The sequence below is a fragment of the Vibrio sp. 3-2(1) genome (genome assembly GCF_963887575.1).
In the GTDB taxonomy this organism is placed as follows: domain Bacteria; phylum Pseudomonadota; class Gammaproteobacteria; order Enterobacterales; family Vibrionaceae; genus Vibrio; species Vibrio anguillarum.
Genome location: NZ_CAWPGB010000005.1, coordinates 1 through 54,752, shown reverse-complemented (window position 1 = coordinate 54,752; position 54,752 = coordinate 1). Strand labels below are relative to the sequence as shown.

The 54,752-nt window shown below is 44.5% G+C and carries 45 protein-coding genes and 5 tRNA genes; 15 read left to right on the top strand and 35 right to left on the bottom strand.

Annotated elements, in window-relative coordinates; all coding sequences use genetic code 11:
• Window positions 1-249: 249 nt before the first annotated feature.
• Window positions 250-1,146, bottom strand: a complete 897-nt coding sequence (locus AACQ79_RS01745; protein WP_170899635.1) for a response regulator — start codon at window positions 1,144-1,146, stop codon at window positions 250-252.
• A 97-nt stretch (window positions 1,147-1,243) separates the two neighbouring features.
• On the opposite strand from AACQ79_RS01745, the gene AACQ79_RS01740 reads away from it, so the two are divergent.
• Window positions 1,244-1,993 (top strand): chromosome partitioning protein ParA, encoded by a 750-nt coding sequence (locus tag AACQ79_RS01740; protein WP_088729276.1) that lies wholly within the window; start codon window positions 1,244-1,246, stop codon window positions 1,991-1,993.
• Between the two features lie 34 nt (window positions 1,994-2,027).
• On the opposite strand, the gene AACQ79_RS01735 is transcribed toward AACQ79_RS01740, so the two are convergent.
• The 10 genes from AACQ79_RS01735 to AACQ79_RS01690 form a co-directional block, all read right to left on the bottom strand.
• Window positions 2,028-2,954 (bottom strand): SPOR domain-containing protein, encoded by a 927-nt coding sequence (locus AACQ79_RS01735; protein ID WP_170899634.1) that lies wholly within the window; start codon window positions 2,952-2,954, stop codon window positions 2,028-2,030.
• Between the two features lie 166 nt (window positions 2,955-3,120).
• Window positions 3,121-4,059, bottom strand: a complete 939-nt coding sequence (locus tag AACQ79_RS01730; protein WP_010319654.1) for an ABC transporter permease — start codon at window positions 4,057-4,059, stop codon at window positions 3,121-3,123.
• Window positions 4,060-4,061: 2 nt separating this feature from the next.
• Window positions 4,062-5,039 carry an ABC transporter permease gene (locus AACQ79_RS01725; protein WP_013855660.1) on the bottom strand — a complete coding sequence of 326 codons (978 nt, stop codon included), beginning with the start codon at window positions 5,037-5,039 and terminating at the stop codon, window positions 4,062-4,064.
• Between the two features lie 199 nt (window positions 5,040-5,238).
• Entirely contained in the window at window positions 5,239-6,795 is a 1,557-nt protein-coding gene (locus tag AACQ79_RS01720; protein ID WP_170899633.1) for an ABC transporter substrate-binding protein, read from the bottom strand.
• A 108-nt stretch (window positions 6,796-6,903) separates the two neighbouring features.
• Entirely contained in the window at window positions 6,904-8,619 is a 1,716-nt protein-coding gene (locus tag AACQ79_RS01715) for a dipeptide ABC transporter ATP-binding protein (RefSeq protein ID WP_019281822.1), read from the bottom strand.
• A gap of 950 nt (window positions 8,620-9,569) precedes the next feature.
• A tRNA-Pro gene (locus AACQ79_RS01710) sits at window positions 9,570-9,646 on the bottom strand.
• Window positions 9,647-9,702: 56 nt separating this feature from the next.
• Window positions 9,703-9,778 (bottom strand) — tRNA-His (locus tag AACQ79_RS01705).
• A 75-nt stretch (window positions 9,779-9,853) separates the two neighbouring features.
• Window positions 9,854-9,930 (bottom strand) — tRNA-Pro (locus tag AACQ79_RS01700).
• Window positions 9,931-10,078: 148 nt separating this feature from the next.
• Window positions 10,079-10,154, bottom strand: a tRNA-His gene (locus tag AACQ79_RS01695).
• A gap of 43 nt (window positions 10,155-10,197) precedes the next feature.
• Window positions 10,198-10,274, bottom strand: a tRNA-Arg gene (locus tag AACQ79_RS01690).
• Between the two features lie 298 nt (window positions 10,275-10,572).
• Between AACQ79_RS01690 and AACQ79_RS01685 the strand changes: the two genes are divergently transcribed.
• A complete protein-coding gene (locus tag AACQ79_RS01685; RefSeq protein ID WP_088718017.1) occupies window positions 10,573-10,980 on the top strand; it encodes a c-type cytochrome in 408 nt (135 codons plus the stop codon).
• Window positions 10,981-11,049: 69 nt separating this feature from the next.
• Here AACQ79_RS01685 and rep read toward each other — a convergent pair whose 3' ends face one another.
• Entirely contained in the window at window positions 11,050-13,068 is a 2,019-nt protein-coding gene (gene rep / locus AACQ79_RS01680; RefSeq protein WP_170899632.1) for a DNA helicase Rep, read from the bottom strand.
• A 139-nt stretch (window positions 13,069-13,207) separates the two neighbouring features.
• Here rep and AACQ79_RS01675 point away from each other — a divergent pair, with 139 nt between their 5' ends.
• The 4 genes from AACQ79_RS01675 (at window position 13,208) to ubiK (ending at window position 18,452) form a co-directional block, all read left to right on the top strand.
• Window positions 13,208-13,819, top strand: coding sequence for a TetR/AcrR family transcriptional regulator (locus AACQ79_RS01675; RefSeq protein WP_013855653.1), 612 nt, complete (start codon window positions 13,208-13,210; stop codon window positions 13,817-13,819).
• An 18-nt stretch (window positions 13,820-13,837) separates the two neighbouring features.
• Window positions 13,838-14,944, top strand: coding sequence for an efflux RND transporter periplasmic adaptor subunit (locus AACQ79_RS01670; protein ID WP_170899631.1), 1,107 nt, complete (start codon window positions 13,838-13,840; stop codon window positions 14,942-14,944).
• Window positions 14,945-14,955: 11 nt separating this feature from the next.
• Window positions 14,956-18,078, top strand: coding sequence for a multidrug efflux RND transporter permease subunit (locus tag AACQ79_RS01665; RefSeq protein ID WP_013855651.1), 3,123 nt, complete (start codon window positions 14,956-14,958; stop codon window positions 18,076-18,078).
• 122 nt (window positions 18,079-18,200) lie between these two features.
• Complete coding sequence (gene ubiK, locus AACQ79_RS01660) at window positions 18,201-18,452, top strand: ubiquinone biosynthesis accessory factor UbiK (RefSeq protein ID WP_010319855.1); 252 nt, start codon at window positions 18,201-18,203, stop codon at window positions 18,450-18,452.
• A gap of 192 nt (window positions 18,453-18,644) precedes the next feature.
• Here ubiK and ilvC read toward each other — a convergent pair whose 3' ends face one another.
• The gene (gene ilvC / locus AACQ79_RS01655) at window positions 18,645-20,129 is read right to left on the bottom strand and encodes a ketol-acid reductoisomerase (protein ID WP_013855650.1); all 1,485 of its coding nucleotides are present in this window, start codon (window positions 20,127-20,129) and stop codon (window positions 18,645-18,647) included.
• Window positions 20,130-20,272: 143 nt separating this feature from the next.
• On the opposite strand from ilvC, the gene ilvY reads away from it, so the two are divergent.
• Window positions 20,273-21,163 carry an HTH-type transcriptional activator IlvY gene (ilvY, locus tag AACQ79_RS01650; protein ID WP_013855649.1) on the top strand — a complete coding sequence of 297 codons (891 nt, stop codon included), beginning with the start codon at window positions 20,273-20,275 and terminating at the stop codon, window positions 21,161-21,163.
• Between the two features lie 65 nt (window positions 21,164-21,228).
• On the opposite strand, the gene hemN is transcribed toward ilvY, so the two are convergent.
• The 5 genes from hemN to AACQ79_RS01625 all read right to left on the bottom strand — a co-directional run bounded on the left by hemN (window position 21,229) and on the right by AACQ79_RS01625 (window position 25,279).
• Entirely contained in the window at window positions 21,229-22,617 is a 1,389-nt protein-coding gene (gene hemN / locus AACQ79_RS01645; RefSeq protein WP_047690293.1) for an oxygen-independent coproporphyrinogen III oxidase, read from the bottom strand.
• 138 nt (window positions 22,618-22,755) lie between these two features.
• Window positions 22,756-23,244, bottom strand: a complete 489-nt coding sequence (locus AACQ79_RS01640; RefSeq protein WP_013855647.1) for a DUF2489 domain-containing protein — start codon at window positions 23,242-23,244, stop codon at window positions 22,756-22,758.
• Between the two features lie 8 nt (window positions 23,245-23,252).
• Window positions 23,253-23,807, bottom strand: coding sequence for a Der GTPase-activating protein YihI (gene yihI, locus AACQ79_RS01635; RefSeq protein WP_013855646.1), 555 nt, complete (start codon window positions 23,805-23,807; stop codon window positions 23,253-23,255).
• The gene (locus AACQ79_RS01630) at window positions 23,807-24,445 is read right to left on the bottom strand and encodes a class I SAM-dependent methyltransferase (protein ID WP_013855645.1); all 639 of its coding nucleotides are present in this window, start codon (window positions 24,443-24,445) and stop codon (window positions 23,807-23,809) included. The genes yihI and AACQ79_RS01630 overlap by 1 nt, the downstream gene beginning before the upstream one ends.
• A gap of 216 nt (window positions 24,446-24,661) precedes the next feature.
• Window positions 24,662-25,279 carry a c-type cytochrome gene (locus tag AACQ79_RS01625; protein ID WP_013855644.1) on the bottom strand — a complete coding sequence of 206 codons (618 nt, stop codon included), beginning with the start codon at window positions 25,277-25,279 and terminating at the stop codon, window positions 24,662-24,664.
• Window positions 25,280-25,446: 167 nt separating this feature from the next.
• Between AACQ79_RS01625 and yihA the strand changes: the two genes are divergently transcribed.
• Window positions 25,447-26,154 (top strand): ribosome biogenesis GTP-binding protein YihA/YsxC, encoded by a 708-nt coding sequence (gene yihA / locus AACQ79_RS01620; RefSeq protein WP_017048504.1) that lies wholly within the window; start codon window positions 25,447-25,449, stop codon window positions 26,152-26,154.
• Between the two features lie 510 nt (window positions 26,155-26,664).
• Here the strand turns inward: yihA and AACQ79_RS18350 are convergent.
• The 4 genes from AACQ79_RS18350 to hemB form a co-directional block, all read right to left on the bottom strand.
• Window positions 26,665-26,712 (bottom strand): hypothetical protein, encoded by a 48-nt coding sequence (locus tag AACQ79_RS18350; protein WP_438356636.1) that lies wholly within the window; start codon window positions 26,710-26,712, stop codon window positions 26,665-26,667.
• 194 nt (window positions 26,713-26,906) lie between these two features.
• Window positions 26,907-29,699: a DNA polymerase I gene (gene polA / locus AACQ79_RS01615; RefSeq protein WP_029189929.1), complete on the bottom strand. Its 2,793-nt coding sequence runs from the start codon at window positions 29,697-29,699 to the stop codon at window positions 26,907-26,909.
• Window positions 29,683-29,850, bottom strand: a complete 168-nt coding sequence (locus AACQ79_RS01610) for a hypothetical protein (protein WP_156117117.1) — start codon at window positions 29,848-29,850, stop codon at window positions 29,683-29,685. Before AACQ79_RS01610 ends, polA begins: the two co-directional genes overlap by 17 nt.
• Before the next feature lie 583 nt (window positions 29,851-30,433).
• Window positions 30,434-31,480: a porphobilinogen synthase gene (gene hemB, locus AACQ79_RS01605; RefSeq protein WP_026027224.1), complete on the bottom strand. Its 1,047-nt coding sequence runs from the start codon at window positions 31,478-31,480 to the stop codon at window positions 30,434-30,436.
• A 188-nt stretch (window positions 31,481-31,668) separates the two neighbouring features.
• Between hemB and AACQ79_RS01600 the strand changes: the two genes are divergently transcribed.
• Complete coding sequence (locus tag AACQ79_RS01600; RefSeq protein ID WP_088721433.1) at window positions 31,669-32,430, top strand: TatD family hydrolase; 762 nt, start codon at window positions 31,669-31,671, stop codon at window positions 32,428-32,430.
• Between the two features lie 296 nt (window positions 32,431-32,726).
• Here AACQ79_RS01600 and tatC read toward each other — a convergent pair whose 3' ends face one another.
• Genes tatC through rmuC form a run of 7 tightly spaced genes read right to left on the bottom strand, consistent with a single transcriptional unit; the run spans window position 32,727 to window position 38,861 of the window.
• Window positions 32,727-33,479: a twin-arginine translocase subunit TatC gene (tatC, locus tag AACQ79_RS01595; protein ID WP_088721434.1), complete on the bottom strand. Its 753-nt coding sequence runs from the start codon at window positions 33,477-33,479 to the stop codon at window positions 32,727-32,729.
• Between the two features lie 60 nt (window positions 33,480-33,539).
• Complete coding sequence (gene tatB, locus AACQ79_RS01590) at window positions 33,540-33,947, bottom strand: Sec-independent protein translocase protein TatB (protein WP_013855639.1); 408 nt, start codon at window positions 33,945-33,947, stop codon at window positions 33,540-33,542.
• 3 nt (window positions 33,948-33,950) lie between these two features.
• Window positions 33,951-34,187 carry a Sec-independent protein translocase subunit TatA gene (gene tatA, locus AACQ79_RS01585; protein ID WP_010319841.1) on the bottom strand — a complete coding sequence of 79 codons (237 nt, stop codon included), beginning with the start codon at window positions 34,185-34,187 and terminating at the stop codon, window positions 33,951-33,953.
• 51 nt (window positions 34,188-34,238) lie between these two features.
• A complete protein-coding gene (gene ubiB, locus AACQ79_RS01580; protein WP_088721435.1) occupies window positions 34,239-35,873 on the bottom strand; it encodes a ubiquinone biosynthesis regulatory protein kinase UbiB in 1,635 nt (544 codons plus the stop codon).
• Complete coding sequence (locus AACQ79_RS01575) at window positions 35,870-36,475, bottom strand: ubiquinone biosynthesis accessory factor UbiJ (RefSeq protein ID WP_069212131.1); 606 nt, start codon at window positions 36,473-36,475, stop codon at window positions 35,870-35,872. The genes ubiB and AACQ79_RS01575 overlap by 4 nt, the downstream gene beginning before the upstream one ends.
• A gap of 9 nt (window positions 36,476-36,484) precedes the next feature.
• The gene (ubiE, locus tag AACQ79_RS01570) at window positions 36,485-37,267 is read right to left on the bottom strand and encodes a bifunctional demethylmenaquinone methyltransferase/2-methoxy-6-polyprenyl-1,4-benzoquinol methylase UbiE (protein WP_010319838.1); all 783 of its coding nucleotides are present in this window, start codon (window positions 37,265-37,267) and stop codon (window positions 36,485-36,487) included.
• A gap of 49 nt (window positions 37,268-37,316) precedes the next feature.
• Window positions 37,317-38,861, bottom strand: a complete 1,545-nt coding sequence (gene rmuC / locus AACQ79_RS01565; protein WP_170899630.1) for a DNA recombination protein RmuC — start codon at window positions 38,859-38,861, stop codon at window positions 37,317-37,319.
• Between the two features lie 140 nt (window positions 38,862-39,001).
• Here rmuC and AACQ79_RS01560 point away from each other — a divergent pair, with 140 nt between their 5' ends.
• Window positions 39,002-39,895 carry a DMT family transporter gene (locus AACQ79_RS01560; protein WP_017044512.1) on the top strand — a complete coding sequence of 298 codons (894 nt, stop codon included), beginning with the start codon at window positions 39,002-39,004 and terminating at the stop codon, window positions 39,893-39,895.
• A 47-nt stretch (window positions 39,896-39,942) separates the two neighbouring features.
• Here AACQ79_RS01560 and araC read toward each other — a convergent pair whose 3' ends face one another.
• Genes araC through AACQ79_RS01535 form a run of 5 tightly spaced genes read right to left on the bottom strand, consistent with a single transcriptional unit; the run spans window position 39,943 to window position 45,393 of the window.
• On the bottom strand, window positions 39,943-40,782 hold the full coding sequence (gene araC / locus AACQ79_RS01555) for an arabinose operon transcriptional regulator AraC (RefSeq protein WP_029189931.1): 840 nt from the start codon (window positions 40,780-40,782) through the stop codon (window positions 39,943-39,945).
• A gap of 47 nt (window positions 40,783-40,829) precedes the next feature.
• Complete coding sequence (locus tag AACQ79_RS01550) at window positions 40,830-41,369, bottom strand: hypothetical protein (RefSeq protein ID WP_017044513.1); 540 nt, start codon at window positions 41,367-41,369, stop codon at window positions 40,830-40,832.
• A 54-nt stretch (window positions 41,370-41,423) separates the two neighbouring features.
• Window positions 41,424-42,926 (bottom strand): L-arabinose isomerase, encoded by a 1,503-nt coding sequence (gene araA, locus AACQ79_RS01545; protein ID WP_170899629.1) that lies wholly within the window; start codon window positions 42,924-42,926, stop codon window positions 41,424-41,426.
• A 9-nt stretch (window positions 42,927-42,935) separates the two neighbouring features.
• Window positions 42,936-43,697, bottom strand: a complete 762-nt coding sequence (locus AACQ79_RS01540; RefSeq protein ID WP_088733013.1) for an L-ribulose-5-phosphate 4-epimerase — start codon at window positions 43,695-43,697, stop codon at window positions 42,936-42,938.
• A 10-nt stretch (window positions 43,698-43,707) separates the two neighbouring features.
• Entirely contained in the window at window positions 43,708-45,393 is a 1,686-nt protein-coding gene (locus AACQ79_RS01535) for a ribulokinase (protein ID WP_170899628.1), read from the bottom strand.
• 363 nt (window positions 45,394-45,756) lie between these two features.
• Here AACQ79_RS01535 and AACQ79_RS01530 point away from each other — a divergent pair, with 363 nt between their 5' ends.
• From AACQ79_RS01530 to araH, 3 genes are all read left to right on the top strand, one after another.
• On the top strand, window positions 45,757-46,758 hold the full coding sequence (locus tag AACQ79_RS01530) for an arabinose ABC transporter substrate-binding protein (protein WP_170899627.1): 1,002 nt from the start codon (window positions 45,757-45,759) through the stop codon (window positions 46,756-46,758).
• Window positions 46,759-46,833: 75 nt separating this feature from the next.
• Window positions 46,834-48,345 carry an L-arabinose ABC transporter ATP-binding protein AraG gene (araG, locus tag AACQ79_RS01525; RefSeq protein WP_013855628.1) on the top strand — a complete coding sequence of 504 codons (1,512 nt, stop codon included), beginning with the start codon at window positions 46,834-46,836 and terminating at the stop codon, window positions 48,343-48,345.
• Window positions 48,346-48,359: 14 nt separating this feature from the next.
• Complete coding sequence (gene araH, locus AACQ79_RS01520; protein WP_212756421.1) at window positions 48,360-49,349, top strand: L-arabinose ABC transporter permease AraH; 990 nt, start codon at window positions 48,360-48,362, stop codon at window positions 49,347-49,349.
• A 228-nt stretch (window positions 49,350-49,577) separates the two neighbouring features.
• Here the strand turns inward: araH and AACQ79_RS01515 are convergent, their stop codons facing one another.
• On the bottom strand, window positions 49,578-50,540 hold the full coding sequence (locus AACQ79_RS01515) for a zeta toxin family protein (protein ID WP_170899626.1): 963 nt from the start codon (window positions 50,538-50,540) through the stop codon (window positions 49,578-49,580).
• Between the two features lie 1,384 nt (window positions 50,541-51,924).
• Between AACQ79_RS01515 and AACQ79_RS01510 the strand changes: the two genes are divergently transcribed.
• Entirely contained in the window at window positions 51,925-53,523 is a 1,599-nt protein-coding gene (locus AACQ79_RS01510) for a metallophosphoesterase family protein (RefSeq protein ID WP_170899625.1), read from the top strand.
• Window positions 53,516-54,361 carry an HAD family hydrolase gene (locus AACQ79_RS01505; RefSeq protein ID WP_170899624.1) on the top strand — a complete coding sequence of 282 codons (846 nt, stop codon included), beginning with the start codon at window positions 53,516-53,518 and terminating at the stop codon, window positions 54,359-54,361. Before AACQ79_RS01510 ends, AACQ79_RS01505 begins: the two co-directional genes overlap by 8 nt.
• Window positions 54,362-54,752: the final 391 nt, after the last annotated feature.

Below are 54,752 nucleotides of genomic sequence, written 5' to 3'. Positions count from 1 at the left end.
AAACTGATACTATCTAAACTCAATTTTTAGGAAAAATAGCGAAAGATAGCTGTTTTTCTGGAAAAGGCTATCACGCCTTATCATTTAAACCTTTCCAGATTTATTTCAGAAACCACCTGTGTTGGTACATCATTACTATGCGTTGATCGGGAAATCGGTCAGGCTTAACCTTTCTACCAATACTGCCAATACTGCCAAGCGTTAAGTTAGCAGGATAACATCAAGGCCTTGAGTTCGCTCAAGGCTTTTTTAGAACCCGACTAAAGTAATTTTCCCTTGGGCTAACACCCCCATTTGGCAGGAAAAATCGACCCGTTTATCCGCTTCTTTGGCAAATAGGGTTTCTAGCTTTTCAAACGATTGAGGGATAAAACTGATATTTTTTAACTTCAAGCTTTTGCGGGTTTGATTATCAAGAAACGCTAATGCGGAGGCACTTAACACTTTCTGGCAAGTATCGAGAATATCTTTACTGACCATTTTGCTGTGTACCGCTTGTTGTAGTTGCTCTTTGGTAATGCTGGGGTTGCCTTTAGCAAAGACACAAACGGCGTAGATATCAAGCAGTGCCACCGCGCGCGGCTTTTGCGTTTCGCCATCTTCATAGACTGCCATCAAGCAAGGGATTTTACTCTCATCAAACGATTGGCGACGAATATTATTCAGCACGATATCAGCACCCACCGTTCTTTTTAGCAGCTTTTCTAGTTGCGAAAGCTTTGGTAATGCTAATTCACCTTGCAGTTCAACCATTTCATCTAATTCAATGCAGCTCTCTTCCGCTCCTTGCACTAAGGGAAGTAGTTTTTGGTGTAGCTCACCGTCGACAAACGGTTTAGACAACACAAACGACGCTCCAGCTTTAAGCGCCTGTTTGATTTGTTGCTCATCGGCTACAGTGGTGAGCATCGCCACCTTTATCCCGAGCTTACGTTTGGTTATCGCTTGTGTCAGCTCCAGCCCCGTCATGCCGGGCATGTGCCAATCTGTTAAGACAATATCCGGCTGCCAACTGCCAATCAGCTTGAGTGCGGCCTTACCATTGTCTGCCTTTTGAATGGACAAACGTCGGTAGCCAAACGCCTCTAAGGCTCGTCTGACTATTTCAAGTGTCGCTTTACTGTCATCAACAATGAGAATCTTCACAGCACATTTTTCTATGACCTAACTTGTTCAAAGTATAGGCACATTTTTTTACAACAACTAAACTTACCTGAAAATACAGCAACAAAAGTGGGTTTATGTGATGCCAATACAAGAGTTCCTCACCGAAAAGGTTTTATCGCTCTTAGCGATCGATCTCGGGCTTATTATCTTGTTGGCTTGGTTTTTTATCCTGCTGCTGATCCTGCGTGAATTTAGGAAATTTGCGCATGGTTTTACTCGTAATAAAAGTGATAGCGATGAAGACACGCTTCATCTATGCCAACAATCGGTTGAAAATGCGTTGAACTACACCGCAGAGCATAGCTCGACTCTGAATGATTTAATCATCATTCAAAAAGCGCTCGAGCAACAGGTTTCTCTCATCAAAAATTCCTCTTCTCAGGGCATTAGTGCCGAAGATCAGGCTTCAATTGATGAGCTCAATGAGAAATTGAGTAAATCGCATAAGTTGATCCGCAAACTGAAAGGCGATCTCGATAAAAGTGTGAAAGGGCTACGAGTGACTCGTAAAAAACTCTTTGCTCAAACTGATACCGTTGACAGTTTGAAAGAAGAAAAAGCCACCATCGAAAAAGAGTTTGAACAGTTAGAAGCGGAATACATCAAGATCAGTAAAGCAGGTGATTTCTACGAAATGGCAAAAAATTATCAAGCCGAGAAAAAAGAACTACTAGAGACCATTGAGAAATACAAAGAGCAAGCCAAACAAGGTGGCACTTCTGTCGATGTCGAAGCGATGAAAAAACAGTTGTATCACATCAGTAAAGAGAAAGATTTTATCGAACAACGCTATCTACAATTACTCGAAGAGGGAAAGAAAGAGTAGCGCTGCCGCCATTTCTGACGGCAAACTGAGACACTTATTTAACGCAAATCACATTGAGTAATGAGGAACCTTTCAGTTGGCTGACTTTACCGTTGGTAAAAAGCCCTTTTTGCGACCATCCCCAATAAGGTAAGTGCATTGGCCATTGGTTACTGTCCATCTGTTTTGAATCCAAAAGGCGTTGCCACTCTTCTTCCGTTACCAAGCGCATCGCCATTTTTTGGCAGGTTTTTTCTGCCACCTCATAGTTTAGACGGCTCCATGCTAAGCCATGTTCCATATAGAACTGTTCATCACTCGAACGTAAATGAGGCACCACAAACTGCAAACCGTTTGCGGTGGTGCTCAAACGAATTTCAACCGCTGGCGGAACATTAAGAGCTGGCGCTTTGGTTGATGGTTTCGTTGATAATGGCGAACTCGCCATTTCCACTTGTGGTTTCGGTAAAGACTTTTTGGTGATTTGTTTTGCGGCAGACGTTGCTTGAGCGGAAGTTGTCTTTTTTATCGGCGAGCTAGACTGTGGGCGCCCTTTGACAACCTCACGAATGAAAGCTTCTTTGTAACCGGGGATTTGCTGGATAAGAGGCAGTTCTTTTTTTACTTGCTCATAATCAGTATAAGGACCGATTAAGCAACGATACGTTTTCGCTTCTGGTTTTAGCCATACATCGGTAGAAATATGGGCATAAAATGCTTTGGCTTTCAGCAAAGATAATGGCTTATTTAACACACCACACTGAATCCAAAAAGTGGATGATTGCCCTTTAGGCTTTTTCTTTCCCCATAAACCTTGCCCTATTGGGCATGCTTTATCAAGAATGGGCAACTGATCGACAGAAGCTTGAGTCGCATCACAAAGAAAATCTTCCGCCCAAGCGGGTTGAAATAAAGCCAGCGACGCCAACACCGTTAGGCTTGATGTCAAACACAGGGTCGTTTTCCGCATCAGGGTCATCATATTGAGTCCATATACTTGCTTAATAGTAGTGACAACATTACCGATTCAATGTTCCCTAGTTCAATGGATTTGGGTTGGGTATAACAAAAATACTAGCAAAAAAAGAGCCGCATTTGACGGCGGCTTTTAGTTTAGGGATTTTCTTTAGCAAAAATCAATTGCCACATCACCCTTTGTAAATTTTTGGGTTAAAAACATCGCGTAGCCAGTCACCCAACAGATTGATCACCAACACTAATGTGACTAGTACAAAACCTGGGAAAGCCGTAATCCACCAAGCGCCAGAGAAGATGTAGTTAAAGCCCATGCTAATCAAAGCACCCAATGATGGCTGATCGACTGGCAAACCTAAACCTAGGAAAGAGAGTGCCGCTTCAGACATGATCGCATTGGCAATTTGTACAGTTGAGATAACCAAAATAGGCGATAAACAGTTAGGTAAAATATGGCGAAACATGATGCGTGGCGATTTAAAACCCATCACACGAGCCGCTTCCACATACTCTTTTTTCTTCTCGGCGAGCACGGACGCACGAATTGTCCGCGCGTATTGTGGCCACTCAGCCACGCCAATAATAACCACCAGCATCACAACCGCATACTGACTATAAAATTCACTCCCAAAACTGGCTTTGAAAATTGCCGAAACAATGATCGCCACCATCATGGTTGAAAACGATAGCTGTACATCAGCAAAACGCATCAAAAAGCTATCAATACGTCCACCAAAGTAGCCAGCAGAAAGGCCAATCACGATACCAAGTAGCAACTGTAAACCGACCGCCAAAAAGCCAATCGTCAGTGATAGACGCGAACCATACAGTATGGTCGACAAAATATCGCGCCCTTGCTCATCTGTGCCGAGAACAAAGCGCTCATCGGCTCCGTCCATCCAAGAGGGAGGTAATTCTGCATCCATCAGATCAATCGATGATAGGTCGTACGGGTTACTGGGGGCAATGAGTGGCGCAGCGACAGACAAAGTTAAGAATACCAAAAAGATGACGAAGCTGGTCATCGCCACTTTATCACGCAAGAAATAGTACAAAAAATCAGACTGTTTAAAACGCTCCCAACGAGATGGAGCAGCAGCAAATTGGCTCATGATTAAGCTCCTTTTCCAGTAAGGTTCACAGTCGGGTTAATCAGACCGTATAACAGATCGACAATGGTGTTGGTCACAACGAAAATCAGGCCAACAAAGATGACGTAAGCAGTGATCAGCGGAGTATCAACTCGGTTGATCGCTTCAAGGAAAAGAAAGCCCGTACCCGGCCACTGAAAAACGGTTTCGGTCAAGATGGTGTAGGCCACCATAGTCCCAATTTGTACACCGCCGACGGTTAGCACCGGTAACATGGTATTTTTAAGTGCATGTTGGTAGTAAATTTTGTTCAATGCCAAGCCTTTAGCTTTAGCAAATTTGATGTATTCCGAGCTCAGCACTTCCAACATTTCAGAACGCACTAAACGAATAAACAGCGGCAGCATGATCGATGCCAGTGAAACACAAGGCAGCACCAAGTGTGCTAATCCATCAGCCGTGAAAAAGCCAGATTCCCAACCCAACCAATTGGCGGTTTCCCCTCGTCCATACGATGGTAACCAACCTAACGTGATCGAGAAAACGTACATCAACATAATCGCAGTTAAGAACACTGGGATAGAAATACCAATACTGCTGCCCGCCATCACCACTTTGGTAAAGAAGCTTTTGGGATGAATAGCGGTGTAAACCCCTAATGGAATGGAACAGACAATGATGATTACGGTCGCACCGAGCACAAGCTCTAACGTTGCGATTAATTTATCGAGAATAACGTCTACCGCAGGACGTTTGAAAAAGTAGGACGTGCCTAAATCACCCTGCACCGCGGCCGTAATAAAACGAGTATATTTGGCAATGAAAGGATCATTCAGTCCAAGTTCATCGCGCAGCGCTTGGCGCTCGCTTTCTGAAACAGACTGCCCAACAAGCTCACGCAATGGGTCGCCTAAGTTATCCTGAATGGCAAACGCCACCAGACTGATCACAAACATCACTATCAGTGCCTGAAACAGGCGCTTGACCAGAAACGAAAACATTCCTTGCCCCTTAAACTATCCATGATGGTTCTTTTTAAAATTGAATTAACTTTAATAGGAACGAAAAAATTCAGCCTAAAAAATGACACTCGACCCGACTGAAATAAAGCAAAGTGCAGAGATCTTAATAAGGCATCCAAGCGGATGCCTTGAGTGACTTAAGCGCCGCCCACATTACATGAGCGGCCAACTTAAGAAATTACTCGCTAACGACTAGGTCGCCGAAATAAGGGAATTCCATCGCGTTAACAATCGGTTTGATATCTAAAGTAGATTTCGCACCCCACGCTAGGTTTTGCCAATGCAGTGGAACAAATGCTGCGTCGTTGTACAAAGTCACTTCGACTTTTTGCAGCATCTGTGCACGTTTCGTAGGATCGGTTTCTACGTTTGCCGCTTCAACCAACTTATCCACTTCTGGATTTGAGTAGTGACCACAGTTGTACTGGCCTTTACCACTCTCTTCGTTACGTGTCATGGTTAAGAACTCGGTGAAGTTTGCTGAGTCTTCAGTATCTGAGTGCCAGCCAATCATTAGCAGATCCGCGGCGCACTTATCAAACTCAGGCCAATATTGCGCTTTTGGCATGGTTTTAAGATCAACCTTAATACCAATTTTCGACAACATCGCCGCTGCAGCTTGTGCAACTTTCGCATCGTTCACATAACGGTTGTTTGGCGCGATCATGGTGAGCGTCAGCCCTTTCTCATAACCAGCCTCTTTCATCAGCTCTTTCGCTTTTTTCAAATCAAAACGAGGCACAAGGTTCGCGTCATAACCAGAATAACCCGCTGGGCCTTGTTGGCCAGCTGCTGTCGCAAAACCTTTCATGATTTTGTCAACGATACCTTGGTTGTTGATGGCGTGAACAATGGCTTGACGCACACGAACATCTTTCAGTGCTTCATTGCTGTTTTGGTTCATTTGGAAGGTGATGATGCGCGTACCCGGTAAGGTCACAAGATCAATACCTTTGGCTTCTTCCACACGTTTATGATCGTTTGGCGCAACAGGTGCAATCATATCCACATCACCCGAAAGGAGCGCCGCAACACGAGTGGCATCTTCTTTAATCGGTACTAAGGTCAGTTTGTCTACGTTGCCTTTTGATGCGCTATCCCAATAATCTTTAAAGCGTTCAAATTCCACTTTTACGCCTTGTTCGCGGAAAGTCACTCTAAATGGGCCAGTACCAGAAACGTTGGTCGAAGCAAACGAGTTGCCGTGCTTCACAATTTCAGATTTCTCTTTACCATCAGCCGCTTTGCCCGAATAGAACTTGCTGTCCATAGGGAAGATGTAGGTTGCGGTTTGCAGAACCAGCGGATAAGCGCCTTTGGATACGATCTCGACGGTGTAATCATCCACTTTGACCATCTTTTCATACGGTTCAAAAATAGCTTTGAAATCAGGAGAATCTTGTAAACGATCGAACGTCCAGACCACATCGTCTGCCGTCATTTCGTTACCTGAATGGAATTTCACCCCTTTACGCAGCGTAAAACGGAACGTTGTATCATTGACACGTTCCCATTTCTCAGCAAGGCGAGGTTCAAAATCAAATGTCTGGGTGTAACGAACGAGAGGATCAAACACCATGTGAGACATTTGTAGCGTACCACCAGATAGCTGCTCATGCGGGTCAAGTGACACTGGGTCAGCATCATAAGCGACGGTAATATTGGCCGCGCTAGCTGCAAAGCTTAAGCCTGCCGCCATCAAAGCTACTGTTAGTTTGCTTTTCATGGTTTTCATTGCATAACTCCTTATGCGGGAATCCAAATCCCTAGTTGTTGTAATTGCTTCTGTTTATTCATTCCAAGCACGCTTGGTCATGATATCTCTATCTGTAACTTTTTTGGCTTACGCCGTTACTACATCTTCTCTTAAGCCCGTAAACTCAGGCATTAAAGAAATCAAATGCTGGCTGTATTGGTGTTGAGGTGACTTAAACAACTGCTCTGTAGGGGCGACCTCCAGTAAGGTCCCCATTTGCATGACCCCGACACGATCGCACATTTGGCGGATCACAGGTAAATCATGGCTGATGAACAGCATGGTCAAATTGAGCTCATCTTGCAGATCTTTCAATAGGTTTAAGATCTGCGCTTGCACAGACACGTCGAGCGCGGACGTGGGTTCATCACAAATCAATAAGCGAGGACGCGTGGCGAGTGCACGAGCAATCGAAATACGTTGACGTTGACCGCCGGAAAACTCGTGCGGATATTTCACTCCCGCCATCTTACCTAGCCCTACGTGCTCTAAAAGATCATGCACAATTTGCCGTGTTTCCGCTTCGCTACGGGTTAATTTATGAAAACGAATCGGCTCGGCAATGATATCGAAAATCTTCATTCTCGGATTCATTGAGGTATAAGGGTTTTGAAACACCATCTGCATCTGGCGGCGCATCGGACGGCGCTCGTTTTCCGATTTCAACGCAGTAAGATCAATCCCTTCAAAACAGACTTTGCCTGAATTTGGTGCGTACAAACCAGCAATCACGCGTGCGATGGTTGATTTACCGGAACCTGATTCCCCAACCAAACCAAAAGTTTCCCCTTCAAACACCTCAAAACTGACGTCATTTGAAGCTTGGACATATTCACGGCGACTTTCAAACAATGAGTCTTTAGTCGTAAAGCGTAAATTCACGTTTTCTACTGTCAGCAGTGGGCCTGTGTATTGGCGATTATCTTGGCTCTGACCCAACCAATGGTTTTTAACATCCAGTGGTTTTAACTCACTTGCCTCTTCGATATAGCTCACCAGCGGAAAGCGATCGAGTTTTTTATCTGAGCGAGGAACGGCGGAAATCAAACTGCGCGTATAGGAGTGATCCGGAGCGCCCAACACTTTAGCTGTCGGTCCAAATTCAACCAAGTCACCGCGATACATCACCGCGACGCGATCCGTCACGTTCGAGACCACACCCATATCATGGGTGACCAGCATACAACCAACATTGTTTTTAATGCATAGCTCGCGGATGAGGCTCAAGATTTGATCTTGAATAGAAACGTCTAATGCCGTGGTCGGTTCATCGGCAATAATAAGATCAGGTTCACCCGCCAGCGCAATGGCAATCACAACACGTTGACGCATGCCACCAGAGAATTGGTGTGGGTACTGCTTCAAACGGTTTTCAGGCTGAGGAATACCCACTTGCTTCATCAAAGAAAGTGCACGCTGATACGCTTCTTCCTCAGTCACTTTCATATTGGCGTGGATGGTTTCTGTCAGTTGATGTTCAACCGTAAATAGTGGATTAAGCGACGTCATTGGGTCTTGAAAAATAAAGCCAATTTTAGAGCCGCGAACTTGGCGCATCTGCTCAGGCGATAGGCCTGAAATCTTCTCACCATCTAAGAACACATCGCCACTGGCAATGAGACCGGGTGGGCTCAATAAATCGATAACCGCATTACCTACGGTCGATTTTCCGGCGCCTGATTCTCCCACAACCCCAACAATTTCACCCCGCTCGATATTAAACGAAAGCGATTTCACAGCAACGTGAACACCATGACGCGATGGGTATTCAATACGCAGGTTTTTTACTTCTAAAAGTGACATCCCAGACCTCTACGACTTGGGCAGTGTTGTGCCCTGTCTGTAACTACCTTTGAACAACAAAGCGTTCAAAGCCAGTAAAAATGAATCCATTCATACCAGTACAATATTCTGGTAATTAACAAGGCCATCAATTTGGCAAATATTTCACAGAAAAGCAACATCGATAGGATAAAAAGTCGATATCAAATCAAACCAAAGCAGTAACATCGTATTTTTATGCACCAAATATGCATTAATCATTGGTATGACCAATATTCTAGCACGCAGTAATACACCCCAAAACATAGACGTTAAGCCTAAGAAAACGCCAATTTACCATGCATTCTAAAAAAGAATGCAGAATAAAATTTCAAATTATATTTCGGCATATCACGTAACACATTAGAAACAAAAACCAGAATAACCAACAAAATGCCAGACTAAAAACTAATGATAAAGCAGAAAAGCAGTGAATTCATCTGAACAGAAAATTTAGGGTTTAGCCTTTAAACATGATAATTCACTGACTTAATGAGATAGGAGCCAATAAGGAATCGAACATTGAATAGAGAGAATGGTCTTTCGACTGAGGCTTATTAAGATGGCCGGTGAAGAGCCCGGTTTTGAAAATCAGACGAACCCCACTTTGGCTCTCATTACCTTGATTAAGGCTCCAAACACCAGATGTTAAAAAGCCCCAGTCTTTCGACTGAGGCTTATTAAGGTGGTCGGTGAAGAGCCCGGTTTTGAAAATCAGACGAACCCTACTTTGGCTCTCATTACCTTGATTAAGGCTCCAAACATCAGATATTAAAAAGCCCCAGTCTTTCGACTGAGGCTTATTAAGATGGCCGGTGAAGAGCCCGATTTTGAAGATCAGGCGAACCCTACTTTGGCTATCATTACCTTGATTAAGGCTCCAAACATCAGATGTTAAAAAGCCCCAGTCTTTCGACTGAGGCTTATTAAGGTGGTCGGTGAAGAGGGATTCGAACCCCCGACCCTCTGGTCCCAAACCAGATGCGCTACCAAGCTGCGCTATTCACCGATATATCTCTTTCTTCTCGATTTTCACCAAGAACGGAAACCGAAGTTACCGAATAATGGGGTGGCTAACGAGACTTGAACTCGCGACAACCGGAATCACAATCCGGGGCTCTACCAACTGAGCTATAGCCACCATCAAACTTTGCAATAACCGCTTGCTTGCCGTTATTTTTCTTTTCATTTTTAACCAATGAGAAGAAAAGAAAAGTGGTCGGTGAAGAGGGATTCGAACCCCCGACCCTCTGGTCCCAAACCAGATGCGCTACCAAGCTGCGCTATTCACCGATACAAATTCATTTTTTGGAATAAACGAGAGAAAACTCTCTGCTCCGCTATTCCTAACATCATGATGCACTATCAAACTAGTCTATTCATCGATGTAAATCTTTTTTCTCGACTTTCACCAAGAAAGGAAACCGAAGTTACCAAATAATGGGGTGGCTAACGAGACTTGAACTCGCGACAACCGGAATCACAATCCGGGGCTCTACCAACTGAGCTATAGCCACCACTGTTTTGCCAATTTGCTACTTATTTACATAAGCATCCGGATGGCGCGCCCGAAAGGATTCGAACCTTCGACCTTTGGCTCCGGAGGCCAACGCTCTATCCAGCTGAGCTACGGGCGCATGCCCTATCGGCGGAGTGGAATAATACGGAGTTCACACTAGGGCGTCTAGTACTTTTTCAACTTTTTTTATCGTTTGACGCCTTTTTCATCAGATAACCATTATTACCTCTATAATAAGGATGTGACTCACCCCTTGAAGATCGCAACTTGTTGTTTATTGCAACAACTTATCGGGATATAATCACCCAATATTTACATTGATTTAACAGCTTGAATGGCTTTTAAATCAGCCACACTCTAAATCTAAGTATAAATAGGTAAGCATGAACTTACCTTTGGAATATAAAGTGAGTTTAATGGATATGTCTCGACGAATCATAAGCGTGTTATTCGCTGCTTTAACCTTTTCTAGTGTTGCATTGGCAACCAGCCAAGCTGAATACGATGCCATTGCTGATCGCATTAAACCTGTAGGTGATGTTTACTTAGCGGGTAGTGAACCCGTTGCGGCAGAGCCGACAGGCCCTCGTGATGGCGCGCAAGTTTATGGTACATTTTGTATCGCTTGCCACTCTACAGGCATCAGTGGCGCACCTAAAATTGGCAATGCCGAAGAGTGGGCTCCACGTATCGCCCAAGGTAAAGATGTATTGAAAAATCATGCACTGCAAGGCTTTAATGCCATGCCAGCTAAAGGAACCTGTATGGATTGCTCTGACGACGAAATCGTTGCCGCCATTGAGCATATGATTGCAGGTCTTTAATACATTAATTCCTATAAAACAAAGGTTTGGCTTTAATTCCAAACCTTTGTTTTTATTATTTTTTAAGCACTATTTCTTAAACATGGCAGCGCGCAAATTAGCAATATGACTTTGTCCTTTCGCCATTCGCTCTTCTTGACTTACTGGCTTTTTGCTCTGTTCCCACTCAACATCGTCAAAGGGTAATTCATCCAAAAAGCGACTTTGTGTGGGTTTAAGCAGTTCCCCGTATTGACGACGTTCTTTACACATAGTGAAAGTCAGTTCTCGCTGCGCGCGAGTTATCCCGACATACATCAAACGACGTTCTTCTTCGACGTTGTCCTCATCGATACTGGTTTGATGAGGAAGAATACCCTCTTCAGTGCCAATCAAATAAACGTAAGGAAATTCAAGGCCTTTCGATGCATGCAATGTCATCAACTGAACGGCATCACTCTCATCCTCTTCTTCACTTCGCTCCATCATGTCGCGTAGGGTTAAGCGCTGTACAACTTCTTTGAGTGATTTTTCTTGTTGGTCATAGTTGTCACCTTCAAGGTCGGCCACAATCCAAGAATAGAGATCAGAGACGTTTTTCATACGCATTTCGGCCGCTTTGGGGCTGGAAGAGGTTTCATACAGCCAATCTTCATAATGAATATCTCGGACTAATGATCGCACCGCTTCAACGGTATTGCCTCGTTCAGCTTGATCTGAGATAGCCACTAACCATTGCGTAAACTGACGCAAGTTGTCGAGCCCTCTTCCAGACAAATGATGCTCTAAGCCAAGTTCAAAACTGGCCGAAAACAAGCTTTTGCCACGCATATTGGCGTAACTACCCAATTTCTCCAACGTGACTGGGCCAATTTCTCGTTTTGGCGTGTTCACAATGCGTAAAAAAGCATTGTCATCGTCAGGGTTCACCAACACTTTGAGGTAAGCCATGATGTCTTTAATTTCGGCTCTGGCAAAAAATGACGTTCCACCGGATAACTTATAAGGCACGCGGTTTTGCAGCAGCGATTTTTCAATTAAGCGTGACTGATGATTACCGCGGTACAATATCGCGTAATCACGATATTCGGTGCGATTGAGAAATTTATGCGCAATCAGTTCACCAGTGACCCGCTCCGCTTCATGATCTTCATTTTTCGCTAGCAGAACTTTGAGTTTTTCACCCTCAGGGATCTCAGAAAAAAGCGTTTTCTCATACACGTGTGGGTTGTTGGCAATCAGAATATTGGCCGCTCTCAAAATACGGCTGGTTGAACGGTAGTTCTGCTCAAGCTTAATCAGTTTAAGATTTGGGTAATCTTGCCCCAGCAACACGAGGTTTTGCGGTTTCGCCCCTCGCCAAGAATAGATGGATTGATCATCATCACCCACCACGGTTAAACGGCCACGTTCTCCAACCAACAATTTCACTAACTCGTATTGACTGGTATTGGTATCTTGATATTCATCCACCAGCAAGTAGCGAATGCGGTTTTGCCAACGCTGACGAACTTCGGCGTTGTTTTGCAATAACAGCACCGGCATTAAAATAAGATCATCAAAATCGAGCGCGTTATACGCTTTCATTTGCTTTTGATAAAGATCGAAGCAGTAAGCGAACTGCTGTTGTTGCTCACCTTGAGCAAAACCTTTCGCTTGCTCTGGCGTCAACATGTCGTTCTTCCAGTTGGAGATGGTGCTGAGCAATTGGCGCAGCAGATCTTTATCGCCCTCGAGCTGTTTCTCTGTCAACTCTTTGAGCAGCGCAAGCTGATCTTGGTCGTCAAACAGAGAGAACCCCGCTTTCAAGCCCAAAAATTTATATTCCCGACGAATAATATTGAGGCCTAAAGTATGAAATGTGGAAACGAGCAGCCCTTTTGATTCAGCTTTTCCAAGCGTTTGTGCTACCCGCGCCTTCATTTCTCGAGCGGCTTTGTTAGTAAATGTAACGGCAGCAATGTTGCGCGCTTTATAATCACACTGTTGAACCAAGTAAGCGATCTTGTTGGTAATTACGCGCGTTTTACCCGAGCCAGCCCCCGCCAATACTAGACATGGGCCCGATACATATTTGACGGCTTCGTCTTGTCTTGGATTCAGCTTCATGAGGTACTCGTATCACTTTTATTTGGGCCGTCTATGATAATGCCGCGCTTTACCGATTACTACGTCATTCACCATAAGATTTTTGTCATTTTACTACACTAGTGTATTGCATAAGGGGCTATAGTTTGGTCTATAATGAATGAACGTTCATTCACTGTGGGATGTCAGCATGTCTAACTGTATTCACGTGGATAAGTACCAGCAGATATTGGTGGCCGCTGAAAAGCTGATCGCTGAATCTGGATTTCAAGGCTTATCGATGCACAAATTAGCCAAAGAAGCCGGTGTCGCAACGGGAACAATTTACCGTTACTTTGATGACAAAGATCATCTTCTCGTGACAGTTCGCTTACACGTTTGTCAGCACATTGCTGACGCGGTGCAAGCCAATATTGATGATGAGATGCCTTTGAAAGAACGCTTTAAAATGATGTGGCTTAATATCTGGGAATTAGCACAATCAAGCAGTGCAACACTCAGCAACCGAGTTCAATATGAATCATTGCCAACAACAATCAGTTGCAATGTTAAGGAACTTGAGCGAAAAATGTTTGCCAAAGTGGATTTACTATTTGATCAAGGTAAAGAGCAGGGATTATTCAAGCCGTTGGATAACCAGATTTTGTCTGCTTTAAGCTTCGAAACAACGGTCGCCCTTGCCCGTAAAAAAGCGATGGAATGTTATCAACTGGATGACAGCGCACTCAGTGCTGTGATTGACGCCAGTTGGGATGCAATTACTCAACACTAACTTGGAGTTCTGACTAGAATGAAAAAGTGGACATTCTTTATGTTACTTATCGCCTTCCTACTGTTTGGTAGCGTGATAGGTTTTAATCTGTTTAAACAACAAAAAATTGCCGAGTTTATGGCCAACCGTCCTGAACCTGAATTTCCAGTGACAGTGACCGATGTAACTCCTGTTGATTGGATCCCAGTGATTGAAGCGATTGGTTTTATTGAACCTAATCAAGGCGTGACACTGACATCTGAAACCAGCGGCGTGATCGATAAGATTTCATTTGAATCAGGGACACAAGTTGAGGAAGACCAACCTTTAGTTTTGCTTGATTCTGCGGTTGAGAAAGCGAATTTAAAAAGCTCACAAGCTCGCCTACCTGCTGCAAAAGCGAAATACGAACGCTATAAAGGTCTATTTGCTAAAGGGTCGATTTCAAAAGAAGCTTATGATGAAGCCGAAGCAAACTACTACTCTTTGTCTGCAGATATTGAAAGTTTAAAAGCTTCTATTGATCGTCGTGAAATCAAAGCTCCCTTTGCTGGTGTGGTGGGTATCCGTAATGTGTATTTAGGCCAATACCTACAGCCAGGCACCGATATTGTTCGCTTGGAAGATACCAGTGTAATGCGTCTGCGCTTTACCGTTCCACAAACGGATATTTCACGTATTTCATTAGGCCAGCAAGTGGATATTTTTATCGATGCTTATCCTAATGCAGCGTTTACAGGATCCATCACTGCGATTGAGCCTGCCGTTAGCGTTCAAAGTGGTTTAATCCAAGTGCAAGCCGATATTCCAAATAGTGACGGTAAACTACGCAGCGGTATGTTTGCTCGTGCCAACATCATCCTGCCGAAATTAGAAAACCAAGTCACGCTTCCTCAAACCGCCATTACCTTCACCCTGTATGGTGATAATGTTTACGTGTTGAAAGAAGAAGATGGCGTTAAACGAGTAGAGCAGCGCGTTGTAAAAGTAGGTGAACGCAAAGGTGCTGTGGCGCATATTTTAGAGGGTGTACAAGATGGAGACATCGTGGTCACTTCAGGTCAAGTGCGCTTAAGTAACCATTCGAAAGTTCGGGTAGTCGAAAGTAATGCGACTACACCACCTGATGAAACACCGATGCTGTAATTGGAGGAATCATGCGTTTTACTGATGTTTTTATAAAACGTCCAGTGCTCGCGGTATCGATCAGCTTTTTGATAGCTCTGCTTGGTTTTCAAGCTATTTTCAAAATGCAGGTTCGTGAATACCCTGAAATGACGAATACCGTTGTTACAGTGAGTACAGGCTATTACGGTGCAAGTGCCGACTTAATCCAAGGTTTTATCACTCAACCTTTGGAACAAGCAGTCGCACAAGCCGACAACATTGATTATATGACTTCTTCTTCGGTATTGGGTAAATCAACGATTACCGTAACGATGAAGCTCAATACCGATCCCAACGCTGCACTTTCAGATGTGTTAGCAAAAACGAACTCGGTACGCTCACAGCTTCCTAAAGAGGCCGAAGATCCGACGGTAACTATGTCTACCGGCTCAACCACCGCGGTGCTGTATATTGGTTTCACTAGTGATGAACTTAGTTCAAGCCAAATTACTGACTATCTTGAGCGTGTATTTAACCCTCAAATATTCACCGTCAACGGCGTCTCTAAGATTGACTTGTATGGTGGCATGAAATACGCCCTTCGCATTTGGCTTGATCCAGCAAAAATGGCAGGACTACAGCTCACTGCGGGCGATGTGATGAACGTGCTGAATGCCAACAACTATCAATCAGCAACAGGACAAGCCACTGGCGAATTCGTGCTGTATAACGGTAGTGCCGATACGCAAGTGTCAAATGTCGATGAGCTGAAAAACCTGGTGGTTAAAACGGGCGACGGCAATGTTATTCGCCTAGGTGATATTGCAAACGTCACGCTAGAAAAAAGCCATGATGTTTACCGCGCAAGTGCAAACGGCCGAGAAGCGGTTGTAGCAGCCATCAACGCAGCACCTAGCGCAAACCCAATCAACATTGCTCAAGATGTGCTGGATCTGTTACCGCAGTTAAAGCGTAATCTACCAAGTAACATCGAAATGAACGTGATGTATGACTCCACGGTGGCGATCAATGAATCGATCCACGAGGTCATAAAAACCATCGCTGAAGCCGCCTTGATCGTACTTGTCGTCATTACCCTATTCCTAGGCTCTTTACGTGCCGTTATCATCCCGATTGTTACCATTCCACTCTCCTTAGTTGGTGTTGCTATGGTAATGCAGGGAATGGGCTTCTCATGGAACTTGATGACACTGCTAGCGATGGTATTGGCTATCGGCCTTGTGGTGGATGATGCAATCGTTGTACTAGAAAACGTTGACCGCCACATTAAGCTGGGTGAATCACCATTTCGTGCCGCGATTATTGGTACTCGTGAAATCGCCGTTCCGGTAATTGCGATGACGCTGACACTGGGCGCCGTATATGCACCGATAGCGATGATGGGTGGCATAACAGGCTCACTCTTTAAAGAGTTTGCACTCACGCTGGCTGGTGCTGTATTTGTTTCAGGTATTGTTGCACTGACACTTTCACCCATGATGTGTTCTAAAATGCTTAAAGCGCACGAAGAGCCCAACAAGTTTGAACAAAAAGTGCATGGATTACTTGATTCAATGAGTAACCGCTACGCGAAATTACTCGAGAAAGTAATGCAGCGCCGTCCTGTCGTGATTGCCTTTGCGGTAATCGTGTTTGCCAGCCTGCCTATGCTGTTCAAATTCATTCCAAGTGAGCTTGCCCCTTCTGAAGATAAAGGCGTGGTCATGTTAATTGGTACGGGTTCTTCGAATGCGAACTTGGACTATTTACAAAACACCATGAATGACGTGAATACGATTCTGTCTGAACAGCCAGAAGTTCAGTTTGCTCAAGTCTTTACCGGTGTTCCAAGCTCCAACCAAGCGTTTGGTATTGCCTCGATGGTACCTTGGAGTGAACGCCAGGCAAGCCAAGCTGAGGTTGCCACTCGAGTCGGCACCTTAGTGCAAGATATTCCAGGCATGGCCGTAACGGCCTTCCAAATGCCTGAACTTCCCGGCGCAGGCTCTGGATTGCCAATTCAATTTGTCATCACTACACCCAATAGCTTTGAAAGTTTGTTTGCTATTGCCACTGAAGTGCTAACAGAAGTGAAAGCAAGCCCGATGTTTGTGTACTCCGATTTAGACCTCAATTACGATTCTGCGACGATGAAAATTAATATCGACAAAGATAAAGCTGGGGTTTATGGCATCACGATGAAGGATATTGGCACGACATTAGGGACCATGATGGCGGATGGCTATGTCAACCGCATCGATCTCAATGGCCGCTCTTATGAAGTGATCCCGCAGGTTGAACGTAAATATCGCCTCAACCCTGAATCGATGAATCACTACTTTGTGCGTGCCGTTGACGGAAAAATGATCCCATTAGGGAGCCTAATTACCATTGATGTGATTGCAGAGCCGCGCTCACTGCCGCACTTTAACCAGCTAAACTCGGCAACCGTCGGAAGTGTACCGGGCCCAGGAGTTGCAATGGGTGATGCGATTACGTGGTTTGAGGATGTTGCCGCGACTAAACTGCCCGCAGGCTACAACCACGATTATATGGGTGAAGCACGTCAATACGTGACTGAGGGAAGCGCACTCTACGCGACCTTTGGTTTGGCACTCGCCATCATCTTCTTGGTACTGGCGATTCAATTTGAGTCGTTAAAAGATCCATTGGTTATCATGGTATCTGTTCCTCTCGCCATTTGCGGAGCATTAATTGCACTAGCTTGGGGCGCAGCAACCATGAACATCTACTCGCAAGTAGGGTTGATTACACTGGTTGGTCTTATCACCAAGCACGGTATTCTTATTTGTGAAGTGGCGAAAGAAGAGCAGCTACACCATAACAAATCTCGCATCGAAGCGGTGATGGAGGCAGCCAAAGTGCGTCTTCGCCCAATTCTAATGACGACAGCAGCGATGATTGCAGGTTTGATCCCGTTGATGTACGCAACGGGTGCAGGTGCAGCTCAGCGCTTTAGTATTGGTATTGTGATTGTGGCAGGTCTTGCGATTGGTACACTATTTACGCTATTCGTACTGCCTGTAATTTACAGCTATCTAGCCGAAAAACATAAGCCACTGCCTGTGTTTGTTGAGGATAAAGACCTCGAAAAGCTAGCCAGAGTTGACGAGGCCAAAGCAGCACAACGCCGACTCGCTGAAAATAAATAACACAATATAATTAAGACTGCTTCAAAAAAGGCCACCTCAGTGGCCTTTTTCTTACCTTGAATAACGACATTCTCAGCTCAATTGCTTAGAATGGAGACAAACTGACAGGAGTGTAAGCCGCTATGTTTGACCCTAAAAAACTTGAGCAAATTGCCAAACAAATTCACGATTCAATGCCTCAACCCGTAAAAGATTTGGGTGCCGACGTTGATCAAAAAATCCGCCAAGTGATCCAAGGCCAATTAAATAAATTGGACGTGGTGAGCCGTGAAGAATTTGATGTACAGACTCAAGTATTGATGCGTACTCGCCAAAAGCTCACTGAAATGGAGCAAAAATTGGCCGAGCTAGAAGCGAAAATCACCGCCAAATAATATTGCCCGGTTGAGATAAAAATTTCCCAATAAAAAAGGCTTGGTCAACGGCGACCAAGCCTTTTGTTTTATATTGTGTTTGCTTTTGTATTTATTCTCTCCAGTCAGTCTGGAGCTTTACGTCATCATTCTCGTCATTGAAAAGGGGCGAACTCTCGGCCCCTTCTTAACCACCGGAAGGTGAATTAGCCTTTAGCCACCGACAGCAATGCGTTTCATATCTGTCATGTAACCGCGCAACTCTTCACCGATGTACTCAACCGGATGGTTGCGAAGAATTTCGTTCACTTCAATCAAGGTCGCGTTATCAACGAAATTCGAGCTTTCACCAAGGCCTTTACCAATCACATCAGTAGATACTTTTGGCATGAACTTTTCGCGCAGTAACGGTGTTGCGACATTGGCAAACAGGTAATTACCATACTCTGCCGTATCAGAAATAACCACGTTCATTTCATACAAACGCTTACGTGCTACTGTGTTGGCAATCAGTGGCAGCTCATGCAGGGATTCATAGTAAGCTGACTCTTCAACAATACCGGAAGCCGTCATAGCTTCAAATGCCAGCTCAACCCCAGCACGAACCATGGCAATCATCAAAATACCTTTGTCGAAGTACTCTTGCTCAGTGATCTGTACATCAGACTGTGGGTAGTTTTCAAACGCAGTTTCACCGGTTTCAGCACGCCAGCCCAGCAAATCAGCATCATCGTTGGCCCAGTCAGCCATCATAGTGCTAGAGAAATGACCAGAAATAATGTCATCCATATGTTTGTTGTACAGTGGGCGCATCAAGTCTTTAAGCTCTTCAGACAGCTCAAACGCTTTGATTTTTGCTGGGTTTGATAGGCGATCCATCATGTGAGTGATGCCACCAAATTTCAGCGCTTCGGTTACCGTTTCCCAACCGTATTGCAGTAGTTTACCTGCGTAACCTGGGTCAATACCTTCTGCTACCATCTTCTCATAGCACACAATCGAACCCGCTTGTAGCATGCCACACAAGATGGTTTGCTCGCCCATAAGGTCCGATTTTACTTCGGCAACGAAAGAGGATTCCAAACAGCCAGCACGATGACCGCCCGTTCCGGCCGCCCAAGCTTTTGCGATATCCCAACCTTCACCTTGAGGGTCATTTTCTGGGTGAACAGCAAGCAAAGTCGGCACGCCGAAACCACGCTTATACTCTTCACGCACTTCGGTTCCCGGGCACTTAGGCGCCACCATCACAACCGTGATGTCTTTACGGATCTGCATCCCTTCTTCAACCACGTTGAAGCCGTGAGAATACCCTAATGCTGCACCTTTTTTCATCAGCGGCATGATGGTTTCGACAACATTGCTGTGCTGTTTATCTGGCGTTAGGTTAATGACCAAGTCTGCTTGAGGGATGAGCGTTTCATAGCTACCCACTTCAAAACCGTTCTCTTTAGCATTTTTATAGGACTGACGCTGTTCGTCGATCGCTGCTTGACGCAATGCATAAGAGACATCAAGGCCAGAGTCTCGTAAATTCAGGCCTTGGTTTAAACCTTGTGCACCACAACCGACAATCACCACTTTCTTACCTTTGAGGTACTCGGCTTCGCTTTCAAACTCAGAGCGATCCATAAAGCGGCAACGACCAAGTTGGTCAAGTTGTTGGCGTAGATTTAGGGTATTGAAATAGTTAGCCATGTTAGCGCTCTCCTTTAAAGATTCTTTCCATCAGGTCGGTTTCTAGAACCGAATAAACTGATACTAAAGCAGACATCAAGTTGCTTAAAGTGATATATTCACAATTAGTTATTGCAATTTATGCAATGTGACGTGGTTAACTTATGAACATTAAAAACCTGCAGATGTTTATCCATCTGTGTGAGAGTAAAAACTTCAGTAAGACCGCCGCCGCGATGCACATCAGCCCATCCGCGCTCAGCCGGCAGATCCAGAAGCTGGAAGAAGAAACTAGCCAAAGCTTATTTGTGCGTGATAATCGTAGCGTTGAGCTAACGCCAGCAGGCAGTAAACTGGTTCCTGTTGCACTCAAAATCATTACAGAGTGGCAGCAATATAACGTACAAATGAAAAACCAAAACAGCGTATTACAAGGGGAAATTCGCTTGTTTTGCTCAGTCACCGCCAGCTATAGCCACCTGCCTCAGTTACTGTCCGATTTTCGAGTTCGCCATCCGTATATTGAGTTCAAACTCTTGACTGGCGATCCTGCTCAAGCGATTGATAAGATTTTGAATGATGAAGCGGATATTGCCATTTCAGCCATGCCCGAACAGCTACCAGCTCGCGTTGAATTTGAAACGATTGGTGAAATACCCTTATCGGTGATCGCGCCGCTCGGGATCAGTAGCTTTATCGAACAACTGCAAAATGACACACCCGATTGGTCAGTTGTCCCTTTTATTGTTCCTGAAGCGGGAACGGCAAGAGATAGAGCCAATGCATGGTTTAAAAAAATGAAGATCAAACCCAATATTTACGCGCAGAGCTCAGGGCATGAAGCGATTGTCAGCATGGTCGCGCTCGGTTGTGGTATCGGCATTGCGCCAGATGTGGTGATCAACAATAGCCCGGTGAGAGATAAGATCCAGCGCCTTAAATTAGCACCCGTAAAACCATTTCAGCTCGGTGTGTGCTGCAAACGCTCACAGCTTGATAACCCATTAATCAAAGCATTGTGGGATGTTGCAGCGAATAAATACCTGACACCATAACTCATCCCTCTTTTCAAAGAAAAAGCCACTGACGAGCAGTGGCTTTTTGATTCATGGTAAGGACGTTAAATTACCCGCGAAAATTGTTGCTGACGAGCACGAACACGCAAGTATTTATCAAAGCACATGCAGATGTTGCGGATCAACAACCGCCCACGCAAAGTAACGCGGATCTCTTTTTCATCGACTTCCACTAACTCATCATCAATAAAAGTTTGTAGCAACTCAAGATCTTGCTTGAAGTAGTGATTAAACGTCACGTTAAACTGTGCTTCAATTTGGCTTTTATCCAGTTTGAAATTGCAGATAAGCTGCTTGATCACTTCGCGACGAAGTAAGTCATCACTATCCAGTGCCACTCCTTTCCAGAGTGCATGACGTAACTCATTAACTTGCTCATAGTATTTTTTCAGCTCTTTTTGGTTCTGCGCATACGCATCCCCAATCATTGAAATGGCTGAGACACCAAAGCCAACTAAGTCGCAGTTACCTTGCGTGGTATAACCTTGAAAATTGCGATGTAAAATGCCTTCACGCTGCGCGACGGCCAACTCATCATTGGGCAGAGCAAAATGGTCCATGCCAATGAACTGATAACCAGCACCCGTTAAGGTCGCGATCGTGTCTTGTAATATGGCCAGTTTTTCTTCCGCCGTAGGTAGATCTTCATCTTTAATCTTACGCTGCGCAGCGAACAGCTGCGGCATGTGCGCGTAGTTAAATACCGACAATCGACCCGGCTTCATCTCCAACACTTGCGCTAATGTTTTAGCAAAAGAGCCTTTAGTCTGCTTAGGCAAGCCGTATATGAGATCAAGGTTGGTTGAGCGAAAACCCAGCTGTTTAGCTCGTTCCGCCATAGCAAAAATAAAGGTTTCATCTTGCTCGCGGTTCACCAGCTTTTGCACTTCTTTGTTGAAATCTTGTACGCCGATGCTCAGGCGGTTAAATCCTTCGCTGCGCAGGTGATCAAGCATCTCTAACTCGATTTCACGCGGATCAACTTCAATACTGATTTCTGCGTCATTTTCAAAGCGGAACTCACCACGCAAAATGGCCATTAAACGGCTAATTTGCAATTGAGTTAAAAAGGTTGGTGTGCCGCCACCGAAATGCAGTTGTGTGACTCTACGGCCATGCAGCAAAGAGGCTCGTTGGCGAATCTCATGTTCGAGCACATCCAAATAGTCGTCAGCTTTATGCGAATGACGGGTAATCACCTTATTACAACCACAGTAGTAACAAAGTTTGTGACAAAACGGGATATGAATATAAAGCGAAAGTGGCCTGTCAGGGTATTGGGCACACGCCATATCATAATCGGCAATAGTAAATGCTTCATGGAATTCAAGTGCTGTAGGATAAGAGGTATAACGCGGGCCTGAATAGTTATACTTATCTAAAACAGCTTGATCCCATACGATCTGTTGGCTGGGTACGACTTGCGAAGACATGCTGTGCTTTCCGTTCGAAACTTTGACGGGCTATTTTGCCACATGACAATGATGGACGTCGGGTGACAAAACGAAATTTGTGTATAAATGTTCTAAACTGCTAACGCGATCACTCACTCGAAAGAGGCAGTCGAGCCATTACATCATTTGAATCGGAATTTGACTATTCAAAGGGGCAATGCGTTTTTGCAGAACTTTTAACTCTTCAACAATCGCATCCATTAAACGGGCCTCCGCCTTTTGGCGCACTAAGTTATGCTTCATTCGCTCTTGTTTAGCGAGTTGGCTGCGCTCTTCGCCACGCGGCATATCCTTCACTATATAATACAGTTCGGAAATAGCGGGATACGAACTATCAAAGTCGATTCTCTGTTCGCCTTGAACATAATCCATAATGCAGTAGACACGGATGCTGATCTCGGAGAGATCACATTGGCCTTGAATCCCAGCCATGCAAAGCGTATTTACGCTATCAAAAATATTTGCATTGCGTTTTTCAATGGCCAATGTTTGATGTTGAAGCTGCAAATCCTTTTGCTTTTTCAGTTGCAGCAGAAGGTAACCAGCGTAAGACGCTAAGCCGAGAATAATGATTCCACCAGCAATGGCTAACAAGGTTACATTCATGGCACTTTCTATCCTTTTAAATCATTTAGGTCGAAGCCTTCAAAATCTGATAATAAATCATCATCTGAACGTGATTTTTTGGCACTACCGCCAGTCACGATTGGCTCGAAAACATCTTCTTGCTCTTCAGCATACAGACCAAGTTGCTTCATCAGTGCTTCAATACGATCGAGTTTCTCATCAACGTATTTTTGCAAGCCGGCACCTAGGTTTTCTCCATTATCAATACGATCGAGCAACACGTTCAATTGCGCATCATTTTCCAGCATTTCGAGCTCTTGCTCAGCCGACAAACGACGCTCTTGCTTGGTCATTTTCTTCGCTGGCTCAACCACCAGAGGAATTTTTTTCTTGCTGCCTAAACGTGGATCGCGCGCTTTAGCGGCTTCTCGCTGCTGCTGATCTGAACCATCGGAATGGCGGCTACCCGCTTTCAGACCTTTCTGTTTTTTAACTCGCTTACGCAAACGGCCTTCAACATCTGCCTCACTGCGATTACGCGTGACAATCACGTCGCCTTCACCGGCTGAACCCGGTTTTCTCGATTTTTTACTACGGCTCATTACTGGGGTTTCCTCAGTAAAATTACATCATTACCAATAAATTCAAGTTCAAGCTCATCCCGCTTGGCCAAGTACTGGAAGGTTTCACGACTAAAAAAGATCACATGTGTGAGATCATTTTTGTAGTGCCACCCAGCAAACGCCTCCACGTCTTTGACTAGTTTGGTCATTAACCCAATCCAGCCTCCTGGCTTAACTAAATTTAACCATTGCTGCCAAACTTGGTGCGGCTTATGTAAATGCTCAATCACTTCAGTGGCAGTCATAAAATCATAGGTCGCCTGCAACACCTTTTCATCTGGATGAAAAAAGATATCGTATAACGACATTGTGTGCCCAGCCTCTTCCAACATAATGGATAAGGTTGGCCCCGGCCCACAACCAAAATCTAACCCGTTAGATGCCGGAGAAAGCCTCTCCAACATCGGCGCACAAACGCGTGACAAAAACTGGCGATAACCCCTATCCTGCGGGTTATTTTCATGCAAATCATAAAATGCTTTTTCCGCTTTTTCGTCAAGACGATGTTCAGGACTAACAAACACAAGTGCACAGTGTTGGCACTGCAGATAAGGGCGAACTTTATCGGCAAAATAAGGAACTATTTGTTCACTAAAACATAATGGGCAAATGTGCATGTAACATCCTCAAACAGGGATGCGCAACATACCAGAAAGTGGCATTAGAGTGGAGAGTCAGCGCGTATTTTTTCACCAGCTAGGCAAAAAAAGATAAAAAAAGCGATAGGTAAGCCGATCATTGAGCAAAAAATTACGTTTTCTTCAGCACAAAAGAAAACGCCCTAGCTCAGTGCTAAGGCGTTTTCAAACAACAGTGCTCGAACGGTGTAGGGTTTAGTGAAGGCCGCCAACGTATTTAGAAAGTATTTCGATGTCAGTGTCGCTGAGCTTTTTCGCGACATCACGCATCATGGCATTCATATCATTATTACGAGCGTCATCGCGGAATTTTTGCAGTTGAGCTTTGATGTAGTCAGCATGCTGACCAGAAATTTTAGGGAAACCTGAAAGCTCAGTACCATTACCACGTGGACCATGACACGCAATACAAGCGGTTAAACCACGCTCTGCATCACCTGCGCTATAAAGTGCTTTTCCTTTCACTGCAACGTCTTCAGGCGTTGAGTTCGCTGAAATAGTTTGTGATGCAAAATACGCTGCAAGATCAGCTATATCTTCGTCGCTAAGAGGCATCGCCATGGCACTCATTACGGGATCGTAACGACCTTGTTTGCCACCGCTTGTCATTCCCAGCTTGAGATCATGCAATTGCTTCTCTATGTATTTCTCATGCTGACCAGCAATTTTAGGATAAATTGTAAGTAGACTATTGCCATCAGCACTGTGACAGGCAACACACGTTTGGGATTTTGCTTTACCAGCTTCAATGCTGCCTTGGGCCCACACTGAGCAGCTGGCTAAAAGACTCAAGATTAGCGCTAATTTCTTCATGACATTCCATTTATAATTATCAAGCTTCCAGTACCACTTTGCAGTTGCTACTCACTCTCAGTGGCGACTCATGGTACAATAGGCGACCTTATGCCGAGCACGGTTATTTTACACAATTTCACAAAAAAGTAATCAATCGACTACACAAAGTCGAGATGGAGTTAACAGTGAGCGTAAAAATTCATTATCAAAACACGCATTTCATTACCAGTGCGCCTGACATTCGTCATCTACCTGATGATGAAGGGATCGAAATTGCGTTTGCAGGACGCTCCAATGCAGGTAAGTCGAGTTCGTTGAATCGCTTAACGAATCAGAAGAGCTTGGCTAAAACCAGTAAAACTCCGGGTCGAACCCAACTGATCAACCTATTTAAAGTCACTGAAGGTTGTCATATTGTGGATTTACCGGGCTATGGTTTTGCTCAAGTTCCTTTGGAACTGAAGAAAAAATGGCAAAAATCATTAGGTGAATACCTACAAAAGCGCAAAAGCTTAAAAGGGCTGGTTGTGCTAATGGACATTCGCCATCCGATGAAAGATCTCGACCAACAATTGATTTCTTGGGCTGTCGATTGCTACATCCCAGTACTAGTACTACTGACTAAAGCGGACAAGCTAAAAAGTGGCGCACGTAAAGCTCAAGTGCTAAAAATTCGTGAAGAGGCGCGCTCTTTTGGCGGCGATGTCACTGTCGATGCTTTTTCATCATTGAAAGGCTTAGGCGTCGATGTGCTGCGTAATAAATTGGATACGTGGTTTGCACCCGCACTCGCACATTTAGCTGAGCAAGAAACAGTGGAAGAGATGGATGAGTGTGATTCAACTCACTTAGAAGAGATAGAAGAGAATCCAGACCATTCTGCACAACACTAATTCTGTAGAACACTAAAAATCGTGACTCCAACAGAGCCCTACCTAATCGTGGGGCTTTTTTATAGGCTTTAAATCCAAATGCGAATGGTAAAAAGAAAAATCCCCACCATCCTGGTGGGGCAACGGGAGAGAAGTAGGAGGTAATTTATTATTGTTTTGCTAAGCATTCCTTAATCCCTCCAACTTTTCAATAGGTCAAAGAGTCATCAATTCACTCACCCACAGAACACTCCTCTGGCTCATCCCAATAAAATCAACATAACATAATGAATACTAATGATATTTAAACATATTCTTTGCGTTTGAGGCGAACTTGATTTCTCATTAGAAATAATCAAAGTGTGACTGTTAGCCAGTTACAGAATTGGGTGTTTATAAAAGAAATAAAGTAACTACTCAGCAATAGAATAGTGTGTTTTTATCACCTAAATTCTCGTAAAAAACAGTGATGAATATTTTCTTTGGCCCAATAAAAAACGCCCCAGTCAAATACTGACTGGGGCGGCTGAATCAGCCTAATCCAATAACGTGAAACAAAAGGTCTGAAAGATAGAACATCTTACCTCTGTACCCTACGAGAGTTAATGTATAACAAATGGTCAGAAATGAAAACTATTTTTGTAGTTTTTTTTCATGAAAATTTTATTAAACAACACAAAGTTTAAAATCAAGAACACTTGTTTCTAGGCCATAAAAAAGCCGACATTTGTGCGTCGGCTCATATAAATTAGCTAATTCTGCTCAAAAAACAACTAATGCGCCTGATCCCAGTTGTCTCCATGACCAGTATCCGCGACCAATGGCACCGCTAGCGTTGCCGCTGATTCCATCAATTGTTGTACTTTAATTTCAATTTCGGCTAAAGCCGTCTCTTGCACCTCAAACACCAGTTCATCGTGCACTTGCATCAAGAGTTTAACGCGTCCCTGTCCATGCTCCTCAATCCAAGCATCGACTAATAGCATCGCTTTTTTGATGATATCCGCCGCCGTACCTTGCATTGGAGCATTGATCGCGGCACGTTCAGCGGCTTTGCGGCGCATCCCATTACGCGATTTAATTTCAGGCAGATGCAAACGACGACCAAATAAAGTTTCAACATAGCCAAGTTCACTAGCCGTAGAGCGTGTATCTTCCATGTATTGCATCACGCCAGGATAACGCTCAAAGTATTTATCCATATATTCTTGGGCTTCATAACGAGGAATGCCGAGCTGCTTAGCTAAACCAAAGGCGCTCATCCCGTAAATCAAACCAAAGTTAACCGCTTTCGCACGTCGACGTTGCTCACTGCTGACTTGCTCAATACTCACTCCAAGAATTTCAGCCGCGGTCGCTGCATGGATATCTTTCCCTTGCTGGAATGCTTCAAGCAGCGCTTTATCGCCGGACAAATGCGCCATAATCCGCAGCTCAATTTGCGAGTAATCGATGGCCAGAATTTTCCAGCCATGAGGAGCGATAAAGGCTTGACGGATCCGGCGTCCTTCTTCGTTACGGATCGGAATGTTTTGCAAATTTGGATCGGTTGAAGACAAACGACCAGTGGCGGTTACAGCTTGGTGATACGAGGTATGCACTCGCCCTGTGGTTGGGTTGATCATTTTAGGCAGTTTATCGGTATAGGTTGATTTCAACTTAGCTAAACCACGATGTTCAATGATCACTTTAGGCAGAGGATAACCGTCGAGTGCCAACTCTTGCAGTACTTCTTCATTGGTGGAAGGTGTACCTGTTGGCGTTTTCTTAATCACCGGTAGCCCCATCTGTTCAAACAAAATGGTTTGCAGCTGTTTTGGTGAGCTTAGGTTGAAAGGTTGACCCGCGATATCAAACGCTTGCTGTTCTAGTTGCTCTAAACGAGCAGCGATTTCATGCGATTGCGCACCAAGCAACATATCATCAATCATCACGCCTGTGCGTTCCATACGTGACAACACGGGAACAAGAGGTACTTCTATCTGTTGGTAGATGCGATTGAGCTTCTCATCTTGCTCAATATGACTCATCAAACGGTGATGAAGTCGCAAAGTCACATCAGCATCTTCCGCAGCGTACGGTGCCGCTTGCTCAAGTTCGATTTGGTTGAAGGTCAGCTGGTTTTTACCTTTTCCCGCCACCTGTTCGAATGAAATACAGCTGTGTTGCAAGAATCGTAGCGCCAAACTGTCCATATCATGTTTGCCACCGACGCTGTTGTACACATAAGATGCGAGCATCGTATCGTGCTTGATGCCTTTCATATTGATACCGTAACGCGCAACAATACTGGCATCGTATTTTAGGTTCTGCCCCACTTTGGCTTGGCTTTCATCTTCTAAAATGGGTTTAAGTTGGGCGAGTACCCAATCACGGTCCAGTTGCTTTGGTGCGTCAAGATAGTCATGCGCAACAGGAACATACGCTGCAACGCCCTCTTCGGTCGCAAAAGAGAGGCCAACTAAATTCGCTACCATATAATCGAGGCTGTCGGTTTCCGTATCAAACGCAAACACTTCTGCCGCTTTCAGTTTTTCTAACCAAGTATTAAATGTCTCTTCATCTAAAATGGTTTGATATTGGCTGCGATCAATCGTGGCGGCGGTTGTATCCATCTCCCTTGCTTGTGAAGAAGAAGTGTTTACCGCACCCACTTTTTCATCAGCGTCAATCACCCCATTACCACCATCCAGCAATTCTGTTAACCAAGATTTAAACGTGAGCTGACCATAAAGTTTAATCAACTCATCAATATTGGGCTGGGTTTTGCACAAGGTTTCTGGTTTCTCTTCCAAAGCGACATCCAGCTTGATGGTGGCTAATTGGTAAGAGAGAAAAGCGTTTTCACGGTTATCCGCCAGTTTTTGCGCCATGGTTTTAGAGCCTCGAAAACCCAATTGCGCAATTTTATCGAGGTTATCGTAAATTTGCTCTAGGCTGCCAATGCCTTGTAGTAACGCAATCGCTGTTTTCTCACCGACACCCGGTACACCAGGAATGTTATCGACTTTATCGCCCATCAAAGCCAGATAGTCGATGATAAGCTCAGGAGGGATACCGAATTTTTCAATCACCCCTTCACGGTCAAGTACCACATTCGTCATGGTATTGATCAAGGTGACATTCTCGTCCACCAGCTGTGCCATGTCTTTATCACCAGTGCTGATCAGCACTGGCATGCCGGCTTGTGATGCTTGAGAGGCTAGCGTACCAATCACGTCATCGGCTTCGACACCTTCAATCGATATCAGCGGTAGCCCCATCGCACGGATAACATTGTGCAACGGCTCAATCTGACAACGTAGATCATCAGGCATTGGTGGACGGTTAGCTTTGTATTGTGGGTACATATCATCGCGGAAGGTTTTTCCTTTCGCGTCAAAAATAACCACCATACGCTCAGCGGAAAACTGGCGCATCATGCTACGGAGCATATTGACCACGCCATAGACAGCATTAGTTGGAATTTCGCCATTACTCATGGTGCCTGGGTAGGCATGAAATGCACGGTAAAGGTAAGAAGAGCCATCAATCAGAATGAACGGGTTGTCAGGTATGCGAGCCATAGTCTTTTGCAATCCAAAGCGAGTACGAAATGTAATGACTAAGGATGCCATGACTGTCTTGAGGATTCCACGCCAATGCACCTTGAGCAACGAAACATTTTGCTGATTTGTCCACCACCGCAAATGACATTCTGTGGATAACTCTGTTCATAGTTTTTATCCACTGGTTATTAAACAGTGATTAACGAGGAAAACAATGGTATTAACTTATTGTTTATAAATGAATAAAACAAAGATCGAACATTCCTATTATGATCTTTTTACGATCATTGATTGTGGAAAAGACTATCGATGGCCTTTTATTCACAACAAAAGCATCCTCTTGAAAATGAGCGATAAAAAAAGCGACACCCGAGGATGTCGCCTAGCAAAAACAGGTAAAACTAAGTGAAGTGATTCATTCAGCCTTACGATAAAGCTATAAATTACACTGGAAGCAATGTGAGCAATGTCGTGTCAAAAAGAACTTGCGCAAGTTCGTCGCCAATTTGTCTTGTTACTTTTAACACCTAGCAATTCGTTAATCGTAAACTCGACGTCCTTGTGAACTTCGCCATTCCCTAAGACATGGTTAATAATAATGATTCTCATTTAATTATCAACCCCTAAATGAGAAAAAATCTCATTTATTTTCTAATCATGCTAAAAACACCTACCCATCTATTTCATGAAATCTTTTTTTGATTTATTTTCAAATAGATAGAAAAATTCGCTCCCCTGTCTAAATTCACAACTTAGTTGTCTTGATGTAAATATTGTGCCGTTTTGGCGTTATCTTCTGCCAGCCACTGCGCAACGTCTTTAGCAAAATAGGTTAAAATGCCGTCTGCCCCAGCGCGTTTAAAGCACAATAATGACTCCATTACGGTTTCACGTTCTTTGAGCCAACCATTTAAAATGGCCGCTTTATGCATCGCATATTCGCCAGACACTTGATACGCAAACGTAGGAACTTGTAATTCAGATTTCACGCGGCGCACCACATCAAGGTATGGCATGCCGGGCTTCACCATCACCATGTCAGCCCCTTCATTGATATCCATCGCCACTTCGTGCATGGCTTCATCGCTGTTGGCCGGATCCATCTGATAGTTTTTCTTGTCTCCCCCTTTCAGGTTCGAAGAGGAACCAACCGCATCGCGGAATGGACCGTAATAACATGACGCGTATTTCGCAGAGTAAGCCATGATCTGTGTGTGAATAAAACCCGCCTCTTCAAGCGCTTCGCGGATCTTACCAATTCGTCCATCCATCATATCGGAAGGGGCAACCACATCGGCACCGGCTGCAGCGTGAGACAGCGCTTGTTTTATCAACACCTCGGTGGTCTCATCATTCATCACATAGCCACTTTCATCGATGATGCCATCTTGGCCATGGGTCGTGAAAGGATCCAGCGCGACGTCGGTAATGACACCCATTTGTGGTATATGCTCTTTTAATAATTTCACCGCACGTTGCACTAAGCCGTCAGGATTATGTGCTTCAGCAGCACACAAGCTTTTAGCATCTTGATTAACCACTGGAAAAAGTGCGATGGCTGGCACGCCGAGATTAGCCAAATACAGCGCTTCTTCGAGCATTAAGTCGATAGAGAGACGCTCAATACCGGGCATAGACTCCACTGGCTCGCGGCGATCTTTACCCATCAAAATAAACATGGGATAAATTAAATCATTAACCGATAACTGATTCTCAGCCATCAAACGGCGGCTAAAATCATGCTTGCGTAAGCGACGCATGCGACGCCCTGGGAACTGACCTTGAATGGATACTGACACTCTCTTCTCCTTGTTTATACGCGGTGTGAGAAAGCATTCTTTCTTCACTACCGCTATCGCTCAAGTGTGGCGAAATCATATCACTCTCGCTTTTTGACGCTAGCGCCAATCGACAAAAATCAGAAAAATGACCTCAGGCTCACACTTCCGTATACTGTTCTCCCATTCTCTGTTTATCGAGATACACCATGATTGACACTCACGCTCACATTTATGCCACTGAATTTGATCACGATCGAGATGAGGTCGTGCAACGCGCTAAGGCGCAAGGCATTGAGGCTATTTTGTTGCCCAATATCGATCTTGCCTCCATTGAGCCTATGCTTAAAACAGAAGCGGCTTACCCTGAACTTTGCCGATCGATGATGGGGCTGCACCCATGCTATGTGGATGGAAATGTGAAGCAAACGCTAACGGTTATCGAATCTTGGCTAGATAAACACCCCTTTATCGCCATTGGTGAAATTGGCATTGATCTGTATTGGGACAAAACCTTTCAGCCCGAACAAGAGATGGCTTTCGTCACTCAACTTAGTTGGGCCAAAGAACGCGATTTGCCTGTTGTCATCCACACCCGTGATTCCATCACTCAAACTCTACAACTGCTGGAAAAAGAGCAAGATGGCTCACTTAGCGGTGTATTCCACTGTTTTGGCGGCACGCTTGAAGAAGCTAAAGCAATTAATGAGCTAGGGTTTCATCTTGGGATTGGTGGTGTATCAACGTTTAAAAATGGCGGTATGGATAAAGTATTACCGCATCTCGATATGAACTTTGTTCTGCTAGAAACAGATTGTCCCTATTTAGCCCCTGCCCCTCACAGAGGTAAGCGCAACGAACCAGCTTACACAACGCTAGTTGCCAAACGCATCGCAGAACTCACCGAACTCTCGTTGGTTGAAGTGAATAACATTACAAACACTAATGCTAACTCACTGTTTAAATTATAATTTATAGAACTATAGATAGAGTGACATACACATCAGCGTGATATATGTCACAAAAATAATCACCCAAACACTATAGTATGCGGCAAAATTTTAATACATAAACGTGGCTAATATGTGTGAACATGGTAATCACTTACAACGTCAACATCGAACCTTCTGGCAAAAACTTCTGGGCATCAAGGAAGTCTATCGATGCTCTCAGTGCGGTTATCTTTTGAAGATTAAATAGTCCACTATCTAAATAGTCCACTATCATAGGTACAAAAAAAGCGGCTATTCGCCGCTTTTTTCATGTATTAATGACTTTCATCTTCCTGCTCTTCCTCATCTTTGCGCACATAAAAACGAGCAAAGAAAAGTCCAACCTCAAACAATAAACACATCGGAATGGCGAGCAAGGTTTGCGACACCATATCAGGCGGCGTCAGTAACATACCCACCACAAATGCCCCAACCACGATATAAGGCCTTTTCTCACTCAAGGTTTTCGGCGTCGTCGCCCCCGTCCAACACAGTAAAATGATGGCGACGGGAACCTCAAAGGCGATACCAAAAGCGAAAAAGAGCGCAAGCACAAAATCGAGATAACTGGCAATGTCCGTTGCAAACTCAACACCGCCTAAAGAGATGGCCGTAAAAAAGCCAAACACCAGTGGAAATACCACAAAGTACGCAAACGCCACACCGCAATAGAACAACAATGAGCTTGAAAACATCAATGGCATGACTAAACGGCGTTCATGCTTATACAAACCTGGAGCGACAAAGGCCCAGATTTGATAAAGGATAAAAGGCACCGCGAGAAAAGCGGACGCGATTAAAGTAAGTTTGAGTGGCGTGAAAAAGGGCGAGGCAACATCGGTCGCAATCATCGTCGCCCCTTCAGGCAAACGCTCAACCAATGGTTTGGAGACAAAATCGTAGATGTCGCTAGAGAAATAGACTAAGCCGATAAAAATCACGATCACCGCAGCTATTGAACGCAATAAACGATCGCGTAGCTCTAGCAAGTGACTGATTAAAGGCTGTGTCTGCTCAACGGAAGACATATCGAACCTCGTATAAATAGAGCATAAGAGGAGGAGTTACAGTGGTAGCAATAACTCCTCCTACAGAGATGAGTCGGCTTTCTTATCGGCCGTTTCAGGCGACGAAATCGTTGTAGCGGGAATCACTTCAACGCTTTGTTCATCGTGCTCTGTTTTTGTTTCAGAGGGCGATGAGTTCGCATAAGGGCGTTGTACATCTTGCGCAGCCTGCTTGAGCTGATCCACAGAAGATTTCAGCTCTGGAGATAAATTTTCCATCCCCATTTGCTCTGCTTTACGCAAGTTTTCTTGCAGCTCTTGAATTTTGAGCTCATGTGCTAATTCATCTTTGACACTGTTCGCCATGTTCTTTGCCGTGCTAACAAATTTTGCCACACTGCGAATAGCATGAGGTAAACGCTCAGGGCCAAGAACGACCAACGCGACAACCGATATTAATACCAGCTCCCAAAAACCGATATCAAACACGTGTTAGGCCTGCTCTTTATCTTTTTTAGTCTCGGCAGTCGCTTCTGTCTTCTGCTGCTCTATATTTTTAGGTTCAAAATCTGCGTCTTTCTTGGCAGGCTCTTCATCGCTCATCGCCTTTTTGAACCCCTTAACCGCACCACCGAGATCACTACCGATACCACGCAGTTTCTTGGTTCCAAATAGTAATACAACAATTACGGCAATAATTAGAAGTTGCCAAATACTGATACCACCCATTCTCTACACCTCAGGAATTTCTCAACAAATTGATTTCAAATAAAAGACCGCTTAACGACGGTAAGCACTCCAACTGAGTAGCCAAAATACAACACCTGCAATCGCACTGGTTATTGCAAACGGCTGATAAGCACTGGTCACTAATATCGCCGAGCATACGACCAAAGTGGCGCCAATACCAAATAAAAACTTTCCTGTTGCCTGTTGACGCTTACTGGCTCGATAACCTTGGTACAACTGATCCAACCTTTGGTTCATTGCTTTACCTTGTTTGAGGCTATCGTAAAGCAGCTCTGGCAATTCAGGTAATTTTTCAGCCCAAAGCGGAGCTCGCTCTTTCACTGCGCGGATAAACGCTTGCGGCCCAACTTGGTTCATCATCCATTTTTCTAAAAATGGTTTAGCGGTTTGCCACAAATCCAATTGAGGATAAAGCTGACGCCCTAACCCTTCGACATACAATAACGTTTTTTGCAGCAAGACCAATTGCGGCTGCACTTCCATATTGAAGCGACGAGCCGTGTTAAACAAGTTTAGCAACACATGACCAAATGAGATTTCGCACAATGGCTTGGCAAAAATTGGCTCACAGACCACGCGAATAGCAAACTCAAATTCATCGATGTTGGTTTCACGTGGAACCCAACCAGAATCAACGTGCAATTGTGCCACTCGGCGGTAATCTCGGTTGAAAAAAGCTAAGAAGTTTTCGGCTAAATAACGTTTATCTTCACTGTTTAAGGTACCGACAATACCACAATCTAAGCCAATCCATTGTGGATTGTCAGGATGCGCGGGATTAACAAAGACATTACCCGGGTGCATATCGGCATGGAAAAAACTGTCGCGGAACACTTGGGTAAAGAACACGCTCACCCCGCGTTCAGCAAGCAACTTCATATTAGTGCCGTTGGCCGCTAAACCTTCAATATCAGAAACTTGAATGCCGTATATTCGCTCAGAAACCATGACAGTTTCATTACTAAAGTCAGGAATTATCTCTGGAATGTATAACTCTTCACTATTTTCAAAGTTACGACGCAGTTGAATAGCGTTGGCTGCTTCTCGGCGTAGGTCGAGTTCAGCAAGGAGAGTTTTTTCGTATTCACGTACCACTTCAACGGGCTTCAGTCGCCTTGCTTCAGGTAATGCTTTGGCAACAATTTTCGCCATGCGATACATGAGTTTGATATCGGCATCAATCACTGGCCGAATATCTGGCCGAATCACCTTGAGTACGATTTCCCGGCCAGATGATTTGAGTTTGGCGGTATGGACTTGAGCAATCGACGCAGAAGCAAGTGGTTCAATATCAAATTCATCAAACCAAGTTTCTAAAGCGCCGCCCAACGCTTTTTCCATCTGAGTTTTAGCAAGTACACCATCAAACGGAGCGACTTTATCTTGCAGTAACGCAAGTTGGTCTGCGATGTGCGATGGAAACAGGTCACGCCGCGTTGACATCATCTGACCAAACTTAATCCACACTGGACCAAGCTCTTGCAAGGCTAAGCGCAAGCGCTCACCTAATGGTTTGTCCGCATGCTGATTTTTAATCCAGAACAATCCTTTGCGCGCTAATATTGGCGCTTTGGTGAGTTGATGTTCTGGCAACAGTTCATCTAGACCATATTCCAATTGTACCTTGATAATTCGGTACAACCGCTTGAGTTCAGTTGGCGTCATGCTTGCTCCAACAAGTGTTGAATTTTGGCTTCGATACGCGCCGCTTGGCTATTGAGATCATCCACTTGGTCACAAAAATAAGCCACCTCGAGCGAGCTGGGCAATAAACACCACTCTTCCGTTAACACTTGGCTGAGATGGTTTTGATGCTTGCTTCGTTGTGATTGCAGCGCTTGGCCTATGTCTTTCACACCCTGCACTAAAGCGTGAGCCAGCACATCGCCCGTCAGGCGTGACAACCACTCTTCAACATCCGGCTTGCAATCGGTGATCAACTGGGCAAATTTTTGCGCCAGTTGAATATCGCCCTCCAGCACCAACTTATCTTGTTTGATCAGTTGGGTGATGTTCGCTTGCTCGCGTAGCTCGGGCAAAATGGAAACATTGAGCGACAGGTAGCAATTCGACTCGCCTTCGTAAGCCGCTAACACATCAATTTGCTGGCTAAAAATGAAGGTCAGCGTTTTATTGAACTCTTTGAGATGCACTTGGATGACTTGCCCTTTCAGGCGTGATAATCGGCGCACCAACTCAGGATCGTCTTGAATTAAGGTGTTGAGTGTGGTCTCAATCGCGGCGGTAACTAAAGGCTCAAACGGCATGCCCAATCCTTAGAATTTGTAACCACGGTGCAGCGCAACAATACCGCCCGTTAAGTTGTAGTAACTCGTTTGCTCAAAACCAACCTGATCCATCATCCCTTTTAAGGTTTCTTGATCGGGATGCATGCGGATAGATTCCGCAAGATAGCGGTAGCTGTCGGCATCATTGGCAATGATTTGGCCCATTTTCGGCAATAGATGGAACGAATACGCATCGTATACTTTGGATAATGGCTCAAGCACTGGCTTGGAGAACTCAAGAACCAACAAACGGCCACCCGGTTTTAAAACGCGGAACATCGAGCTCAGCGCTTTATCTTTATCGGTTACATTACGCAGGCAAAAACTGATGGTGATGCAGTCGAAATAGTTATCTGGAAAAGGCAGTTCTTCGGCATTGGCTTGCACGTAATGTACGTTGCCCACTACACCTTTATCACGCAATTTATCGCGTCCGACATTGAGCATCGAGTTGTTGATATCAGCCAGAATAACATGACCTTTTTCGCCCACAATGCGTGAAAATTTGGCGGTTAGATCGCCCGTACCACCACCAAGATCCAAAATACGTTGGCCCGGGCGAGCGCCACTGCAATCAATGGTAAAACGCTTCCATAAGCGATGAATGCCACCAGACATCAGGTCATTCATCATGTCGTATTTGGCCGCAACCGAGTGAAAAACTTGCGCGACTTTGGCGACTTTTTCTTCTTTCGCTACGGTTTCAAAACCAAAGTGAGTGGTATTTTGTGTCTCTAATGCTGTTTTTGATTGCACGCTGGTATCCGTCATGAAGGTTCCTCTTGGGCAGCACTGTTTTGTTAAAGGCGACTGCGAGCGATCAGTTTACTTTATCCTCAGCGTGATGTCTTTCTACTAAAGGTGCATTTTCCACCGCACTGTCTGCCCATGCCTCATTTTGTGCTTGTTCGACCCATTCACTGTTTATGGAACGTTTTATCTCGACGCCAAGCTGTTTAAAACTTTCGGCTTGACGCAGTGCGTTGCCGCGCCCTGTCGCGAGCTTATTCATCGCCCCTTGATAGTTTTGGTTTGCACGGTCTAACGCGCCACCAAGCCCTTCCATGTCCTCCATAAACAAGCGTAATTTATCGTACAATTTGCTGGCCCGCTCAGCGATCAACTTCGCGTTCTGGTTTTGTCGATCATTGCGCCATAAATTATCGATCGTACGCAGCGCAACCAACAAGGTGGTTGGGCTAACCAGCAAAATATTTTGCTCCATCGCCTCTTTTACCAAGCTGGGATCAGCTTGAATCGCCACTTGAAATGCAGGTTCGACGGGAATAAACATCAGCACGTAATCCAAACTTTGTAGCCCTTTGAGCTGATGATAATCTTTCTGACCGAGTCCTTTTATATGGGCGCGCAGCGCAAGTAAATGCTCACTTAATGCGCGAGCACGTTCACTTTCAGTTTGAGCATGGAAATAACGCTCATAAGCCACCAGCGCCATTTTCGAGTCAATCACCACCTGTTTGTCGTGTGGCAAATTGACGATCACATCCGGTTGATAGCGCTTACCAGCCTCGTTTTGCAAACTGACTTGAGTGTGATATTCGTGCCCTTCACGCAGGCCCGATTCGGTCAGCACCCGCGCGAGAACCACTTCACCCCAATTGCCTTGCTGTTTATTGTCACCTTTCAGCGCTTGGGTCAAATTGAGTGCCTCTTGCGCCATCTGTTCATTGAGGCGTTGCAAGTTTTTCAATTCATGAACCAACGTATGGCGCTCTTTCGCTTCATGATTGAAGCTGTCATTGACCTGCTTTTTAAACCCTTCGAGCTGCTCTTTCAGTGGAGAAAGTAGCCCTTCCAAACTTCGACGGTTCTGCTGATCCACTTTCGCAGTTTTGACTTCAAATAACTGATTGGCTAGCTGCTCAAACTGCTGCTTTAGGCGTTCCTCAGCGTGTTCAAGTAACTGTAGTTTTTCTTGGCTCGATTGAATTTGCTGTTCATGCCGCGCTTCTTGCTCACGCAGTTGAGCCTCAAGTTGCGATTTCTGCTCACGCAGAGCGTGCGCATCTTCCATGCTCTGTTGCCGCTCTTGCTTAACCACTTCGAAATAGCGCAACTTTTCCATCGCGGCCATGAATTTCCCGTGCGATTGCTTAAGCTCAAATGCGGCTTTATCTCGTTCTTCATCCAGCTCATCCAACTCTTGTCGCGCCTGCTGCAAGGCTTGTTTGAGTTCGATTATCTGCTGCTGATGATGGGCTTGATGAGTCTCTAACTGCTGTTGTAATAGCTCACTTTTCAAATTGAGCTTCTGCTTAACCCACCAGCCAGCCACTGAGCCGCTCAGCACGGCGCTGCCTAACGTTGAAAGCACTAACGCTTGATTTTCGATAATCCATTGCATGATAACGGGTTAACTCATTTTATCAGTCATGGACAAATGGTATTTCGATACTGGATAAATGTCCAGTTTGTACAAGTTAACAGCAAACTATAGACTTGCGCCGCTGAACACTATTTCAACAATTATTCTAACGAGGATTCATGGACGAACGACGCGCACTCGGCTTTGGCTTATCTGCCGTATTATTGTGGTCAACGGTTGCCACGGCTTTCAAACTTACTCTGGCTGAATTTACGCCGATCCAGATGCTGACGGTTGCGAGTGCTGTCTCTGGGTGCGTACTGCTGGGCATTTGCGCGCTGCAAGGTAAGCTCAACCAAGTGGTGAGTACCTTTCTCGCTAACCCTTGGTATTACTTATTGTTGGGCTTAATTAACCCTCTCGCATACTACCTCATTCTGTTTAAGGCCTACTCACTGCTGCCCGCCTCTCAAGCGCAAGCGATCAACTACAGTTGGGCCATCACCCTGACACTGATGGCCGCTGTATTTTTAGGACAAACCATCCGTAAACAAGATTGGATAGCGTGTGCACTGAGCTATTTTGGTGTAGTGGTTATCGCGACTAAGGGTGATATTTTAGCCATGCAGTTTGATAGCCCGCTGGGTGTTGGGCTGGCACTACTATCAACGCTTCTTTGGGCTGGCTACTGGATTCTTAATACCAAAAACACCGCCGACCCCGTGATTGGCGTTTTACTGGGGTTTTTGATCGCCATCCCTTTTGCGATTGGTTTAAGTTGTTATGAAGGTGCAAGCTGGCATCAGATTACGATTAAAGGATGGAGTGCGGTAACTTATGTCGGCTTGTTTGAAATGGGGATCACCTTCGTGCTGTGGTTGAGTGCATTAAAACTCACGGCCAACACCGCAAGGATCAGCAATCTCATTTTTGCTTCACCTTTCATCTCACTGCTGTTGCTGGCTACTATTATTGGCGAAACTATTCACCCCACCACTCTGATTGGTTTAGTGCTGATCATCACAGGGCTTGTCGTGCAGCAGTTTAAAACGCCTAAAACGATCACTCAATGACAGCGACCCAAATTGACGAAAAGCCCAAACGGACAGATTGCATAGGTTTACAAAGTAATTTGATCGCGGTAAATCTTAGGGCTCACACCGGCCTTACGTTTAAAAACACGAGAAAAATAGAGTGGGTCTGAATAGCCCACAATTCGACCAATGTGATTGACCGAGTAGTTAGACGTGACCAGTAATTGTTTGGCTCGGCTGATCCTTTGGTCGTCGCGCCATTGGGTTATGGTCATCTCCATTTCAGAACGAAATAGATGGCCTAAACGCGATGGTGATAAACAGATATGGGCCGAAACATCCTCGATAGTGAAGTCTTGATTGAGGTTTTGCGTCATATAATTCATCGCTTCCACCACCCTAGGGTCAAGCGGTTTGCTGACGACATCCGGTTGCAGTGTCTTACATCTAATCAATAATTGTTCGAGCAAGTTAATCGATAAATCATTTCGATAAGGGACATCTTGTTTTGAAGTGTATTCAATATCGATAAACAGGTTTTCAATATATCGAATGGTATTCTCATCCAACCCTTGCGTTAAGTAGACGCCATTTTTTTGCTGTTGCCATGTTAGCCAGTCATGCCAAAAGGCTCGTGGCCGAAAATAAACCCAACGGTGAAACCAAGAAGCACAATCTTTTTTTCGATGATAATAGTGAGCCGCTGTTGGAGGGAAAAGAAGTAAGTCTCCAGGTTTCACGTGAAACTCATCTTCGCCATAAAAAATGGTTCCCTCGCCTTTGCTCGTAAAATTGACAATAAAACCTTTCATGCCATTAGGTCGATCAATCGTAAAATCCAGTTCATCTCCCTCAATAATTGGCGTTAGTCCAGCCACTAAATGAGCATTAAAGTTATATCCAGGTTTTAGAGGGTTATTCTGCATGGGGCAATATTCACTGTAATTTACGTGTAGTGTAAGCAACCTCTTCGTTAAGTACGATTTTTCAGTTCACACTTTTCATCTAAGACTATCCATTGGGTCGCAGAAAAAGCCTCACAGAAGCCATGTCCTACGGGTTCGATTAAGTATTCACTGGGTTGGTCATTACGTTTTCTTTGCCAACCTTTAATCGAAGAGATGATGTCTTCAGGTTGCGTGGCCAGTTGGTGGCTAACGTCTGTTTGAGTAATGTGATGTCGAATATCAAGCCGAGTTGGGATGCTATTTCGCGCAAGATAATCAATCACCAATGCACCTTGAAAAAAGGTGTAAGTCATACTCAATGAGAGTGTTTCGTTAAGCTGAATGTTGCACCACTGCTCTAAATGGTTTTGCTTAGATCTGAAATGCCAAACCACAGAGCGCATATCAATGATAAGCCCATTGTTGATCAGCTCAAGCTGCCCAACGAATACAGGTTTATCCTCACAACACAGCTGAAATTGATCGGGTGTATCGGCTTTTAATTCCAAATACCACTCTTTATAACGCAGTAATGGTAAGCCAGTGGATAAAGGAAGAGCATTCATGTTCACACCATAGCCTAATGAACACTCCCTCAAATGAGGGAGTGTTCCGCGGGTTTAAATACCTGAAGATAAACGGTAATAAACGCTGTTTGTTTTGAGTGCGGACTTGAATGGATACAAGGAGGTTTGGTTATCGATTAATACCATTTCGATCCCCGCCATTTCGGCATAATCCGCTAACATCTCAACACTCACCGCTTGGCTGTATACGGTATGATGCGCGCCACCCGCATGGATCCATGCTGCGGCCGCCGTCTCAAGGTTGGGTTGCGGCGTCCATAACGCATGCGCCACGGGTAATTTAGGTAGCGATTGTGGTGGAGCTTGAGTATCGACCGTATTGACTATCATGCGAAAGCGATTTCCAAGATCAATCAAGGATACGTTTACCGCAGGCCCCGCTTTTCCGCTGAACATCATACGAGCAATATCGCATTTGCAGCCAATAGTGTGACGATGAATTTCAATCTTTGGCTTGTCTTGAGCAATAGAAGGGCAAACTTCCAGCATATGAGCGCCGAGCACTTGGCTTTGCTGACCAAAGTTGTAGGTGTAGTCTTCCATGAACGATGTTCCGCCCACTCGGCATTGCCCCATCACTTTCATAATGCGAGTCATCGCTGCGGTCTTCCAATCCCCCTCACCGCCGTACCCGAAGCCTTTTTCCATCAAGCGTTGTGTGGCCAAGCCCGGCAGGTTCGAAATACCCGATAAATTTTCAAAGGTGTTGGTGAATGCCTTCGCGCCCACGGAATCCAAGAAACGCAGCATACCCAATTCCAACTTCGCTTCTTGGGTTAGAATATTGATACTTGCGCTGTCTTTGAAAAGTTCAGGGCTCATGGTGTAGCAAGAAGCGTATTCATCCATTAAAGCCTTAGCATCACTGTCTGAAACTTGATTGACGCTCTCGCTCAGCTCACCCAAACCATAGCCATGAACTTCATAACCAAATTGAATTTGCGCAGAGACTTTGTTTCCTTCCGTCACCGCGACTTGACGCATGTTGTCGCCAAAACGCGCTACTTTAAGCGACTTCCCTTCATGAATAGCAATCGCTGCACGGCACCAATCATCCACCTGTTGGTGAACAATCGGGCTCTCCCAATGCCCCACGACTACTTTTCGATCAATCCCCAGTCGCGTGCCAATAAAACCAAACTCACGACAACCATGGGCACTTTGATTTAGGTTCATAAAGCCCATATCAATTTCATCCCAAGGCAGGGCCGCATTGAATTGAGTATGAAGATGCAAGAACGGCTTATTGAGCTGGCTTAACCCCGCAATCCACATTTTTGCAGGCGAGAATGTGTGCATCCAAAGCACGAGACCAATACATGAATCATCATTATTGGCTTGGCGACAAACCTCTAATATCTCATCTGGCGTCTTCACTGTACCTTTGTTCACCAAAGGAACCGAAATGGCTGGAGAGTGATTTAAACCATGGATAATTTCTTGGCTATTTTGCGCGACATTTTGTAATACTTGAGGTCCGTAAAGGTGCTGCGACCCAGTGACAAACCACACTTGTTGATTGGTAAACGTGTTCATTGTTATCCCTTATTTATTTTTTACATTACTTTGACCGTAATAAGCATTAGCTCCGTGTTTACGTAAGTAATGTTTATCCAGTAGGGCTTGATTGATGAATGTCACTTGAGGGTTGATCTGCAAAGTTTGCAGTGCCATTTTGGCGACAACCTCCATGACAACTGAGTTATGAACGGCGTGATCAGCATCCTTACCCCAGCTGAATGGGCCGTGTTCATTAACAATAACCCCAGGAATGGCCAACACTTCACCACCACTGATCGTTTCAATGATGACCTTGCCTGTATGGTGTTCGTAGTCGGTTGCGATTTCGGCATTGGTCAAGGGGCGAGTACAGGGAATGCTGCCGTAGAAATAGTCAGCATGAGTAGTACCCAATGCTGGAATGGCTTTACCTGCTTGAGCCCAAGAGGTGGCATGAGGAGAATGCGTGTGCACAATGCCGCCAAGTTCTGGGTAAGCGCGATATAAGGCCAAATGGGTAGCTGTGTCAGAAGAGGGTTTAAGATCGCCCTCGACAACTAAGCCATTCAGATCAACCACCACCATATTGCCGGCATTGAGTGCTTCGTATTCGACGCCACTTGGCTTAATCACAACTAACCCTGTTAAGCGGTCAATGCCTGATACATTGCCCCAAGTAAAGGTAACTAAACCGTGGGTCTGTAGCGCCATATTGGCTTGCCATACTTGCTGCCGAAGCTCACTCAGACGTTGCTTTGCTTGTGGGTCGCTCGCTAAATCGAAGCCTAGAGAAGTCTTAACACTCATCAGTACACTCCTATGCCAACAAGAATTCAGAAAATTGTTCGATCTGCTGCCCTAACTGGCGATAAGCATGATAACGCCATTCGCTGGTCCCTTTGGTGTCAGCATCCGGGTAGTAAACATCGCAAATTGGGCTCGCCATTTGAGTTTGAGCTTGCTCGGCATCGCTATAAACCCCGGCCGCAACAGCTGCAAAAATGGCCGCACCTAATGCACAACACTGCTCTGAAGCGACAACGGCGATTTCTCGCCCAATGACATTGGCACAGGTTTGCATCACAAATGGTGACTTCTGAGAAATTCCGCCAATGGCGATGACACGTTTCACTTCGACACCTTGCTCAACGAAACAATCGACGATTGATTTCGCACCATGAGCCGTTGATTCCACCAGTGATGCAAAGATATCTGGTGCACTAGAGCCTAAATTCAGCCCCGTGATTGCGCCCTTGAGACGTTGATTGGCATAAGGCGTTCGCCGCCCGTTATGCCAATCTAAGGCAAGAGGCGTTTCCAGTTGCAGACGTTTTGACTGTGCTTCCGCCGTAAGTTGAGGAATTAACAAGGCCTCAGCGGCGTCCAGATCAACTCCTAATTGTGGGTTTTGCTTAGCCAGTTGTGCGATTGGCCACAACATCACACGTTTGTACCAAGCATAAATATCACCAAATGCTGATTGCCCAGCCTCCAGTGCCATTAAGTCTGGCATCGCACTACCCGCAACTTGGCCACATATTCCATGAATGGTTCGATCACCGATACTTTGTGCATCCACCATCAAAATATCGCATGTTGACGTACCAATAACTTTCACTAAATCATGTTCGCCAGCGCCAGCGCCCACCGCGCCCATATGGCAATCAAAAGCACCAATGGCAATGGCAATTCCCTCTGGTAAGCCTAACCGCTGCGCCCACTCCGCACTCAGATGCCCAGCTAATTGGTCTGAGGTGTATACCTCAGTAAACATTCGATCTCGCATGTCATCGAGCGTGGGAGAAATGGCCGATAAAAAATCTTGCGAAGGTAAACCGCCCCAGCTTTCATGCCACATCGCCTTATGCCCTGCAGCACAAATACCGCGGCGTAAATTTGTAGGATGCTGACACCCTGCAAGGAGAGCTGGAACCCAATCACACAACTCAACCCAGCTATGGATATAAGGAACAAGCCCTGCATCTTGTTCCGCTACCCACGCGGCTTTCGCCCAAAACCACTCCGATGAATACAATCCCCCGATGTATTTGGTGTAGTCTGGAAAAGTGTGTGAATGGGCCAGCTCATTAATGCGTTCCGCTTTGGTCACGGAAGTATGATCTTTCCATAAGATAAACATGGCGTTGGGGTTATGCTCAAACTCAGGAAGCAACGCCAACACATTGCCCTCTTTATCGATAGGGGCTGGAGTTGAACCCGTACTGTCCACGCCAATGCCAACAACAGATTGTGCGATCTCTGTGGAAACCTGCGCCAACGTTTCTCGGACAGCAATGGTCAGAGACTCAATATAATCAAGAGGATGATGACGAAATTGAGATTGGTTCGAGTCGCTGTATTGTCCTTTTGCCCACCTTGGGTAGTTAGCCACGCCAGACGCAACCTCTTCACCATTGCGAGCATTCACCAATAAAGCTCGTACAGAATCAGAGCCAAAATCTAAGCCGATCACGTAAGGTGAATCTATATTCAAATTATTCATGGTCACTCCACATCAGACCGATTAACTGCCTATTTTTATAACGGTCTTACGTCAATATCACCATGAACCCAATAGCTAAAAATATGGATAAATTAGTCGACACACTCATTCTGTGCTAATGGTTTTAAAATCATCACTTCAGCTTTTTTCCAGAAAAAAGCGCATAAAAACACTAAATAGCCGATGTTAATATAAAATTAAACACATAAAACTATAAAAAGTGAGAGGTACTTCATGCCCTACCTCGCTACATAAATGGACAAAAACGCTACATTTTTCTGCTGTGATTTTCATCACTTCAAAGCTCGTCAACTTCCTTAAGTATGGAGATGAAACAACCCTACCAGTGGACGGACAAATAAGATGAAAAGCATAAAAACCACACTCGCTGCCGCAATACTCACCGGAACCGCATTATTCAGTATTTCTGCTAATGCCTTTTTCGGTAGCAACGATGAACTCAAATTAGGTTATTTGGTAAAACAACCTGAAGAGCCTTGGTTCCAAACAGAATGGAATTTTGCTGAGCAAGCCGGTAAGCAATATAACTTTGAAGTGATCAAAATGGCGGTGCCTGATGGAGAAAAAACACTGAACGCTATCGATACGCTAGCGGCAAGTGGCGCCAAAGGCTTTGTCATCTGCACACCTGACCCTAAGCTTGGGCCTGCAATTATGGCTAAAGCAAAAAGCTACGATTTGAAAGTCATCACGGTTGATGACCAGTTCCTTAATGCGAAAGGCGAACCGATGACAAACGTGCCTTTGGTGATGATGGCTGCCAGTGAAATTGGTTATCGCCAAGGTTCTGAACTGTACAAAGAGATGACAAAACGTAACTGGGATACCGCAACAACGGGCGTTATGGCCATAACCGCAGACGAGCTGGATACCGCGCGTCGTCGTGTCGATGGTTCGATTAAGGCACTGAAAGAAGCGGGTTTCCCATCCAACCAAATTTACCGCGTGCCAACCAAAGCAAATGACATCCCTGGCGCTCTGGATGCAGCAAACTCGCTACTGGTGCAATACCCAATGGTCAAGCAGTGGCTTATCGTCGGTATGAACGACAATACCGTTCTCGGCGGAGTTCGTGCGACAGAAGGACAAGGGTTTAACGCAAGTAATGTTATTGGTGTTGGCATTAATGGCGTCGATGCTGTCAGTGAATTAGCTAAATCGAAACCAACAGGGTTCTATGGTTCTCTTTTACCGAGCCCAGATGTACACGGCTTCAAAAGCATCGAATCACTTTATAAATGGGTGAAAGAAGGTGTTGAACCACAAAAATTCGTTGAAGTGACGGACGTTGTCTTAATTACTCGCGACAACTACGAAGCAGAACTGGCAAAGAAAGGCCTGTAAGGCGTTCGTCGTCAATGGCTAAAAGCGGTACAGCTTCTTCGTACCGCTTTCGCGAAGTAAACAGGAGTACAGACTATGGCAGCTTCACACTCTTGCTTAGAGTTTTGCCAAATATCAAAACACTTTACGGGTGTTAAGGCACTGACCGACATTAGCTTTCGCGTTAACAGCGGTAGTGTTCATGCCTTAATGGGAGAAAATGGGGCCGGGAAATCGACTCTATTGAAAACGCTAAGCGGGCTGCATCAACCCACTCACGGCAAGCTGCTCATTGATGGGCATCCAGTAACATTTCAATCAACGGTTGACGCATTAGAGCAAGGTATCGCCATTATTTATCAAGAGCTTAATTTGGTTCCTGAACTCAGCGTGGCAGAAAACATTTTCTTAGGGCAACTTCCCACTAAACATGGCCGGGTCGATACCGAAACCCTCAATCGTAACGCACGTAAACAGCTATTGCGCTTGGGGGAAAATTTTGACCCCTCTCGCCCATTAAAAGAGTTTTCTATTGGCCAGTGGCAAATGGTTGAAATTGCTAAAGCGCTAAGTCGCAATGCACACATCATCGCTTTTGACGAACCAACCAGTAGCTTGTCTCAACGTGAAATTGAAAACCTATTTAAAGTGATCCGCGAATTGCGCGACGACGGCAAAATCATTCTTTACGTTTCTCATCGTATGGAAGAAATATTCGCTCTGTGTGATGCAATCACCATCTTCAAAGATGGTACCCATGTGCAAACCTGTTATGACCTTTCGACTCTCACTCATGACCGTTTAGTTGAGTTAATGGTTGGCCGGGAAATCAATGACATTTACAACTACCGCTCTCGTCCTCTTGGTCAAAGTGGATTAGCGATTAAAAACCTGATGGGCAGAGGGCTCACCGCTCCTCTCTCGCTAGAAATAAAGCAAGGCGAAATATTAGGTTTGTTTGGTCTGGTCGGTGCGGGCAGAACAGAACTTACCCGTTTGATTTTCGGAGCAGAAAAAGCCACCGCGGGCGATGTTTATCTTCACGGACAAAAAATACGGATTACTAAACCTGAAGATGCCATTCGGGCGGGCATTACCTTATGCCCTGAAGATCGCAAAGCAGACGGTATCGTGCCTATTTTATCGGTGCAAGAAAACACCAACATTAGCGCTCGTCCATGGCATCTAAAGCTTGGCGGGTTAATCAACTTCCAGTGGGAGTCGAGCAATGCCCTCAAACAAAACCAGTCATTAAACGTCAAAACTGCTTCGTTAGATCAACCCATTGGCGAGCTCTCCGGTGGCAATCAACAAAAAGTGATCCTTGGTCGTTGGTTATCTACCGATATGAGCGTCATTTTGCTAGATGAGCCGACGCGCGGCATTGATGTTGGCGCTAAGTCTGAAATATACGAGTTGATCTTCAAATTGGCAGAAAATGGCGTGACTGTCTTAGTTGTCTCTAGTGACATGCCTGAAGTGCTTGGTATCGCTGACCGATTACTGGTTATGAAAGATGGCAAAGTAACTGGTGAATTAACACGAACTGAATTTAACGAACAATCTGCGTTACGTCTTGCCATGATTGGCAATGACGTCGCTGCGTAAAAAGGAATATCCTAATGGCTGTAACGAGTTCAACCAAAATAGACAATACCGAGAGCCCGACTCGCTCTTTTAAGTTCTCTTCCATCTGGGATAAGTTCGGCATGCTGATGGTCTTTGCTGGCCTATTTTTGCTTTGCAGTTTATTTGTCCCTAATTTTGCTACATTCATTAATATGAAAGGGCTCGGTCTGGCTATTTCCATGAGCGGCATGGTTGCGTGCGCCATGCTCTTTTGCCTAGCCTGCGGGGATTTAGATCTCTCGATTGCTTCGGTTATTGCCTGCTCTGGCGTAGTCACGGCGGTAGCGATTAACGCAACCAGCAGTGTGGTATTGGGTATCGGCGCAGGCTTACTTTCAGGTGTACTCTTTGGTTTGCTAAATGGCTTCGTTATTGCCAAATTGCAGATCAATGCGCTGATAACGACTCTCGCAACGATGCAAATCGCTCGAGGTCTTGGTTATATCATCTCTGACGGTAAGGCGGTTGGGATCACTGAAGAACATTTCTTTACCCTAGGTAACTCCTCTTTACTTGGTATCCCAATGCCAATTTGGTTAACCATAGTCACCTTCGCTATTTTTGCCTTTTTGCTAAACCGTACGGTTTATGGGCGCAATACATTAGCGATTGGCGGTAATGAAGAAGCCGCACGATTAGCGGGTGTCAACGTCGTAAAAACTAAAATCATCATTTTCACTATCTCTGGCTTTATCTCTGCGCTCGCTGGGGTTATTTTAGCCGCGCGTATGACCAGCGGTCAGCCGATGACTTCCGTCGGTTTTGAGTTAGTGGTCATCTCTGCTTGTGTGCTCGGTGGGGTATCGCTCAAAGGCGGGATAGGTAAAGTATCTTACGTTATTGCGGGTGTGCTCATCCTCGGTACGGTAGAGAATGCGATGAATCTACTGAATATGTCACCTTTTTCTCAATACGTAGTGCGAGGAACTATTTTGCTCGCGGCGGTTATCTTTGACCGCTATAAACAAAATAAATCCAGCTAGAAGCAATTCATTGCCACACAACAAAAAAGAAGGGCTAACCTGTGCAGCTCTTCTTTTTTCTAAAAAACTATCCATTGGTTTGACAGTGCTCTTCAGTGACATTTATCGCTAAGGATGGCTTCTATCGCAAAACTTATTCTTGACGTACAGGTAACGGCCTCTAGATACACTGACCTATCAGAGGGTATCTAGACTTAAAACGTCAAAGGTTTTGACAGAATCGACCACTTAGTTATAGTCGTAATTGGGGAATTGGACGTTATACCGCACTAGCCCGATTAGAGTGTTAAATGCCTCCATCTGTAAATGTTTATCGTTTTTACTAGTCGTTCGACCATCTTGTAAAGCCTTGACAATTTCGTCAGGATTTTTTCCTGTATAGAGCTCTATTCCCGCTCTTGAGGTCACAGTGATCGTATCTAATAATGGAAGAAGCTCTTGAAACTTATCGACACTTTCCATATCGCTATAGGCTTCATCATGTTTGTTCAATGGCGTTCTTCTAGCACCATCAGGGACTAACTTTCCTTCTCTAATACTTTTAAGTGCTGACTCATACCTTGTGAAAACCCCCATCATACTTAACGACTTATCAACGGCCAGCACCGTCAAATGAGTCTTAAAGCCATGTTTTTTACAGTCATCCAGAACGTGTAATATTGAGTGTTGCTGATCTAACATGGAGCGCTGTATCACCATGTTGAATTTTTTTTCAAGTCCGTACTTTATTAAACCTTCGCAGAGAAACAACGCCGTTTGTTGGCAGTTTGACACCGTGCTTGGGTGCCCATTGCTTGCTAACTCCGAATAACCTGGAATGTATTTTTCCAGTTCATCATAATCAACCACCACACAGTTATTCTTGAGCTGTGACGAACATGCTTTTATCGCGGTCGATTTCCCAGCGCCCATTTGCCCTGTAACAACAAAGGCGCTTGGTTGTTCTTGAGGCGTAACCCCTTGGCATAGCTTCTCTTGCACATGTTTTAATAAGTTAATTTTATCACTCGGTTCAGATAGGAACCGATTATCATCCATATCTTTTACTCGGCGCTGGCGAAGCTCCAAAGCGCTTTGCGTTGCACTGACTGGTACATTCTTTACCTGTTTAACAAAGAATGGTTCTTGTAGTGATGTTGCCCGTTCGAGGGAATAGCTTTGAGGCTCCGTAAATGTAAAAGATCTTTTCATTTCAAATCCTTATAAAATTAGGCTTTGTTCAAACGATATCTAAGCGAACCATAGTCAGCACAGTGGAAGGCGCTATATTATCACCGCGGTATGATGTATAGAGATGCATCTTATTGGACGTGAGGATGAGTAAAAGGTCATGTCTTTATTTGTGAGTAAATGTAGAAGATTGATTTCATCCAGATGAGTTTACATCCGTTGTGAATATAATTTTTAGCCGTTTACTGGTTCAATAAAATGCACATTTATTCATACTTTTACAGCATATCGAATCACATGCTTTGAGCTAAAAGTGATAAGCATGAAAAAGCCGTTGCTATGTTCAATCTTCGAGTAAACAAAAAGCAGAAGGATAGCGCGAACTTTTTATGATTTATGGTTATGATTTTTGGATATCAAAGGGTAAGTACAAAGAACCAACCATTTGATATGCAGACGCATTCGCTTGAGTAATGTAGGGGCGAGAAGATTTTTCCTGATATTGCGTCTGGTGCAAAAACCAGCCGACCTTCTTTGAACAACGCCTTGCCCCGTTGCGGGCAAGTGAGGCTATCAACGCCTACAAATGAAACAGGCTAGTCCGTTCGTGAAAGCACTGTGTAGAGATAATAAAGTTTGTATCCTTGGGGTGATCCTCGTCACCCCTTTTGGGTCTTCTCTACACACTTGTGTAGAGACAATAAAGTTTGCCCGTAAGAGCATTTTGAGACGATAAAGTTTGCCCGTAGTAAGCAGTGAGAATAAATTAAACATCATATGCTAGAAGTGAGTTCGGTGGCTCCGCCCTATCTGCGTATTCCACCTCACCCGATCACTTATTCTGAGTAGCGCGATCACACCCCATTTCAGATGCCCGAACAAGAGAATATTCTGCTCTAACCGATCATTCCTTTATGATTGTGGGTCTCTGCTGTCTGACGCGACAGACGCAAACCAGAGAACTTTACTCAGTGGCAAATTGTGTCACGAAAATCGCTGTACTTTAGCTCATAGTTGCCGTTAAACATGTGGTGGAAGAAAACTCACAGTTCCATTCAAAAGCGGAGTTCCTAGCCCGAAATCAGCATCTGTATCGTTATATATTCCTAATTAAGGTACGACAGAATCGCTTGGTGATCACACATTCCTGCTTAGGTATGTAACTCAGAACTGGACAAAACCATCTTACAAAATTTTCTAAATTAGGATTTATCGGATTAGCTGAAGTATTACAAACCTTCGTTTGATCGGTCACAGTTACCCATTTACTTTAAATTAATACTTTATAGCTCATCCGCAATGTGGGAGGGTAACTATGTATACTTGACCAAATTTAATATAATCACATACATACTGCTCTAGAGCGAGCCTAGATGATACCTCTAACCAACCTAAGTGAGCACTCATGAACTCTACCCTATTATTACGCTTTCGCGATCTTTCCTGCCCTAAAGGAGAAACCATTAAAAGACACTCCGACCTGATTGATGAAAAGGGATTTGCGTGGTGGGGGTGGTGGAATAAAGGGCACGAAAAATTACCTTTTGATACTCTAACCAACTTAGGGCTAAAAGAACCTAAGGGAAATAAGTACATTTATCTATTCGACAGCGCGCAAAAAACTTTCTACAAAGCTAAATTGAAAGGCTACAAAGCTGAAGTTGATAGTGAAATACCAACTCCAGACAAAAATCACACCCCTAGCTACTACGAAGAAAACCATCACCAAATTTGGTTTAAGTTCAATGAGATAGAGACAGTTGAGCCTTCTAAAATCATTGAAAGCAAATCTTATGAATCTATGAATGACCTATTTGTAGAAGAATCTCACTACGAAATCTATGACAACAAAATCATAGCGTCTCCAGAAGAGCTAGTTGATCAAAATCGTACCATGTGGAGAATCAGAGACAGACAAAATGGTGATAAAACCAATGAAATCCGCCTAAGAGGTATGACTGAGCTCCAACCTAGACACTTTGATAAATCATACAAGGTTTCTTCGAAAGACAGTCTACTATGGCTTTCAGATTTACACTTCACTACAGCTGGCTTTCATGAATACCCGCTAGAAGATAGCCCGACTAAAAAGACTCTTGCACAAACAATACAGTCTGCATACTTCAGCGCGGATAAGAACATAGCTTCTCTATTAATCTCCGGAGATCTCACTTGGAAGGGAGATAAGAAAGAATTTGAACTTGTGGGTGACTTCATTGATCACCTAAACAGTGTAAACGATTTGGATAAATCTTGGTTATCGATTTGCCCGGGGAATCACGACTTATCATTCTATGAAGGGGCAGATAAAACTGACTCAAAAATTATTGGCAATAATTATGAAGAATCTCGTGCCGCTTATAGTGACTTATATGCAAAATACTTCGATTTAAAACCAAATGATTCCATGAGCTCAGGTAGGAGATTGCTTCTAAATGGTTCTATTCCTGTAGAAATCGTATTACTCAATAGCGTGACACTCCAACAGACTAAAGGTACTTTTCAAGGACATGGCTACATAGGGCAAAAGCAACTAGAAACTGTAGAACAAGAGATGGGGTTAGGAGAAGATAAGCCAAGAAATGTGACACGCATCTGTGTTATGCATCATCACTTAATGCCTGTTTCTCTAACAGAAGAACCTTACCATGATGCGAAGTATTCAACTGTCTTAGATGCGGAAAGGCTTTCACGTTGGCTTACTAAGCACCAGTTTGATTTTTTACTTCATGGACACATGCATCAGAACTTTTATTGCACGATTGAACGAGCAGTAGAGACACATAGACCTGCTTGTAAAAATGACAACCCGACTAATAAACTTCATGTACTTTCACTAGGTAGCAGCGGCGTATGTATGACGCATACAGGCGAGTCAAAAGGCAATTGGACCTGTAGAATAGAGTTCGGACATGAAAAAATCATTTTCCACTACGCTAAAATTAGTCCGGAAGATGCTACGTTATCAGATAATTACAAACTGGAGTTCGACTACAATGCCTAAATTACTGATAACCGACTTAGACAATACGCTTTATGATTGGGTATCATTTTTTTCTCAATCATTCGAAGCTATGGTTGACTCTATTGTTGAATTGACCAGCATAGACAAATGTATATTGCTTCGAGACTTCAAAGATATCCATCAAAAGTACAATAGTTCAGAGAGACCCTTTGCCGCGTTAGAGGTCAAAGCAATCATCGACTACTTTGGCACTACTGACAAAGATATTCTTAAAAGAGAACTAGCCCCTGCTTTCCGTAGTTTTTCTGAAAAAAGAAAAGAAACTCTGAAGTTATACGACGGCGTAACTGAAACTTTAGCCAAGCTCAGAGAACAGGGCGTTGTTGTCGTTGGGCATACTGAGTCGTATGAAGTTAATGCAGTCTATAGAGCCAAAAAACTAGGTCTAGATAAATATCTAAATCACCTTTACACCATTGGTTCACATTCTTCTTCTCACCCAGATCAAGACAAACCAATGATTGATCCTAGTGATGCAGAGTGGGTTGTAAAGTTACCTGAAGAAGAAAGAAAGCCTAACCCTCGCCTTGTTCTAGACATATGTGAGAGGGAAGGTGTATCTCCAAGTGACGCATACTACATTGGGGATTCAATAGTAAAAGACATATCTATGGCTAACGCCGCTGGTGTTAATTCAGTTTGGGCTAAATACGGAAAGGACTTCCAAAGCGCCAACTGGAAATTATTGGTTAGCATCACTCATTGGACAGATGAAGATGTAAAAATAGAAGAAAATTTAAAAGCAATGTACTCAAAAGAAACTCCGTTGTTCGAAGTGTCGTCTTTCTCTGGACTACACAAAATTTTTAAAGTCTGAGCCTATACACTATAAGGGCTATCATTCATGTAGCCCTTTTTTAATCCATACAGGCTAGGACCAAACGCTCTAAAAAGATTATTTTACACTGAACAATGAAAAAACATCGTCACGCCGTGGCTTTGCTCGCCTAGAAAATACAGACACCATAGCAACAACATACTGCTCTGTATGTCTTATCCTTCCTTGTGCTCATAGATTGCAGAGCATGTCTGTATAATAGTGATTGTTCAACTAGAATCATAATCTGCCATTAAGAAAAGTGTATGCGCCCCATAATCCCACGGGGCGTTTTAATTTCAGTGTGAGACGTTCCAAGGCAGAAGAGAGTTAATATCAGGCTCTGGCTTTGCCAGTTCTTTCATACATTTGACCATGTAATCGTAGAGTA

What these genes read in the sequence shown, in the direction of transcription:
- AACQ79_RS01735 (WP_170899634.1), bottom strand. Translation starts at nt 2,954, where the DNA reads ATGATGACCCTGATGCGGAAAACGACCCTGTGTTTGACATCAAGCCTA.
- AACQ79_RS01730 (WP_010319654.1), bottom strand. Translation starts at nt 4,059, where the DNA reads ATGAGCCAATTTGCTGCTGCTCCATCTCGTTGGGAGCGTTTTAAACAG.
- AACQ79_RS01725 (WP_013855660.1), bottom strand. Translation starts at nt 5,039, where the DNA reads ATGTTTTCGTTTCTGGTCAAGCGCCTGTTTCAGGCACTGATAGTGATG.
- AACQ79_RS01720 (WP_170899633.1), bottom strand. Translation starts at nt 6,795, where the DNA reads ATGAAAACCATGAAAAGCAAACTAACAGTAGCTTTGATGGCGGCAGGC.
- AACQ79_RS01715 (WP_019281822.1), bottom strand. Translation starts at nt 8,619, where the DNA reads ATGTCACTTTTAGAAGTAAAAAACCTGCGTATTGAATACCCATCGCGT.
- AACQ79_RS01685 (WP_088718017.1), top strand. Translation starts at nt 10,573, where the DNA reads ATGGATATGTCTCGACGAATCATAAGCGTGTTATTCGCTGCTTTAACC.
- rep (WP_170899632.1), bottom strand. Translation starts at nt 13,068, where the DNA reads ATGAAGCTGAATCCAAGACAAGACGAAGCCGTCAAATATGTATCGGGC.
- AACQ79_RS01675 (WP_013855653.1), top strand. Translation starts at nt 13,208, where the DNA reads ATGAACGTTCATTCACTGTGGGATGTCAGCATGTCTAACTGTATTCAC.
- AACQ79_RS01670 (WP_170899631.1), top strand. Translation starts at nt 13,838, where the DNA reads ATGAAAAAGTGGACATTCTTTATGTTACTTATCGCCTTCCTACTGTTT.
- AACQ79_RS01665 (WP_013855651.1), top strand. Translation starts at nt 14,956, where the DNA reads ATGCGTTTTACTGATGTTTTTATAAAACGTCCAGTGCTCGCGGTATCG.
- ubiK (WP_010319855.1), top strand. Translation starts at nt 18,201, where the DNA reads ATGTTTGACCCTAAAAAACTTGAGCAAATTGCCAAACAAATTCACGAT.
- ilvC (WP_013855650.1), bottom strand. Translation starts at nt 20,129, where the DNA reads ATGGCTAACTATTTCAATACCCTAAATCTACGCCAACAACTTGACCAA.
- ilvY (WP_013855649.1), top strand. Translation starts at nt 20,273, where the DNA reads ATGAACATTAAAAACCTGCAGATGTTTATCCATCTGTGTGAGAGTAAA.
- hemN (WP_047690293.1), bottom strand. Translation starts at nt 22,617, where the DNA reads ATGTCTTCGCAAGTCGTACCCAGCCAACAGATCGTATGGGATCAAGCT.
- AACQ79_RS01640 (WP_013855647.1), bottom strand. Translation starts at nt 23,244, where the DNA reads ATGAATGTAACCTTGTTAGCCATTGCTGGTGGAATCATTATTCTCGGC.
- yihI (WP_013855646.1), bottom strand. Translation starts at nt 23,807, where the DNA reads ATGAGCCGTAGTAAAAAATCGAGAAAACCGGGTTCAGCCGGTGAAGGC.
- AACQ79_RS01630 (WP_013855645.1), bottom strand. Translation starts at nt 24,445, where the DNA reads ATGCACATTTGCCCATTATGTTTTAGTGAACAAATAGTTCCTTATTTT.
- AACQ79_RS01625 (WP_013855644.1), bottom strand. Translation starts at nt 25,279, where the DNA reads ATGAAGAAATTAGCGCTAATCTTGAGTCTTTTAGCCAGCTGCTCAGTG.
- polA (WP_029189929.1), bottom strand. Translation starts at nt 29,699, where the DNA reads ATGGCTCGCATACCTGACAACCCGTTCATTCTGATTGATGGCTCTTCT.
- AACQ79_RS01610 (WP_156117117.1), bottom strand. Translation starts at nt 29,850, where the DNA reads ATGAACAGAGTTATCCACAGAATGTCATTTGCGGTGGTGGACAAATCA.
- AACQ79_RS01600 (WP_088721433.1), top strand. Translation starts at nt 31,669, where the DNA reads ATGATTGACACTCACGCTCACATTTATGCCACTGAATTTGATCACGAT.
- tatC (WP_088721434.1), bottom strand. Translation starts at nt 33,479, where the DNA reads ATGTCTTCCGTTGAGCAGACACAGCCTTTAATCAGTCACTTGCTAGAG.
- tatA (WP_010319841.1), bottom strand. Translation starts at nt 34,187, where the DNA reads ATGGGTGGTATCAGTATTTGGCAACTTCTAATTATTGCCGTAATTGTT.
- ubiB (WP_088721435.1), bottom strand. Translation starts at nt 35,873, where the DNA reads ATGACGCCAACTGAACTCAAGCGGTTGTACCGAATTATCAAGGTACAA.
- AACQ79_RS01575 (WP_069212131.1), bottom strand. Translation starts at nt 36,475, where the DNA reads ATGCCGTTTGAGCCTTTAGTTACCGCCGCGATTGAGACCACACTCAAC.
- ubiE (WP_010319838.1), bottom strand. Translation starts at nt 37,267, where the DNA reads ATGACGGATACCAGCGTGCAATCAAAAACAGCATTAGAGACACAAAAT.
- rmuC (WP_170899630.1), bottom strand. Translation starts at nt 38,861, where the DNA reads ATGCAATGGATTATCGAAAATCAAGCGTTAGTGCTTTCAACGTTAGGC.
- AACQ79_RS01560 (WP_017044512.1), top strand. Translation starts at nt 39,002, where the DNA reads ATGGACGAACGACGCGCACTCGGCTTTGGCTTATCTGCCGTATTATTG.
- araC (WP_029189931.1), bottom strand. Translation starts at nt 40,782, where the DNA reads ATGCAGAATAACCCTCTAAAACCTGGATATAACTTTAATGCTCATTTA.
- AACQ79_RS01550 (WP_017044513.1), bottom strand. Translation starts at nt 41,369, where the DNA reads ATGAATGCTCTTCCTTTATCCACTGGCTTACCATTACTGCGTTATAAA.
- araA (WP_170899629.1), bottom strand. Translation starts at nt 42,926, where the DNA reads ATGAACACGTTTACCAATCAACAAGTGTGGTTTGTCACTGGGTCGCAG.
- AACQ79_RS01540 (WP_088733013.1), bottom strand. Translation starts at nt 43,697, where the DNA reads ATGAGTGTTAAGACTTCTCTAGGCTTCGATTTAGCGAGCGACCCACAA.
- AACQ79_RS01535 (WP_170899628.1), bottom strand. Translation starts at nt 45,393, where the DNA reads ATGAATAATTTGAATATAGATTCACCTTACGTGATCGGCTTAGATTTT.
- AACQ79_RS01530 (WP_170899627.1), top strand. Translation starts at nt 45,757, where the DNA reads ATGAAAAGCATAAAAACCACACTCGCTGCCGCAATACTCACCGGAACC.
- araG (WP_013855628.1), top strand. Translation starts at nt 46,834, where the DNA reads ATGGCAGCTTCACACTCTTGCTTAGAGTTTTGCCAAATATCAAAACAC.
- araH (WP_212756421.1), top strand. Translation starts at nt 48,360, where the DNA reads ATGGCTGTAACGAGTTCAACCAAAATAGACAATACCGAGAGCCCGACT.
- AACQ79_RS01515 (WP_170899626.1), bottom strand. Translation starts at nt 50,540, where the DNA reads ATGAAAAGATCTTTTACATTTACGGAGCCTCAAAGCTATTCCCTCGAA.
- AACQ79_RS01510 (WP_170899625.1), top strand. Translation starts at nt 51,925, where the DNA reads ATGAACTCTACCCTATTATTACGCTTTCGCGATCTTTCCTGCCCTAAA.
- AACQ79_RS01505 (WP_170899624.1), top strand. Translation starts at nt 53,516, where the DNA reads ATGCCTAAATTACTGATAACCGACTTAGACAATACGCTTTATGATTGG.